We start from the raw sequence: 57,091 nt of genomic DNA, 5'->3' as shown, positions 1-57,091 counted from the left end.
AGCAGCTTGGCGGCTCGTGGCAACGCGCTGCGCAGATTTCGCTGTACCTCAAGCTTGATGCCGGTAGCCGCGATGGCGAGGCCCTGCGCGACGAAATCAAGGGCATGCCCGGGGTCGCGGACGCGCAGTTTGTCAGCCGCGAGCAGGCGCTGGAGGAGTTCCAGCAGCAGTCTGGCTTGGGTGAAGCCTTGCGCGAGCTGCCCGACAACCCACTGCCTGGCGTGGTGGTGGTGACCCCGACCGAGGTCGACAAGCCGGCCCTGGATGCCTTGCGTCAGCGTTTGTCGGAACTGCCGCGGGTGGAAGTGGCACAACTGGACCTGGTGTGGGTCGAGCGCCTGGCAGCCATCCTCAAATTGGGTGACCGCTTTGTCTTCGGCCTGGCCGTGATGCTGATTTCTGCCCTGCTTTTAGTAATCGGTAACACAATTCGTCTACATATTGAAAACCGCCGTGTCGAGATCGAAGTGATCAAGCTGGTAGGCGGCACTGACGCCTACGTGCGCCGGCCTTTCCTGTACATGGGCGCCTTGTATGGCCTGGGTGCGGGGGTGCTGGCATGGGGTATCCTGGCGTTCGGCCTGAACTGGCTGAATGACGCGGTTGTGGGGCTTTCCGGGCTGTACGGCAGTGACTTCGCCCTTGGCGGGGTGCCAGCGTCCGATGGTCTGTCGCTCTTGATCGGAGCGGTGCTGTTGGGGTATATCGGTGCATGGATTGCCGTCGCTCGTCACCTGAACGAGCTGGCGCCGCGATAGTTTTTACGTGCCAGCATTGACATTTTCTTCACTACGGAACTTGTACCGTCGTTCCAGGTCAATGTTGGCAGCGCCCACAAGGCGCGAGTTTAGTAAGTCGGAGGTTCTTGAATGACCACATCGTTGCAACCTGCCTATGCCCTGGTGCCCGGTGCAAACCTGGAAGCCTATGTGCACACGGTCAACAGCATCCCGCTGCTGACGGTCGAGCAGGAGCGTGATCTGGGCGAGCGTCTCTATTATGAGCAGGATGTCGAGGCCGCTCGTCAAATGGTGATGGCCCACCTGCGTTTCGTCGTACATATCGCCCGTAGCTATGCCGGCTACGGGTTGGCCCAGGCCGACCTGATCCAGGAAGGCAACGTCGGCCTGATGAAAGCCGTCAAGCGCTTCAACCCGGAAATGGGCGTGCGCCTGGTGTCGTTCGCCGTACACTGGATCAAGGCAGAGATTCACGAGTTCATCCTGCGCAACTGGCGCATCGTCAAGGTGGCGACCACCAAGGCCCAACGCAAGTTGTTCTTCAACCTGCGCAGCCAGAAGAAGCGCCTGGCTTGGCTGAACAACGACGAAGTGCATCGCGTGGCGGAAAGCCTTGGTGTCGAGCCGCGCGAAGTGCGTGAGATGGAAAGCCGCCTCAGCGGCCAGGACATGGCCTTCGACCCAGCAGCGGAAGCTGACGACGACAGCGCCTTCCAGTCGCCAGCGCATTACCTGGAAGACCATCGTTACGATCCTGCGGTGCAGTTGGAGGATGCCGATTGGAGTGATAACTCCGCCAGCAACCTGCACGAAGCGCTGCAAGGTTTGGATGAACGTAGCCGCGATATTCTCTACCAGCGCTGGTTGGCGGAAGAGAAAGCCACGTTGCATGAGCTGGCTGACAAGTACAGCGTTTCGGCTGAGCGGATTCGCCAGCTGGAGAAGAATGCGATGAACAAGGTCAAGGCACTGATCGCGGTCTGATCGAGCCTGGCCGTAAACAGAGCCGCTTGCCTGGATAGGGTGAGCGGCTTTTTTTTGCCTGTGAGATTTTGGGGCCGCCTTGCGGCCCATCGCGACGCAAGGCCGCTCCTACAAGGGATCGCGGTCGCCTGTAGGAGCGGCCTTGTGTCGCGATGGGCTGCGCAGCAGCCCCCAAAAGCTCAAAGTTTGCGCGAAGTATCGAGCTGCATCAGGTAGCTGGGCCCGCCCAACTGGCTCATCTGCCGGCGAATCCAACCGGCCCGGCTCGCCACATAGGCACTCGGCCGGCTGGCACTCCACTTGATTGGGCTAGGCAGCACTGCGGCCAACTGCGCCGCCTGCTGGCGGCTGAGCCGGCTGGCATCAACGCCAAAGTGATAACGCGCTGCCGCCTGGGCACCAAACACGCCTTTGCCCCACTCGGCGCTGTTCAGGTAAACCTCGAGAATTCGCTCTTTCGACCAGAACAACTCGATCAGCGCCGTGAACCAGGCTTCCAGCCCTTTGCGGAACCAGCTGCGCCCGGACCACAGGAACAGGTTCTTGGCTACTTGCTGGGTCAGGGTGCTTGCACCGCGGACATTACCGCCGCGCTCGTTGTAGGCCAGCGCTGCCTGAATGGCTGGGATGTCGAAGCCCCAGTGGCTGGCGAACTTCTGGTCCTCGCCCGCGATGACGGCAACCTTCAGTTCATCGGAGATATTCTCCCACGGCTCCCAATCGCGCTGCAGGTCGATCGGCTCACCATTCACCCATGACTGTACTTTGCGCTCGACCATCAGCGCCGTGCCGGGCGGTGGCACCCAGCGGAACACCAGCACCAGCACGATGCTGCTGGCAGCGAACCAGAGCAGGGCGCGGGAGAGGCGACGGATAAGGGTTGGCAGCATGGCGATGGCTTGGCCGTACGGGTGGAAGGGGCCATTATACAGACCCGATACAAGGAGTCGTCCCATGCTTCGCAGCTTCCTGATGCTTGCCGCCTTTTTTGGCTTTACCGGGGTCGCCCTGGGTGCCTTCGCCGCCCACGGCCTGAAAAACCGCCTGACGGCGGACTACCTGGCCATTTTTCATACCGGTGTGACCTACCAGCTGGTGCATGCCTTGGCGATCTTCGGCGTTGCCGTGCTCTCGGTGCACCTGCCCGGGCGCCTGGTGGGCTGGGCTGGAGGCCTGTTTGCGCTGGGGATCGTGCTGTTCTCCGGCAGCCTGTACCTGCTGACCCTCAGCGGTCTGGGCAAGCTGGGCATCATCACCCCGATTGGCGGCCTGTGCTTCTTGGCCGGCTGGCTGTGCCTGGGCCTGGCGGCCTGGCGGCTGGGCTGACCGAGTGGTCCACAATCGCGACTAATGGCGCGCACCGCCCTTGGGTTGCAGGACGGTTCGGCGCTAGAATGCGGGCCCCAAAGAACAATGGTGGCCGTGCGCATGCGCATTCAATTGAACGGTGAGCCTTACGAACTGCCTGCTGGCGAAAGCGTTGCAGCCCTGCTGACCCGCCTTGAGCTGGCCGGGCGCCGTGTCGCAGTGGAACTGAACCTGGATATCGTGCCGCGTAGCCAGCACGACAGCACGCTGCTGAACGACGGCGACCAGGTCGAAGTGGTCCACGCCATCGGTGGCGGCTGACAGCAGCCCGGCGGTTCACAAGCAAGCCCAGCAACCTTTTCCCGAGGAACAACGATGAGCAACGTTCGTAGCGACAAGCCCTTCACCCTGGCTGGGCGTACTTTCCAGTCGCGCCTGCTGGTCGGTACCGGCAAGTACCGTGACATGGAAGAAACCCGCCTGGCCACCGAGGCCTCGGGTGCCGAAATCGTCACCGTCGCCGTGCGCCGTACCAACTTGGGCCAGAATGCGGGCGAGCCGAACCTGCTCGATGTACTGTCGCCTGACAAGTACACCATCCTGCCGAATACTGCAGGCTGCTTTGACGCGGTGGAAGCGGTGCGTACTTGTCGCCTGGCCCGCGAACTGCTGGATGGGCGCAAATCGCATGAATCCCGGACGCTGGTAAAGCTGGAAGTGCTGGCCGACCAGAAAACCCTGTTCCCCAACGTGATCGAAACCCTCAAGGCCGCCGAAGTGTTGGTCAAGGAAGGTTTCGACGTGATGGTGTACACCAGCGACGACCCGATCATCGCCCGTCAATTGGCCGAGGTGGGCTGCATCGCGGTCATGCCGTTGGCTGGCCTGATTGGTACCGGCCTGGGCATCTGCAACCCCTACAACCTGCAGATCATCCTGGAAGAGTCCAAGGTGCCGGTGCTGGTCGACGCCGGTGTGGGTACAGCTTCCGACGCTACCATCGCCATGGAAATGGGCTGCGAGGCGGTGCTGATGAATTCGGCCATTGCCCACGCCCAGCAACCGGTGCTGATGGCCGAAGCCATGAAGCACGCCATCGTCGCCGGTCGCATGGCCTACCTGGCCGGCCGTATGCCGAAGAAACTCTATGCCAGCGCCTCTTCGCCGCTGGATGGTCTGATCAAGTAAGAGCAACTGATGACTGAATCGCACGATACGCCGATCACCCCCGACGGCGAAGCTCGCCCGCACCGCCGCATCAAGAGCTTCGTGATGCGCGCCGGGCGCATGACCGAAGGCCAGCAGCGCGGCCTGGACCAGGGCGGCCCGCTGTACATCCTGCCGCTGGCCGACAGCCCGGTGGACTATGACCAGGTGTTCGGCCGTTCGGCGCCGCGCACCCTGGAGATTGGCTTCGGCATGGGCCATTCCCTGTTGGAAATGGCCGCTGCCGCGCCTGAACAGGACTTCATCGGTGTGGAAGTGCACCGCCCGGGTGTGGGCGCGCTGCTCAACGGCGTGCTGACCCAGGGGCTGAAGAACCTGCGGGTGTATGACTGCGATGCCATCGAAGTGCTGAACCGCTGCGTGGCGGACAACAGCCTCGATCGCCTTATGCTGTTCTTCCCCGATCCTTGGCACAAGGCGCGTCACCACAAGCGTCGTATCGTGCAGCTGGAGTTTGCCGAGCTGGTACGTCGCAAGCTCAAGCCCGGTGGCGTGTTCCACATGGCCACGGACTGGGAACCGTATGCTGAATACATGCTGGAAGTGATGAGCGCCGCCCCCGGCTACCGCAACCGTGCGGCCGACGGCACTTACGTGCCACGCCCGGAAGAGCGCCCGATCACCAAGTTCGAACGCCGCGGCGAGCGGCTGGGGCATGGGGTGTGGGACTTGAAGTTCGAGAAGGTGGATTGAACGGCTGAGTCAGCCTATTGATGTGCTAGTGCTTGCAGAAATGCAGGCGAAAAAAACCGCCTTGAGAAAGGCGGTTTTTTTGTGAGCAGCAGGACTGAGTATCCTGCGCTCTGGGGTTTCACTGAAAACTTCACACAGTCAGCTGATCATAGGTACCTTCGAAAACTGGGTCAATGTGCGGAAATATCCGGCATCACGTGTGTCGGCGCGGTTAACAGCCTTGATTGGATGATGCGGGTATTATCGCGTCGCTCCTGTGCGTTGATTCAGTGATGGGCCGGGTAGGAGAAGAATTCTGCTTTCCGGCCCCTTCGACATGGCTTGAGAACCATGCCGGTGACACTCTTCGAAGGGCCATCAACCTGGCCACTTCACTGAAGACTTCACACAGTTTTCGAAGGCATCGAAGCGCCAGTTAGATGCTGGAAGACTGGCCCGCCAACACGGAGGCCAAGGCATATGAAGCGTTTGCTTGATGCGCTGAGCCGCGCCTGGAAGCTTGTCCGGATCTTGATAGTGCTCAAGACCGTTCGGGATTTCTGTGGGAGCGGGTTTACCCGCGAAGAAGGCGACGCGGTGCCTGGCACGGGCTTTGCCCGTGTTCGCGGGTAAACCCGCTCCTACAGCGTAAGGCGTTAGTCCGACGGCGGTTCAACCCCTGCGATCAGCCACCACGCCAATCAACACCAGCACCACCAGCAACACCGGTGCCAGCGCGTAGTTGTTGAACTGGCTCAGCCCCTTCACCACCCACGGTGTGGCATAGATCAGCGCCGCACCGCTGCCGATCATCACCATCAATGCCATGAACGGCACGCGCAGGGCACCCGCCAGGCCACCCAGGCGTTGCTCGGCCCAGGCTTTGACATCGGTGCCGAACAGCACCAGCAGGCAGCCTACCAAGGCCAGTGAAATCTCCGACAGGTTGCTGCGGCTCCAGCGGGAAACCGTCGCGAGCAGATCAAGTACCAGATCCATGGGTCATCCTTAGGTCAAGAAATACTGCAGCAGGTCATTGAGGAACAACTGGCCCCTTGGCGTGGCCACCAGTCGATCCGGTTCGACCTGCAAAAGGCCCTTTTGTTCGGCGGCGCGGCGTGCCTCGCGCAGTTGTTCCAATGGCAAGCCCGTGCGTTGGGTAAACAGTTCGGCTTCCACGCCATCGGTAAGCCGCAGGGCGTTCATCAGGAACTCGAACGGCAGCTCGTCCACCGGCAATAGCTTCTCGCCGGCCTTGAACGGCTTGGCCAGGTTCAGGTAGTCCTTGGGCAGGCGGGTCTTCCAGGTGCGCAGGATGCGCCCGTCGGCGAAGGTGAGCTTGCCGTGGGCACCTGCACCGATGCCGATGAAGTCGCCGAAGCGCCAGTAGTTGAGGTTGTGCCGGGCGGCGCGGCCTGCCTGCGCATACGCCGATACCTCGTACTGGCGGTAACCGTGCTCGGTCATCAGCGCCTGGCCGGCTTCCTGGATGTCCCAGAGGATGTCGTCTTCGGGCAGCTCTGGCGGTTGGTTCCAGAATACCGTGTTTGGTTCCACGGTCAGCTGGTACCACGACAGGTGCGTCGGCCCCAGGTCAATGGCCTGGCGCAGGTCGCCCAGCGCATCATCCAGCGACTGGTCGGGCAGGCCGTGCATCAGGTCCATGTTGAAGTTGTCGAAGCCGGCGGCGCGTGCCATGCCGGCGGCACGCACCGCTTCATCGCCGTTGTGAATGCGCCCCAGCGCCTCCAGCTTGGCCGGTTGGAAGCTCTGCACACCGATGGACAGGCGGTTGATGCCGGTTTGCCGGTAGGCCTTGAACTTGTCCTGCTCGAAGGTGCCTGGGTTGGCTTCCAGGGTAATTTCGATGTCTGGCGCAAACGGGATGCGCTGTTCCACGCCGCGCAGCAAACGGCCAAGGGCGTTGGCGCTGAACAGGCTGGGCGTACCGCCACCGAAAAAGATCGAGCTGATCGGGCGGCCTTGCACGGCGGCCAGTTCCTGGTCGAGGTCGTCCAGCAGTGCTGTGACGTAGGCGTCTTCCGGCAGTTCAGGCCCGGCAGCGTGGGAGTTGAAGTCGCAGTAAGGGCATTTGCGTACGCACCACGGGATGTGGATGTACAGCGCCAGCGGCGGCAGGCTGGTGAAGCGCACCGCGCCGGGAGTGGACAGCGTTGCGATCATGCCAGGCCCAGACGTTGGCGCAGCAGGGCCATGGCACGGGCGCGGTGGCTGAGCTGGTTCTTGTCTGCCGGAGCCAGGTCGGCGCTGGAGCAGCTTCGCTCCGGTACCCAGAACAATGGGTCGTAGCCAAAGCCGTGCTCGCCGCTGGCTTCAAAAAGGATGCTGCCGTGCCACAGTCCTTCGCAGAGGATTGGCAACGGGTCGTCGGCGTGGCGTACCAACGCCAGTACGCAGACGAACTGCGCGCCGCGCTCGGCTTCAGGCACGTCTTTCAACGCTTCGAGCAGCTTGGCGTTGTTCGCCGCGTCACCCTTGCCATCGGCGTAGCGTGCCGAGTAGATGCCCGGCGCGCCGCCGAGGAAGTCCACTGCCAGGCCAGAGTCGTCGGCCAGGGCTGGCAGGCCGGAAATACGGGCGGCATTGCGCGCTTTGAGGATGGCGTTTTCGACGAACGACAGGCCGGTCTCTTCTGGCTCGACCTGGCTGAACTCGCCAATCGAGCGCAGTTGCACGGACTGGCCGAGCATGGCCTGGAGTTCCTTGAGTTTGCCGGCGTTGTGGCTGGCCAATACGAGTTGCTGGAAATTCATCATTCGCCTGGGAACACGTCCTGGTTGAAGCTGAGGGAGTTGCTGATCCCGCCGGTTTCGATGTTCAGGTCGAAGGTGACGGTCTCTGGTTGGTCGATCTTGAATTGGGCGATGTAGTACACCGCGCCTTGTTCGGTAATTTGCTTGAACGACAGCGGGCTGCTGCGCCCCGTCAGGTCTTTGACCGTGCCGCTGACCAACGCCGGGGTGGACTTGTTGGCCTTGAGCACGGCAATGTTGAGCACGCCCTGGTTCTTGCTGCGTACAAGACCAGTCGCTGCGGCCACTTCGGGTGTAAGCATGCTCGACGTGAATGCGCTGTAGTGCACCGTCACGTCGCCAAACACTTCCTTGCGCTCGGGGCGGGCGGCATCGGCAGCCAGTACCGGCAGGGCCAGGCACAGGCTGATCAGGAACAGGGCTAGGCGACGCATGGGGCGATTCCTCCGGTGGGCGTCAGACCGCGAGCTGGTGCTCTTGCAGGCTCGGGCTGCTGACGCGGTAGATGCCGATCTCACCTAGTAGATTAGGCCATAGCCGGCCACCCCACCCGTTGCGGTGCAGGTGGTCGACCGCCAGGCGGTCGAGCACCTTGGCCCGTCGTTCGTGCACCAGTTCTTCGAAGTCGGCGAAGGTGCAGAAGTGGATGTTCGGTGTGTTGTACCAGGTGTACGGCATGAAGTCCGAGACCGGCATGCGGCCTTTGGTCGCCAGGTACCAGCGGCAGCGCCAGTGGCCGAAGTTGGGGAAGGTGATGATGCACTGGCGGCCCACGCGCAGCATCTCGTCGAGGATGCGGTCAGGGTACTCCACGGCCTGCAGGGCCTGGGTCATGATCACCACGTCGAAGCTGTTGCTGGCGAAGTTGCCCAGGCCTTTGTCCAGGTCCTGCTCGATGACGTTGACGCCCTTGGCCACGCAGGCGGCGATGTTGTCGGCGTCGATCTCCAGGCCATAGCCGGTGACCTGCTTGCGGTCACGCAGCGAGGCCAGCAGTTCGCCACTGCCGCAGCCCAGGTCGAGTACCCGGCTGCCGGCGGGGATCCAGTCGTGGATGATTTCCAGATCGGCTCTCATGCTGTCCTCAGATGGCAATGCGGTTCATGTAGTTCGAGAAACCCTGCATGTAGCGAGGTGTGGGGATCAGGAAGGCATCGTGCCCATAAGGCGAGTCGATCTCCAGGTAGCAGACGTTTTTACGCGCGGCCATCAGGGCGTCGACGATCTCGCGTGAACGGGCCGGCGAGAAGCGCCAGTCGGTGGTGAACGACATGATGCAGTAGTCCGCCGTGACATGGGCCAGGGTGGCAGCCAGGTCACCACCCTGGGCGGCGGCTGGGTCGAAATAGTCCAGCGCCTTGGTCATCAGCAGGTAGGTATTGGCGTCGAAACGGCCGGAAAACTCCTCGCCCTGATAGCGCAGGTAGCTTTCGACCTGGAACTCGACGCTGTGGAAGTCGTAGTTGAGCTTGTCGCTTTTCAGCTCACGGCCGAATTTTTCACCCATCGAGTCGTCGGACAGGTAGGTAATGTGGCCGACCATGCGTGCCAGCATCAGGCCGCGCTTGGGGATTACGCCCTGGTCCTGGAACGAACCGCCGTGGAACTCGGGGTCGGTGAGAATGGCCTGACGGGCCACCTCGTTGAAGGCGATGTTCTGTGCCGACAGTTTGGGCGCCGAGGCAATGTCGACGCAATGGCGCACGCGCTCGGGGTAGCTGATGGTCCATTGCAGCGCCTGCATGCCGCCCAGGCTGCCGCCGACCACGGCGGCCCATTGCTGGATGCCCAGACGTTCGCCCAGGCGCACCTGGCTATGCACCCAGTCCTCCACGGTCAGTACCGGGAAATCGGCGCCATAGGGCTTGCCGGTGGCCGGGTTGACACTGCTGGGGCCGGTGCTGCCGTTACAGCCGCCGAGGTTGTTCAGGCTGACCACGAAGAAGCGGTTGGTATCGATTGGCTTGCCGGGGCCGATGCAGCTATCCCACCAGCCCGGCTTGCGGTCGGTGGCGGCATGGTAGCCAGCGGCATGGTGGTGGCCGGAAAGGGCATGGCAGATCAGCACGGCGTTGCTCGCGCTGGCGTTCAGGGTGCCATAGGTCTCGTAGACCAGTTCGTAACTGGCCAGGGAGCGGCCACAGGCCAGGGCCAGCGGTTCATCGAACCGGGCGGTTTGCGGTACTACCAGACCGACGGAATCTACGGGAAAGACAGTGGACATCGACCCTGCTCACGCTTGACGGAGGCGTAAGTCTAAAGAGCGCTACCCCCAGCGGCAAGCAAAGGCTTGCCGCTAGGGGTAAGCAGGGTCAGATCATGCGCCACAGTTCTTGTGGCATGCCAGCGTAGGCGGCCAGCGGGGGCATTACGAACGACTGGATCACCTGGATCGCCAGGAAGGCGAAGATCGGCGAGATGTCCATGCCGCCCAGGTTGGGCACCAGGCGGCGGAACGGTGCCAGTACCGGCTCGCTGATCTGGTAGGCCAACTCGGCCGCCGGATTGTGGCTGTTGGGGGCTACCCAGGACACGATCACCATGACGATCATGGCCACCCAGAAGATCTTCAGGAACAGCGAAGTGATGCCGATGATCGCCCACATCAGCAGGTGCAGGATGTCGCCGAAGGTGCCATAGGTGACCATCAGCACAAAGCCCATCAGCAGCGCCTGGATCACGATTGCCAACAGCAGAGACGAGGTGTCCAGCCCACCGACACTGGGAATGACCCGGCGGATCGGCTTGAGCAGCGGCTGGGTGGCACGCACCGCGAACTGGCACAGCGGGTTGTAGAAATTGGCCTTGACCAGTTGCAGCACGAAGCGCAGCAGGACGATCACCAGGTACAGGCTGACCAAGGTTTGCACCACGAAGATCGCGGCGCCGGACAGTGCATTCATCTAAAGCTCCTTATTTGCCCAGTTGTTCGGCCAGTTCGGCGGAGCGCGTGGCTGCAGCTTGCAGCGCCTGCTCGACGATGGCTTCGAAGCCGCTGGCCTGGAACGATTTGATCGCCGCTTCCGTGGTGCCGGCGGGCGAGGTGACGCGGCGGCGCAGTTCGGCGGCATCGACATCGCTGGCAACCGCCATGCGCGCGGCGCCCAGGGCGGTCTGCAAGGTTAGCTGGGAAGCGGTTTCGCGTGGCAGGCCAAGTTTTTCGCCGGCTGCGGTCATGGCCTCGATCAGCAGGAAAAAGTAGGCCGGGCCGCTGCCGGATACGGCGGTAACGGCGTCCAGTTGCTGTTCTTGCTGCAACCACAAGGCGGTGCCCACGGCCGACAGCAGTTGTTCGGCCTGCTGGCGCTGTTCGCCGGACACTTCGGCGGTGGCGTACAGGCCGCTCACGCCCTGGCGCAGCAGTGCGGGGGTATTGGGCATGCAGCGTACCACCGGGCGATCGCCCACCCAGCTTTGCAGGCTGGCGCAGGTGATGCCGGCAGCGATGGAAACGATCAGTTGGCCATCCCGCAGGTTGGGTTGCAGGGCCTGGCACACGGCCTTCATGACTTGTGGTTTGACCGCCAGCACGATGACGTCGGCGCCCTCGATGGCCTGGGCGTTGTCCTCGAAGGTTTCGATGCCGTGCTCGGCCTGGATGCGGCCGCGGGTCTCGGCGCCCGGGTCGCTGGCGCGGATCTGCGAGGCGTCCAGCCCCTGGGCACGCAGACCGCCGATCAGGCTGGCGGCCATGTTGCCGGCGCCGATAAAGGCAATACGTGTCTTGCTCATGTCAGGTCCTTGTGGAAAAGAGTGAGTGAAGCATGGAATCAGGTGTTGCCGTAGTCGCGGGCACCGAACAGGGCGGTCCCGATACGCACCCAGGTCGCACCCTGTGCGATCGCGGCTTCCAGATCGTGGCTCATGCCCATGGACAGGGTGTCCAGATCAAGCCCCAGGTTTTCCTGCAACTGGCGCAAATGGGCGAAGGCAGCCTCCTGGGCGGCGCGGTCGTCGGTGGGCTCGGGGATTGCCATCAGCCCGCGCAAGCGCAGGTTGGGCAGCCCGGCCACGGCCTTGGCCAAGGCCGGCAGGTCTGCGGGGGCGCAGCCAGACTTGCTGTCTTCGCCACTCACGTTCACTTGCAGGCAGAGGTTTAGCGGCGCCAGACCGGCAGGGCGCTGCTCGGACAGGCGTTGGGCAATTTTCAGGCGGTCCACGGAATGTACCCAGTCGAAATGCTCGGCGATGGCCTTGGTCTTGTTCGACTGAATGGGGCCGATGAAGTGCCAGATCAAGGGCAAGTCGCTGAGCTCCTGCTGCTTTGTCAGCGCTTCCTGTAGGTAGTTCTCCCCGAAATCGCGCACGCCTGCGGTGTGGATCTCGCGGATGGCGCTGGCCGGCTTGGTCTTGCTCACGGCCAGCAACTGAACGCTGGCCGGATCGCGCCCGGCTGCCTGGGCGGCGCTGGCGATACGGGCGGAAATCGCGGAAAGGTTGTCTGCTAGGGTGGACATGGACGGATGCCGGCAACTGAAGGGTCTGCGGCATTCTACCTACTTGAAGGCCTTTGGGGAGTCTCATGGACGTGACTGACCTGTTGGCCCGGGCCGTGGATGCGGGGGCTTCGGACCTGCACCTGGCGGCGGGCCAGATACCGATGCTGCGTTTGGATGGCGAGTTGCAGGGGATGGATTTGCCGACCTTGGGGGCGGATGCCTTGATCGATGGCATGGCTGCCGTGCTGGATGACCACCAGCGACGACAGTGGGCCCATGGCGATGAACTGGATCTGGCGCTGGAGTTACCTGCCCTTGGGCGTTTTCGGCTGAACCTGTTTCGCCAATTGAATGGCCCAGCTGTCACTTTTCGGTTGATTCAGGGGCGAATTGCCACGCTGGATGAGCTTGATCTGGCAGATGTGTTTCAAGCTGTTGCCCAATGCCGTGATGGCTTGATCCTGGTGGGCGGGCCGACCGGCAGTGGCAAGTCCAGCACCCTGGCGACGCTGGTTGATCAACTGAATCGCGAGCGGGCGCTGCACATCATTACCCTGGAGGACCCTGTCGAAGTTATCCACGGCAGCCAGCGCAGCCTGGTCAATCAGCGCGAGGTGGGGTGTCATAGCCACAGCTTTGCTCAGGGGCTACGCAGTGCGCTGCGCCAGGACCCGGATGTGATCATGATCGGTGAGTTGCGTGACCTGGAAACCATTCGCCTGGCCCTGCGCGCGGCCGAAACCGGGCATCTGGTGCTGGCAACCGTGCATGCACGTTCGGCGGCCAGCAGTATCGACAGGTTGGTGGAGGTATTCGCTGCCGAGGAAAAGCCGTTGGTGCGGGCGATGTTGGCCGAGTCGCTGCGCCTGGTGGTCGCGCAGGTGCTGGTCAGGCGTGTGGGTGGTGGACGGGTGGCGGCTCGGGAAGTGCTGGTGGCGACGCCGGCGGTGCGCAATCTGGTTCGGGAGGGGCGGATGGCGCAGTTGTGTTCGGTGATGCAGGCGGGAGGGGTGGAGGGGATGCGGACGATGGAGGGGGCGATGCGGGGGTTGAAAGAGAAGGGGCTGATCAACGACCTGTAGTGTTTACACCGGCCCTTTCGCGGGCAAGCCCACTCCCACAGGGTCAGCACAGATTTTGAGGGCTGTGTCATCGCTGTGGGAGCGGGCTGGCCCGCGAAGAGGCTGGCCTGCTTAACGCTTGGCCAGGCTCAGCTGCTGCTGTTCCTTCGGCAGTACTCGCTTGGCCACGACGTAATGCTTCTGCCAGTACGGCTTGCTCAGGGTGTCGATGCTCACCCGCTTGCCGCGCCGTGGGGCGTGGATGAAGCGGTCGTTGCCCAGGTAAATGGCAACATGGTTCACCCGGCGGCTCTTGATGTTGAAGAAAATCAGGTCGCCAGGCTTCAGGTCACCCTTGGCCACCTTCACGCCGTGGCCCTGGGCCATGGCATTGGAGGTGCGCGGCAGGTCGACATCGGCGACGTCGTTGAAGGCGTACTTGACCAGCCCGCTGCAGTCGAAGCCTTTTTTCGGGCTGCTGCCGCCCCAAACATAGGGGGTACCGAGCACATTCACCGCACGGCTGAGCACATCGCTGCTTTGCTTCGGCGACATGGCGGCAACCTGCACGCCGCGGCTGCTGGCGGCATTGCTTGGGCGAGCGCGCAGTGTGGTTTGCTTGACCGGTGCGTGTTTCACCGAGGCGTTGGTGGTGTAGCCGGTGAAACCATTGGGAAGACGTTGCTCACGATTGGTGGCGTGGGCGGCCAGGGGCAATAATAGGCAGAGGGTCAGCCATGTCTTGATCAAAGGCGGCATAGATGAAGCTCTTATGAATAGTTATGTGTTGGGCGCGCAACTTTATAACAGCTTTTTGATCAATCTTTGATCCGTTGGTCGATTGCCCAGGTGCCGTACGTCGGCCTGCGACGAGAAAGTCACATTTTTTTTTAGAAAATTTTCGGATAACCCAAAGGGGCTATGAATGAACAGTTATCAACAGGGGGCGCCCTTTCACGACACCCACAGCAAAACCATTGGCTACCTGCTGTGGATTTTCGGCTTCACCGGGTCCCATCGTTTCTACTACGGCAAGCCGATTACGGGGACCCTTTGGTTCTTCACCTTCGGCCTGCTGGGAATCGGTTGGCTGATCGACCTGTTTCTGATCCCGTCCATGGACCGTGAGGCTGACCTGAGGTTCCAGTCGGGGCGTATCGACTACAACATCGCCTGGGTTCTGCTGACCTTCCTGGGGGTGTTCGGCCTGCATCGCCTGTATCAGGGTAAATGGATCACCGCGATCATCTACTTCTTTACCGGCGGGTTGTTCCTGGTGGGGGTGCTGTATGACTTCTGGACGCTGAACAGCCAGGTTTCCGAGCGGAATGCGGGGCGGGGATGAGGTAGGCGGGGGCTGCAACGCAGCCCCCAACCAAGGCTTACTGGCGGGTCTGGCGCTGTTGCAGCAACAGGTTGCTGAACCCAGCCCCGGCCAGCTGCTTCTGTGCGCCGGTCAACTGCTCACGGTTGCTGAACGGCCCGACCAGCACGCGGTACCAGGTTTCGTCCTTGACCGTACCTGACTCCACCTTCACCGCCTGGCCCAGCAGAATGATCTGTGCGCGCACCTTGTCGGCATCGGCCTGCTTGCGGAACGAGCCCGCCTGCAGGAAGTACTGGGTGGTCGCTGCCGGCTTGATCACCGGTGGTGGCGGTGGCGGGGTCTGGCCGAGCAAGGCTGCCTGTGCACGAGCGGTGTCTATCTTCGCCGCTTCGGCCGGGGTCACCGGGGTTACCGGCTGTGCCGGGACCGGAGGCGTCTTCTCTGGCACGGCCTCTGGCGGCACGATTACCTCGGACTCCGGCAGCAGGGTGTAGAAGTCATACTTCGGCTTCACCGGCTGCTGCGGGGTGGCCTGCGCGGGCTTGCTGGCCTCGGCCACCTTCTCCGGCTTCTGCTGCTCGGGTTTGGCGCGCTTGATGTCGTCGCCACCGGGTTCGAGCTTCATCAAGAACACGATGAACGCGCCTACGGTCAGGCCGACTGCCAGCCATACCCAGCCGGGGATCGGCTGTTTGGCCGGCGCCGTCTGACGGCTGGCGCCGCGCTTTGGGGCAGGTTTTTTCTTGGCAGCCAACTTACATGCGCTCCAGGGTTTCCAGGCCGAGCAGTTCCAGACCTTGTTTGAGGGTACGGCCGGTCAGGGCGGCCAGGCGCAGGCGGCTCTGCTGCTGTTCCAGGGTTTCGGCGGCGAGGATCGGGCAGTTCTCGTAGAAGCTGGAGAACAAGCCGGCCAAGTCGTACAGGTAGCTGCACAGCACGTGCGGCGTGCCTTTGTCGGCGACGTTGTTGAGGATTTCGCCAAACTGCGCCAAGCGTGCGGCCAGGTCCTGCTCGTGGGCCGCCTGCAATACGATGTTGCCTTCAACTTCGTCAAAGCCCTTGCCCAGCTTGCGGAACACGCCGGCTACGCGGGTGTAGGCATACAGCAGGTAAGGCGCGGTGTTGCCTTCGAAGTTGAGCATCAGCTCGAAGTTGAAGCTGTAGTCGCTGGTGCGGTGCTTGGACAGGTCGGCGTATTTCACCGCGCCAATGCCCACCACTTCGCCGATGTGGCGCAGTTCGGCTTCGGTCAGGCTCGGGTTCTTTTCCTTGACCAGCGCGTAGGCGCGCTCCTTGGCCTCGGTGAGCAAGTCGATCAGCTTTACGGTGCCGCCGTCACGGGTCTTGAACGGGCGGCCGTCAGCGCCGTTCATGGTGCCGAAACCCATGTGCTCCATTTGCATCGGGTGGCCGACAAAGCCTGCGCGGCGTGCCACTTCGAACACCTGGTTGAAGTGCAGGGCCTGGCGCTGGTCGACGAAGTACAGGGCACGGTCAGCGTTGAGTACGTTGCTGCGGTAGCGCACGGCGGCCAGGTCGGTGGTGGCGTACAGGTAGCCGCCGTCGGCTTTTTGCACGATCACCGGCAGTGGCTCGCCTTCGCTGTTCTTGAATTCTTCGAGGAACACGCACTGGGCGCCTTGGCTTTCGACCAGCAGGCCCTTGGCCTTGAGGTCGGCCACCACGTTGGCCAGGTCGTCGTTGTACGCGCTTTCGCCCATCACGTCGGCCATGGTCAGCTTGACGTTGAGCAGCTCGTAGGTCTTCTGGCAGTGCGACAGCGAGATGTCCTTGAAGCGTGTCCACAGGGCCAGGCACTCGGGGTCGCCGGCCTGCAGCTTGACCACCAGGCCACGGGCGCGAGTGGCGAACTCTTCCGATTCGTCGAAGCGTTTCTTCGCCGCCCGGTAGAAGTTTTCCAGGTCTGACAGCTCGTCACTGGTGATCGGGTTTTCCTGCAGGTAGGCCATCAGCATGCCGAACTGGGTGCCCCAGTCGCCGACGTGGTTCTGGCGAATGACGTTGTCACCCAGGAATTCCAGCACGCGCGCGACGCTGTCACCGATGATGGTCGAGCGCAGGTGGCCGACGTGCATTTCTTTGGCCAGGTTCGGCGCCGACATGTCGATGACGACCTTTTCGCTCGGGCCAGCTTTGCGCACGCCCAGGCGGGCGTCGGCCAGGGCGGCATCCAGGCGGTTGGCCAAAGCGTCGGTGTTCTGGAAGAAGTTCAGGAAGCCGGGGCCGGCGATCTCAACCTTGCTGATGTCGGCGCTGGCCGGCAGGGCATTGATCAGTTTCTCGGCCAGGTCGCGCGGCTTCATGCCAGCCGGCTTGGCCAGCATCATGGCGATGTTGCTGGCGAAGTCGCCGTGGGTCTTGTCCCGGGCGTTTTCCACCTGGATCGCCGGCGACAGCCCTTCAGGCAGCACACCGTCGTTGACGAGTTGGGTGAGGGCTTGCTGGATCAGCTGGCGAATGGTGTCTTTCATGGGGATCTCTTTTCGACCGCAAGCGCGGTGAGCGCCTGGATGCGCAGGTGGAAAAACTGGGCATTATCCGTTGCTGGAAGCGGGTTGCCAACCTTTGGGGCTGCAAAGCAGCGCCAGAGGTCAGTACAGGTCGACCGGGTCGACGTCCAGCGACCAACGCACCTGGCGCCCGCTCGGCATTTGCTCCAACACTAGCAACCAGGCGCTGATCAGTCGATGCAAAGGCGCCCGGGTATTGGCCTGTATCAACAGTTGCGCGCGGTAGCGCCCGGCGCGGCGTTCCATGGGCGCCGGCACCGGGCCCAGCAGCTCTATGCCTGGCAGGCGCTGTTCGGCCACCAGGCGCTCGGCGGCGGCGCAGGCTTCGTCGAGGAAACCTTCGGCCTGCCCCGGCTTGTGCGCTTCGGCACGCAGCAGGGCCAGGTGGGAGTAAGGTGGCAGCCCGGCGGCGCGGCGTTCATCCAGGGCCTGTTCGGCAAAGGCAAAGTAGCCCTGCTCGGTCAACTGCACCAGCAGCGGGTGGTCGGCCAGGTGGGTCTGGATGATGACCTTGCCGGGCTCTTCGGCCCGCCCGGCCCGTCCGGCTACCTGTACGATCAGCTGCGCCATGCGCTCGCTGGCGCGAAAATCACCCGAGAACAGCCCGCCATCGGCATCGAGGATGGCCACCAGGGTCACCCGGGGGAAGTGGTGGCCCTTGGCGAGCATCTGCGTGCCGACAAGGATGCTCGGCTGGCCGCGCTGAATGGTATTGAACAGGTTGTGCATGGCGTCCTTGCGCGCCGTGCTGTCGCGGTCCACGCGCAGGATCGGGTAGTCCGGGAACAGCACCTTCAGGCGTTCTTCGGCACGCTCGGTACCCGCGCCGACCGGGCGCAGGTCGACGTGATTGCACTGCGGGCACTGGTGCGGCAGGCGTTCGTCATAGCCGCAGTGGTGGCAGCGCAGCACGCCAGAGCGCTGATGCACGGTCATGCGCGCATCACAGCGCGGGCACTCGGACAGCCAGCCACAATCGTGGCACAGCAGGGTCGGGGCGAAGCCGCGGCGGTTGAGGAACACCAGCACTTGTTGGCCGGCCTCCAGGGTCTGGCGGATGGCTTGTTGCAACGGGCCGCTGATGCCACTGTCCAGCGGCAAGCTCTTTACATCCAGGCGCAGCATGCGCGGCGGGCGGGCTCCGCCAGCGCGCTGGTTCATGCGCAGCAGGCGGTAGCGGCCGGTAAGGGCGTTATGCAAGGTTTCCAGCGACGGTGTGGCAGAACCGAGCAGGATCGGGATGTTCTCCTGGTGGGCGCGTACCATTGCCAGGTCTCTGGCGTGGTAGCGCAGCCCTTCCTGCTGTTTATAAGAGCCGTCGTGCTCCTCGTCGATGATGATCAGACCGGGGTTTTTCATCGGCGTGAACAGTGCCGAGCGGGTGCCGATGATGATGTCGGCCTCGCCGTCGCGAGCGGCCAGCCAGGCGTCCAGGCGCTCGCGGTCGTTGACCGCCGAATGCAGCAGGGCGATGCGGGCATTGAAGCGTTGTTCGAAGCGCGCCAGGGTCTGTGGGCCGAGGTTGATCTCCGGGATCAGCACCAGTGCCTGCTTGCCGGCCTCCAGCGTCTCGCGGATCAGTTGCAGGTAGACCTCGGTCTTGCCGCTGCCGGTGACGCCGGCCAGCAGGAACGCGCCGAAGCCGTCAAAGCCTTCTCGCACGGCGTCGAAGGCAATGCGTTGCTCTTCGTTGAGCGGGAGTTCTGGCTGTGCCAGCCAGTGCTCATGGCGTAGCGCCGGCAGGTGCCGGCGCACCTCGATCTGAACCAGCTCCTTGGCCAGCAGCAAGTCGAGGCTGTCCTTGTTCAGGTTGAGCTTGGTCAGCAGGCTGTGGGCCACGCCGTGCGGGTGCTGGGCCAGGGTCTTGAGGGCGTCGCGCTGGCGCGGCGCGCGGGCGATGCGCGGGTCTTCCAGGCGGGCGCCGGGGGCAATGTGCCAGAAGCGTTCCTGGCGCATTTCAGCGGGTTCGCCCTGGCGCAGCAGCGTGGGCAAGGCCCAGCTCAGGGTGTCGCCCAGGCTGTGCTGGTAGTACTGGGCTGTCCATAAGCAGAACTTGAACAGCGACGCCGGGATGGGGGACACCGGGTCGAGCAAGGCGCTGGCCGGCTTGAGTTTGTCGGCGGGTACTTCACTCTGCGTGCACACCTCCACCAACACGCCGATCATTTCGCGGCGACCGAAGGGCACGCGAATGCGCATGCCCGGGGTCAAGGTCTGGCGTGCCATGCTCGCCGGCGCCTTGTAGTCGAACAGGCGACGCAGCGGGGAGGGCAGGGCAAGGCGCAGGATGACGTCGGACACGCAAAAAGTCTCGGAGGGCGTTACAAGAACTGGCGAGCCTAGCAGACGACGGTCGGTGCAAGCGACATCTTGCGCTGACGGTGTGCTCTGGTATTATTCGCCGCCTAATTACGTGCGGTATTCAACAATTGGTGTTGGGTGGCGGCACGCAGCTCGAGGAAGTGACCATGAAAGAAGGTATCCACCCGAACTACGAAGTAGTTGCAGTCACCTGCAGCTGCGGCAACAAGTTCGAAACCCGTTCGACCCTGGGCAATGTCCTGTCGATCGACGTTTGCAACCTGTGCCACCCGTTCTACACCGGTAAGCAGAAAGTCCTGGACACCGGTGGTCGCGTACAGAAGTTCGCCGACCGCTTCGGTATGTTCGGTACCAAGAAGTAATCATGCGCATGGCGAATCCTTCGGGCTTCGCGTTGTTGCTGAAGAAGGCGCCCCTTGTGGGCGCCTTTTTTGTGGCCGCTATCTGGCATTCTTCGGCCCATGCGTTCTGCCCGCTGCCAGGCAAGCCCCAGTTGGTAGCGGTGCGACAGGTGGTCGATGGCGATACCTTGCGCCTGGCCGATGGCCGCAGTGTGCGGCTGATCGGTATCAATGCTCCGGAAATCGGCCGCAAAGGGCGCAGCAGCGAGCCCTATGCCGAGGCAGCCAAGCGGCGCCTGCAGGCGTTGGTTCAGGAAAGTGACGGGCGTGTCGGGCTGGTGCCTGGCGTTGAATCCAAGGACAAATACGGCCGCACACTGGCGCACGTCTATGGCCGTAATGGCAACAATCTGGAAGCACAGTTGCTTAGCGAGGGCTTGGGTTATCGCGTGGCGGTTGCCCCCAATGTGCGCCTCAACGGCTGCCAGCAGCTCGCGGAGCAAGCCGCGCGCAAGGCGGGTAGCAACCTGTGGCGCCGTTCGCCCGTGGTGCCCGCAAGCGCTGTCAGGCAGTCGGGTTTTGCTTTGGTCGGTGGCCGCATCAAGGGCATCGAGCGCAACCGCGGCGGGGTCTGGCTGACCCTGGACGATGCTGTGGTGCTACAGGTTCCCGCTCGTCTGCAGCGCAACTTCCCTGCCAGCTTCTTCGATAACCTCAAAGGACGCCAGGTCGAAGCGCGTGGTTGGGTGCTGGATCGTTCCCGCAGGGGCGGCCTCAAGCCTGGGCAGCGACGTTGGGTGTTGCCATTGACCGATCCGAGCATGTTGGAGCGAATTTCAGGCTAAAAGATGTAGACATTTCGCTATTGGATTGTACACACTGTGAGCCGTATGCCCCGTGGGTTATAGCGTAAAGTCGTAGGCTAAAGGCCTTGACACAAGTGACCGACCAGTCTTGTGACTCCCCGGCTCTTTGCGTATCCTCGGCGGTCCGTCAGAACAGTAAATAGCGGAATGCCCACCATGTCAGACCTGAAAACCGCCGCTCTCGAATATCACGCTCAACCTCGTCCGGGGAAACTGAGCGTCGAACTCTCCAAGCCCACTGCCACCGCCCGTGACCTCGCCCTGGCCTACAGCCCAGGTGTTGCAGAGCCGGTACGCGAAATTGGCCGTGATCCAGAGCTGGCTTACAAATACACCGGCAAAGGCAACCTGGTTGCGGTGATTTCCGATGGCACCGCCATCCTCGGTCTGGGTGACCTCGGCCCACTGGCTTCCAAGCCGGTCATGGAAGGCAAGGGTGTTCTGTTCAAGCGTTTCGCTGGTATCGATGTATTCGACATCGAGGTCGAGTCGGAAAGCCCGCAAGCGTTCATCGACACCGTCCGCCGCATTTCGATCACCTTCGGTGGCATCAACCTTGAAGACATCAAGGCCCCTGAGTGCTTCGAAATCGAGCGCACCTTGATCGAGCAGTGCGACATCCCGGTGTTCCACGATGACCAGCACGGTACCGCCATCGTTACCGCCGCCGGCATGATCAACGCCCTGGAAATCGCCGGCAAGAAGCTGGAAGACGCCAAGATCGTCTGCCTCGGCGCCGGCGCTGCCGCCATCTCCTGCATGAAGCTGCTGGTGAGCATGGGTGCCAAGGTCGAGAACATCTACATGATCGACCGTAGCGGCGTGATCCACGCTGGCCGTGACGACCTGAACCAGTACAAGGCGCAGTTCGCCCACGCTACTGACAAGCGCACTCTGGCCGATGCCCTTGACGGTGCCGACGTGTTCGTAGGTCTGTCCGGCCCGAACCTGCTGAGCCCGGAAGGCCTGAAGTCGATGGCTGCCAACCCAATCGTGTTCGCCTGCTCGAACCCGGATCCGGAAATCTCGCCAGAGCTGGCGCACGCCACTCGCAGCGACGTGATCATGGCTACCGGTCGTTCCGACTACCCGAACCAGGTCAACAACGTACTGGGCTTCCCGTTCATCTTCCGTGGTGCCCTGGACGTTCGCGCCAAGCGCATCAACGAAGAAATGAAGATCGCCGCTGCTATCGCCCTGAAAGACCTGGCCAAGCTGCCAGTGCCTAAGGAAGTGTGCGAAGCCTACGGTGTCGAAGGCCTGGAGTTCGGTCGTGAGTACATCATTCCGAAGCCGCTGGACGCACGCCTGATCACCGTCGTTTCCGACGCCGTGGCCAAGGCCGCCATCGAATCCGGTGTGGCTACCCTGCCGTATCCGAAGCACTACCCGCTGACCAGCGTGGATGAAGTGTTCAACGGCTGATTGCCGCTGTAGCAACATAAAAAAGCCCCGGCTCGGATGAGCCGGGGCTTTTTGTTGTGCCGTGGAAATGTTTCAGGGTGGCAAGGTGCTTGTGATGAGACTGTTGGCGCCTATGAGATCGAGCGCCGCGCGGGCGGCGCTCGATTGGCGCGCCCACGCAAATCCTGAGTCAGACACCCTGCTTCAGAACAGATCCATCGGCGCTGCTTCATCGGCTGGCAGCGGGCTGCCCGGTGCCGCGCCATTGCCCAGCTCGTCCACCGATGGCGGCGAGTCTTCGGCCTTGAACAGCTCGAAGTAGGCATTCGGTGTGCTCGGCGAGGCGGCGCGCCCGCTGACCGGGTCCACCCGCAGGCTGAGGATGCCTTCCGGTTCTGCTGGCGCATGCGCCGGTTTGTCCTTGAGCGCCGCGCCCATGAAACTCATCCAGATCGGCAGCGCCGCCGTACCGCCGTACTCGCGGCGACCGAGCGTTTCTGGCTGGTCGAAACCGACCCACACGGTCGTCACGTAGTCGGCGTTGTAGCCCGAGAACCAGGCGTCCTTGGATTCGTTGGTGGTACCGGTCTTGCCCGCCAGGTCGGTACGGCCCAAGGCCAGTGCCCGGCGACCGGTACCGCGCTTGATCACGTCCTGCAGCATGCTGGTGAGGATGTAGGTGGTACGCCCGTCGACGATCTGTTCGGCTATCGCCGGCGCTTGTGGTGCAGTTGCCACCTGACTGAAGGCAGGCGGTGCTTCGCCTGGCATGGCGGCGGTGCTGATTGGCTGCTCGGGTGCGGCCAGGCCAGCCTGGTCCTCGGCACCTTGCGGTACGCGGGCTGGGTTGGAAGTAAACAGCGTCTCGCCGCTGCGGCTTTCGATGCGGTCGATCAGGTAAGGGGTGATCTTGTAGCCACCGTTGGCAAAGGTGCTCCACCCGGTGGCGATTTCCATCGGGGTCAGGGTGGCGGTACCCAGTGCCAGCGACAGGTTGCGCGGCAGGTCCTGCTTGTTGAAGCCGAACTTGGCGATGTAGTCGATGGTGCGGTCCACGCCCATGGCCTGCAGCAGGCGGATCGACACCAGGTTGCGCGATTTGTACAGCGCCTCACGCATGCGGATCGGGCCGAGGAAGGTGTTGGTGTCGTTCTTCGGCCGCCACACTTTATCCACCGACTCGTCAACGAACACGATCGGCGCATCGTTGACCAGGGTGGCGGCGGTGTAACCGCTGTCCAGCGCGGCGCTGTAGATGAATGGCTTGAAACTAGAGCCAGGTTGGCGCTTGGCCTGCATGGCGCGGTTGTAGTTGCTCTGCTCGAACGAGAAGCCGCCGACCAGGGCGCGGATGGCGCCGTTGTAGGGGTCGAGGGTAACCAGTGCACTCTGCGCACCGGGCACCTGGCTGAACTTGAACTTGCCATCTTCCAGACGTTGCAAGCGCACCAGGTCACCGACCTGCGCCACGTCGGAAGGCGACTGCGGTGTGCGCCCCTGGGCGTTGCTGTTGATGAACGGGCGCGCCCATTTCATGGTGTCCCAAGCAACCTGCGCTTCCTGGCCGTCACGGGTCAGCACTTTGAGGCCGGTTTTTTCAACTTGAGTGACAATGGCTGGCTCCAGGCCGCCGAGGGTGCGTTGCTTGCCCAGTTCCTGCAGCCAAGCTGCCTGGGTACGGCCCGGGAAGCGTGCTTCAGGGCCGCGGTAACCGTGGCGTTCGTCGTAATCGGAAAGCCCGTTGAGGACGGCCTTGTTGGCCATTTCCTGCATGTCGCTGGGCACGGTGGTCGTGACGCGGAAGCCCTCGGTATAGGCATCGCTGCCGTAACGGCCGACCATTTCCGCGCGGGCCATTTCAGCGATGTACGGGGCATTCACTTCAGGCGTCGGTACGTGGTAGCTGGCGTTGAGCGGCTCGGCCAAGGCGGCCTGGTAGCTGGCCTCGTCGATCTTGCCCAGCTTGTACATGCGGCCGAGGATCCAGTCGCGGCGTTCCTTGGCACGTGCCGGGTTGGCCAGTGGGTTGAAGCGCGACGGTGCTTTGGGCAGGCCGGCGATCATCGCCATCTGCGCCAGGCTCACGTCACGGATCGACTTGCCGTAGTACACCTGCGCAGCGGCGTCGATACCGTAGGCGCGGTTGCCCAGGTAGATCTTGTTCACGTACAGCTCAAGGATTTCGTCCTTGGTCAGCTCACGCTCGATCTGCAGGGCCAGCAGGATTTCGTTGGTCTTGCGCGAGAAGCTGCGCTCGCTGGTGAGGAAGAAGTTCTTCGCCACCTGCATGGTGATGGTGCTGCCGCCGGTCTGGATGTGCCCGGTTTTCACCAGCTGGGTCGCGGCACGCATCAGGCTGCTGGGGTCTACACCATAGTGGTTGAGGAAGTTGTCGTCCTCAGCTGACAGCAGCGCCTGAATGAATTGTGGGGGAATTTCCGCGAAGCGGATCGGCGAGCGGCGCATTTCGCCGAATTCGGCAATCAGCTTGCCGTCGCTGCTGTACACCCTGAGTGGGATCTGCAACTGGATGCTTCTGAGTGACTCGACCGAGGGCAGGCTGGGGCTAAGATACAGAAACGCACCGCTCACACCGAGTACGAGCGCGCAGATGACTGCGACGGATGACCACCAGAAGAACTTCAGCAGACGTATCAAGGCTTTTCGGTGTCCAGGTTGGGAGTGGATTGCACGCGGGTCCGGCGGACCAAAAAACGCTGGGCATTATAAGCATTTTTTCGCCTCTCCGGGTTACCGGCCAGGCTACCCGTCGCCTCGATGGATAGCCTCGGCCCAGTGTTGCCGCGGGGTTGCCACAGACAGCAGGGAAGTCGCGATGCTTGGACGCTTCGGCAAGGATGCCGGTTCACTCGTGGGGGTGGAAATTGCCCCGGATGCCGTTCGCATGCTGCAACTGCAGCAGCGCAATCGACGCTGGCGGGTGGTGGGGTCGGCACAAGAACCGCTTATGGCACCGCTGGGTGATGATTGGGTGGCGGAGCCTGATGCAGTGGTGGCTGCGTTACAGCGCGCCTACCAGCGTAGCGGGCTCAAGCAGCGCCGGGTGGCGCTGGCATTACCGGCCAGCCAGGTCATCTGCAAACTGTGCCACCTGCCTGCGCAACAGAACGAAGCGCAGTTGGAGGCGCGGTTGCTGGCCGATGCTGAGCGGCTGTTTCCGTTTCCACTGGAAGACCTGGCCCTGGATTTTCAGGTCTTGGGGGCTTCCAGTGTTCAGCCAGGCTGCAGTGAGGTGATGGTTGCTGCCTGTCGGCAGAGCGCGCTGGCGTCACTTGAATCAGTGGTCGAGGCGGCGGGCTTGCAGTTGGAAGCCGTCGAGGTCGACAACATTGCTTTGTGCCGCATGTTGCCACGGGGCGGCTCGGAGGGGGCGGCGTTGTTGCGTGTCGACGCTCGCAGCCTGACCCTCTATGACTGGCTGCCGGGCAGGGTATACCAGCGCCGTGAGCTGCCAGTCTCCGGTTTGGAGACTAGCGGGCTGTTGCCAGAGCATTTGCAGGCGCTGCTGACCGACAAAAACCTGCCTGCGGGCTTGTGGATTAGCAGCAGCTCAGCGATTGACTCAGGCTGGTTGCAAGGGCTTGGCAATCGGCTGAACCTGCCGTGCAGGTGCCTGCCCGGCCTGACGGGGCTTGAGCATGTCGATGGGTCGATGCTCCTGGCCTGTGCCTTGGCCGTGGGAGGGTTGCGCCCATGATGCGGTTAAACCTTCTGCCATGGCGTGAACGGCAGCGTCAGGCTGCGCTGCGGCGTTTTCGCGGCCAGCTGGTTGCTGGCGCTTTACTGGCCTTGTGCGCCGTGATGCTGGTCGATCAATTGGCCCGCCAGCGCGGGCAGCAGCAGGCGCTGGCCAATACCCAGTTCCAGGCTGCCCTTGAGGAGCTGGACGAGCAGTTGCGGCCGCTGGCCGATGTACGCACGCAGCATGCAGCATTGCTCGCCCGGGCCTCGGCGCTGGAAGGCTTGCGTGCCCACCAGGGGATGTTGGCCGGTCTGTTCGCTGACCTTGAGGGGGCTTTGCCTGAAGGTGTGCAACTCCTTGAGCTCAGCCTTGAAAGCGGCCGCCTGCAGATGACCGGCTTGGCTGCATCCGGTGCTGTGGTTGCGCAGTTCATGCGTGACTTGAACCGCTCGAGCGTTTTGCTCGATTTGGAACTCAAGCGCATCAAGAGCCTGCCGGGCGGCGATGAATTCCTGCTGACCGCGCGCGTTTCGGCGTTTTGGTCGTGAGTACTGCACAGCTTCTCGCTTGGTTGGCTGTGGTCGAGCGCTCCGATCGCTGCCGACGACTGGCGCCAGCGCTGGTAGCCGCTGTGTTGTTCAGCCTGGGCTGCGCGATGCGCCTGCCGGCACTGATTCAGCAGCAGTCACGCGAGGATGTCAGGTACGCCGAATTGAATCAGAGGCAGGCAGCCAGTGCATTGCGGTTGGCCGAGCTTGAGCAGTTGCGGGCTGCTGTGGTGGCCGCCGAGCAGCGGTTGCAGGAGGCGCGCTGGCAACTGGCTGGCGGGGAGGGCATGAGTGACCTGCTTGAGCGCCTGGCGGTGACCGGGCATGCGCAGGGTTTGCTGGTCGAGCGCCTCGATGTCGATAAGGGCGAGCAACAGGCTGGTTTGCGCAAAGTGCCGCTGGAGTTGCAAGTGGTGGGGCGTTACTCAGCCTTGCGGTTGTGGTTGGACGACTGGTTGGGGCAGGTGCGAGTGCTGCACAGCGATGACATGAGCCTGGCTGCCGTTGATCGCCAGCCTGGGCTGTTGCGCCTGCGGTTGCGGGTTTATGCCTATGACGCGCCCGCACCCATGAAGGCACCTGCGATGCTGGCGCGGCTACCGGCAAGGGCTGCAATGGCTGCGCCTGCCGTAGACCCGTTTGCCCCTGTGGCGGCGCGGTTGACCGCAACGGGGCTGGCCGGTGTGCCGCTGGCGCAGCTGGAGATGGTCGGTAGCCTGGCGCGCGGGGCGGCACGCGAAGCATTGCTGATGGCGGCTGGCAGGCTTTACCGCGTGCGCCCAGGTGACCGGGTAGGGCGTGATCAGGGGGTGGTGGCGTACATCGACCAACGTCAGGTCGAAGTGCGGGAGCGGCTGTTCATGGCGGGGGAGTGGCACGAACGCACGGCGTTCATCACCCTTGCCAAGCGCCTGGGCAAGGAGGCCTCGGACCAGAATGAAAACGTGGATGAAATATCTGCTGGCAACCCTGCTGTCGGTTCCGCTGGCGTCGGCGACGTCTTATGAGGGTGAGCCGCTGTCGTTGAACTTTCAGGATGTAGAGGTGCGCGCGGTACTGCAGGTACTGGCGGACTATGCCGGGGTAAACCTGGTAGCCAGCGATGCGGTGCAAGGCAACGTCACGATGCGCTTGCAGGACGTGCCGTGGGATCAGGCACTGGACCTGGTGTTGCGCAGCAAGGGCCTGGCTCGGCGCCAGGAGGGTAATGTGCTGTTGGTGGCGCCTGCCGCCGACTTTGCCGCACAGTCAGCCGGGACCCGTGCGGGGCAAGTGCTGGAAGCGCAGTTGCAACCTTTGCGTCGGGAACTGCTGCCTATCCACCACGCCAAGGCTGCCGATTTGGCGGAGTTGCTACAGTCGAGCCTGGTGGGTGACGGTATTCTCACGGGTAGCCTGAGTGTCGATGAGCGCACCAATACCCTGGTGGTGCACATGCCTGCCGACCGCCTGGCCGAATTGCGGCAACTGGTGACGCAGTTGGATGTGCCGGTGCGCCAGGTAGCGATCGAGGCGCGTATCGTCGAGGCCAACGTCGATTACGAGAAGAGCCTGGGGGTGCGCTGGGGCGGGCCGCTATACGGCGCGCAACTGCGGCCAGGCAAAGAATTGTTCGTCGATCTCGGCGTCGAGCGTGCCGGCGGCAGTATCGGCCTTGGGTTATTGCGCGGGGACGTGTTGCTGGACCTTGAGCTCAGCGCCATGGAAAAGAGTGGTAACGGCGAGATCATTTCGCAGCCCAAGGTGGTCACGGCCGACAAGGAAACGGCGAGGATCCTCAAGGGAACCGAGGTGCCTTACCAGGAAACCAGCCAAAGCGGTGCGACCTCGGTATCTTTTCGCGAAGCGTCGCTGTCGTTGGAAGTTACCCCGCAGATCACCCCGGACAATAAGGTGATCATGACCGTCAGGGTGACCAAGGACGAGCCGGATTACGTCAATGCCTTGAACAACGTACCGCCGATCCGCAAGAACGAGGTAAATGCCAAGGTTCGTGTGGCTGATGGCGAAACGATCGTGATTGGTGGCGTTTACTCGACTTCGCAAAACAATGTGGTCGACAAGGTGCCATTTTTCGGCGATCTGCCGTATGTTGGGCGGCTGTTTCGACGCGATGCATTACAAGAGAAAAAATCCGAGCTGCTGGTCTTCCTGACTCCGCGTATCATGAGTGACCAGGCGATTGCTGTGAGTCGTTGATTCTGTGCGAAATTTGATACTTGTGGGGCCCATGGGCGCTGGTAAAAGCACCATCGGACGCCTATTGGCCAAAGAGCTGCGCCTGCTGTTCAAGGATTCCGACAAGGAAATCGAACTGCGATGCGGCGCCAACATCCCGTGGATTTTCGACAAGGAAGGCGAGCCGGGTTTCCGTGATCGCGAGCAAGCGATGATCGCCGAGCTGTGCGCGCTCGACGGCGTGGTCCTGGCCACCGGCGGCGGCGCGGTGATGCGTGAAGCCAACCGTCAGGCGCTTTATCGGGGAGGCCGGGTGATCTACCTGCATGCTTCGGTGGAGCAGCAGGTCGGGCGCACCGCGCGCGACCGCAACCGCCCGCTGCTGCGTACCGCCAATCCCGAGGCAACCTTGCGTACCTTGCTGGAAACCCGCGACCCGCTCTACCGCGAAATCGCCGACCTGGTCGTGGAAACCGATGAGCGGCCGCCACGCATGGTGGTGATCGATATTCTTGAGCGCTTGCAGCAGTTGCCGCCCCGTTAACCCGGGACTATTCTCGGCCACCAGCCGGGGCGAGGTTCAACGTTACCGCGCAGGTTGCCCGAATGGCGCCGCGCCCAAGTACATTGTGGGGATACATGCAGACACTAAAGGTCGACCTGGGCGAGCGTAGCTACCCGATCTACATTGGCGAAGGCCTGCTGGACCAGCCCGAACTGCTGGCGCCGCACATTGCCGGCCGGCAGGTTGCCATCGTTTCCAACGAGACCGTCGCCCCCCTGTATCTCGAACGCCTGAGCAAGACCCTGGGTGCCTACTCGGTACTGCCGGTGGTGTTGCCCGATGGCGAAGCCCACAAGAATTGGGAAACCCTGCAACTGATTTTCGATGGCTTGCTGACAGCCCGCCATGATCGTCGCACCACCGTGGTCGCCCTGGGCGGCGGCGTGATCGGCGACATGGCCGGCTTCGCTGCCGCTTGCTACCAGCGCGGTGTCGACTTCATCCAGGTGCCGACCACCCTGTTGTCCCAGGTCGACTCTTCGGTGGGCGGCAAGACCGGCATCAATCACCCGCTGGGCAAGAACATGGTCGGTGCCTTCTATCAGCCCAATGCGGTACTGATCGATACCACCAGCCTCAAGACCCTGCCCGCGCGCGAACTGTCCGCAGGCCTGGCCGAAGTGATCAAGTACGGCCTGATTTGCGACAAACCGTTCCTCGCCTGGCTCGAAGACAATATGCAGGCCCTGCGCGCCCTTGACTCGGCAGCCCTGACCGAGGCCATCCGCCGCTCCTGCGCGGCCAAGGCCGCAGTAGTGGGGGCCGACGAGCGCGAGTCGGGCGTACGGGCCACGCTGAACCTGGGGCATACCTTCGGGCATGCCATCGAAACCCACATGGGCTATGGCGTGTGGTTGCACGGCGAGGCCGTGGCGGCGGGCACGGTGATGGCCCTGGAAATGTCCATGCGTCTTGGCTGGATCGACCAGGCCGAGCGCGATCGCGGTATCCGCCTGTTGCAGGATGCAGGTTTGCCGGTGGTGCCACCACAGGAAATGACCCCGGCGCATTTCATGGAGCACATGGCGGTCGACAAGAAGGTGCTCGACGGTCGTCTGCGTCTGGTGCTGCTGCGCCAGATGGGCGAGGCCGTAGTGACCGACGACTATTCGAAAGAGATTCTACAGGCCACGCTGTCGGCGGATTACCGCGCGATCGTGGCCCAGCTTTGAGGTTGTGACAGCGCAATGACCAGTTTGCATGCCGATGAGGCCTTTCTCGACCATTACCAGTTGAGCCACGATCCGTTCGCGCCCCGCGTGCCCGGTTTCAAGTTCTTCCCGGCCCAGCGCAAGCCCGTGCTCGGCCAACTGCACCACCTGGCGCGCTACAGCCAGTTGATGCTGGTGGTCAGCGGCCCGCTGGGCAGCGGTAAGTCGCTGCTGCGCCAGGCCTTGGTGGCCAGCACCAACAAACAGGCTGTGCAAAGTGTGGTGGTGTCTGCCCGCAGCGCCAGCGATGCCTCCAGCATGCTCGCCCACGTCGCCCAGGACCTTGGTGTGGCCCAGCCTGAAGTGCAGGCGATCCTGTCCAAAGTGGTGCAGCTGGCACTGACCGGGCAGGAAGTGTATTTGCTGGTGGACGATGCGGAACAACTCGACGAGTCGGCACTCCAAGCGTTGCTGGAATTGGCGGCGGGGGTGCCGGAAGGGCGCCCGCACGTGTTCCTGTTCGGTGAGCCATCGCTGATTGCCGGGCTGGACGAGCTCAATGTCGAGGAAGAACGCTTCCACATCATCGAGCTTGCCCCCTACAGTGAGGAAGAAACCCGCGAATACCTGGAGCAGCGCCTGGAGGGCGCCGGCCGGGGCATCGAGGTGTTCAGCCGTGAACAGATCGCCGATATCCATGAAAACTCCGACGGTTGGCCTGGCAATATCAACCAGGTCGCCCGTGACACTTTGATCGAAGCCATGATCGCCAGCCGCTCGACGGCCAAGCGACCATCCATGGGGTTCAAGATGCCTAAAAAACATGTGCTCGCGCTGTCCGCTGTGGTCGTGGTCGCCGTTGCGGCTGCAGTATTGATGCCCAAGAAAAGCGACAAGGCCCCCGCCGAAGCGCCAGCCGCCCAGGCTCAGTTGCCACTGGGTGACGGCAAGCAGGGCGCTGCCATCGAGTTCTCTGGCTCGTCCCAGCCCATGCCGCTGCCGCTGGTTGGCCAGTCGCAGCCGGTGATGCGCGAGCCGTTGGCCCAGGCCGCAGGCATGGGCGAGGGTGAAGAAGGCAGCCCGGCAGGTGATACCGCCCTGCAGCCTGGCAACCCACCACCTACCGTGACTACCATCGCGCCGCCGCAAGGTGTGCCGGCAGGCCCGGCCCCCGCGCCTGCTCAGCCAGTCGCCAGTGCGCCTGTGCAGCCGGTTGCACCTGCGCCAAAGCCTGTTGCAACCCAGCCCGTAAAACCGGTTGCGCCTGCCAAGCCTGCTCCCGCGCCGACCCAGGTTGCCGTTGCCAAGCCGGCCGCCAAACCTGCCGAGAAACCAGCGGCCGCTGGCGGTGGCAGCGGTGGTTGGTACGCGGGGCAGAAGCCAGGTAATTATGTGGTGCAGATCCTCGGCACCAGCTCCGAAGCTTCGGCCCAGGCATACGTCAAGGCCCAGGGTAGCGACTATCGCTACTTCAAGAAAAACCTGCAGGGCAAGCCACTGTATGTAGTCACTTACGGCAGCTTCGCCAACCGCGACGCAGCGGTTGCAGCAATCAAGAACTTGCCAGCGAAGGTCCAGGCTGGTAAACCTTGGCCACGTACCGTGGGCAGCGTCCAACAAGAGCTGGCCACGGCCCGCTGATACCTTCCGGGCGGCATCACCCCGCCGCCCTGTAGCTAAGCGAATTCTAGCTTTCGACTAGCCTGCTGCGCCCGAGCGCGGCAGGCTTTTCTGTCCCAGACTGCCGGCCACAAGCCCCTAGTTGCAGTCATGGCTGAAACGCTTCAGACTCAAGCCAAGCCGCTATCACGGAGCATGGCGCAAAAACATTCAAAATTGCGACATAAATTTTCAATGGTGAGACATGAAAATTTGTGGGCATCGCTGTCGCTGTGCAACAATGGTTTTCCATGGCCACCGCAAAAAAGCTGGCGTTTGATCGGCGTGGATGGTAAGTGGTTGTTAAAAAAGAGATTTGCCTCCGTTGAGAGGTGAACCTGGTGAGAATGTGTCTATGAAAACAGGTCTGTACCATCCCGAAGAATTCAAGGACAACTGTGGTTTTGGCCTGATCGCCCATATGACGGGTGAACCGAGCCACCACCTTCTGCAAACCGCCATGCAGGCACTGACTTGCATGACCCACCGCGGCGGCATCAACGCCGACGGCAAGACCGGTGACGGTTGCGGTCTGCTTATGCAGAAGCCCGATCAATTTCTGCGTGCCGTGGCCCAGGAACACTTCGCCGTCGAGCTGCCCAAGCAATACGCCGTCGGCATGGTGTTCTTCAACCAGGACCCGGTCAAAGCCGAAGCGGCTCGCGCCAACATGGACCGCGAAATCCTCGCCGCTGGCCTGAAGCTGGTCGGCTGGCGCAAGGTGCCGATCGACACCAGCGTGCTGGGCCGCCTGGCCCTGGAGCGTCTGCCGCAGATCGAGCAGGTGTTCATCGGCGGTGAAGGCCTGAGCGACCAGGAATTCGCCATCAAGCTGTTCAGTGCCCGTCGCCGTTCGTCGGTGGCCAACGCCCACGATAGCGACCACTACATCTGCAGCTTCTCGCACAAGACCATCATCTACAAAGGCCTGATGATGCCGCGCGATCTCGCGGCGTTCTATCCAGACCTGGGTGACGAGCGCCTGCAAACCGCGATCTGCGTGTTTCACCAGCGCTTCTCCACCAACACCCTGCCGAAATGGCCGCTGGCGCAACCGTTCCGCTTCCTCGCCCACAACGGCGAGATCAACACCATCACCGGCAACCGCAACTGGGCAATGGCCCGTCGCACCAAGTTCGCCAACGACCAGATCCCCGACCTCGAAGAGCTTGGCCCGCTGGTCAACCGCGTCGGTTCCGACTCGTCGAGCATGGACAACATGCTGGAGTTGATGGTCACCGGTGGCATCGACCTGTTCCGCGGCGTGCGCATGCTGGTACCGCCAGCCTGGCAGAACGTCGAGACCATGGACGCCGACCTGCGCGCCTTCTACGAATACAACTCCATGCACATGGAGCCGTGGGATGGCCCGGCCGGTATCGTCATGACCGAAGGCCGCCACGCGGTGTGCCTGCTCGACCGCAACGGCCTGCGCCCGGCGCGCTGGGTAACCACCACCAACGGCTACATCACCATCGCCTCGGAAATCGGCGTTTGGGGCTATCAGCCTGAGGAGGTGCTGGCCAAGGGCCGTGTCGGCCCAGGTCAAATCCTTGCCGTGGACACCGAAACCGGCCAGATCCTCGACACCGACGCCATCGACAACCGCCTTAAGTCGCGTCACCCGTACAAGCGCTGGCTGCGTCAGCACGCTACCCGCATTCAGGCGACGCTGACCGACGACCAGGGTGTGGCCAGCTACGACGCTGACCAGCTCAAGCAATACATGAAGATGTTCCAGGTCACCTTCGAAGAGCGTGACCAGGTGCTGCGCCCGCTGGGTGAGCAGGGCCAGGAAGCCGTTGGCTCGATGGGTGACGACACGCCAATGGCCGTGCTGTCGCAGCGTGTGCGGTCGCCGTACGATTTCTTCCGCCAGCAGTTCGCTCAGGTGACCAACCCACCGATCGATCCGCTGCGTGAAGCGATCGTGATGTCGCTGGAAATCTGCCTGGGTGCCGAGCGCAACATCTTCCAGGAGTCCCCGGAGCACGCATCGCGGGTCATCCTCAGCTCGCCGGTCATTTCGCCCGCCAAGTGGCGTTCGCTGATGAACCTGGAGCGCGAAGGCTTCGACCGCCAGCTGATCGACCTCAATTACGAGCAGGGCATCGGCCTGGAAGCGGCCATTCGCAACATCGCCGACCAGGCCGAAGAGGCTGTGCGCGCGGGCAAGACCCAGCTGGTGCTGAGCGACCGTTATATCGCCCCAGGCAAGCTGCCTGTGCATGCGTCGTTGGCCGTTGGTGCGGTGCATCACCGCCTGACCGAGCAAGGCCTGCGTTGCGACAGCAACATCCTGGTGGAAACCGCCACCGCCCGTGACCCGCATCATTTCGCTGTGCTGCTGGGCTTCGGTGCCTCGGCCGTTTACCCGTACCTGGCGTATGAAGTACTGGCCGACCTGATCCGCACCGGCGAAGTGCTGGGCGACCTGGACGAAGTCTTCAAGTACTACCGCAAAGGCATCTCCAAAGGCCTGCTGAAGATCCTGTCGAAGATGGGTATCTCCACCATCGCCTCGTACCGTGGTGCGCAGCTGTTCGAAGCCATCGGTTTGGCCGAAGAAGTGGTCGGTCTGAGCTTCAAGGGTGTGTCCAGCCGCATCAAGGGGGCGCGTTTCGTTGACCTGGAAAGCGACCAGAAGCTGCTGGCGGCCGAAGCCTGGAGCGCGCGCAAGCCGATTCAGCAAGGTGGCCTGCTGAAGTTCGTCCACGGTGGCGAATACCACGCTTACAACCCGGATGTGGTCAACACCCTGCAAGCCGCTGTGCAGCAGGGCGACTACGCCAAGTTCAAGGAATACACCACGCTGGTCGACCAGCGCCCGGTATCGATGATCCGCGACCTGCTGAAAGTGAAAGTGGCCGACCAGCCACTGGCGCTGGAGCAGATCGAACCGCTGGAGGCTATCCTCAAGCGCTTCGATTCCGCCGGTATCTCGCTGGGCGCACTGTCGCCGGAAGCCCACGAAGCGTTGGCCGAAGCCATGAACCGCCTGGGTGCGCGTTCCAACTCCGGTGAGGGCGGTGAAGACCCGTCGCGCTACGGCACCATCAAGAGCTCGAAGATCAAGCAGGTGGCCACCGGCCGCTTTGGTGTGACCCCGGAATACCTGGTCAACGCCGAGGTGCTGCAGATCAAGGTTGCCCAGGGCGCCAAGCCCGGTGAGGGCGGCCAGCTGCCGGGCGGCAAGGTCAACGGCCTGATCGCCAAGCTGCGCTATGCGGTACCTGGCGTGACCCTGATCTCACCGCCGCCGCACCACGATATCTACTCGATCGAAGACCTTGCCCAGCTGATCTACGACCTCAAGCAGGTCAACCCGCAGGCGCTGGTGTCGGTAAAATTGGTGGCCGAGGCTGGCGTCGGTACGATTGCCGCTGGTGTGGCCAAGGCTTATGCAGACCTGATCACCATTTCCGGTTACGACGGTGGCACTGGTGCGTCGCCGCTGACCTCGATCAAGTACGCTGGCGCCCCATGGGAACTGGGCCTGGCTGAAACCCACCAGACCCTGCGCGGCAACGACCTGCGCGGCAAGGTACGGGTACAGACCGATGGTGGCCTGAAAACTGGCCTGGACGTGATCAAGGCAGCCATCCTCGGCGCCGAAAGCTTCGGCTTCGGCACCGCACCAATGATCGCCCTGGGCTGCAAGTACCTGCGTATCTGCCACCTGAACAACTGCGCCACCGGCGTAGCCACCCAGAACGACAAGCTGCGCAAGGACCACTACATCGGCACCGTCGACATGGTGATCAACTTCTTCACCTTCGTTGCCGAAGAAACCCGTGAGTGGCTGGCCAAGCTGGGCGTGCGCAGCCTCGGCGAACTGATCGGCCGTACCGACCTGCTCGACGTACTGCCAGGCGACACCGAGCGCCAGCAGTACCTGGACCTGTCGCCGCTGCTGGGCAGCTCGCATATTCCGGCAGACAAGCCGCAGTTCTGCGAAGTCGACAAGAACCCGCCGTTCGACAAGGGCGAGTTGGCCGAGAAAATGGTGGAAATGGCCCTGCCAGCGATTCGCGACCAGGCCGGTGGCGAGTTCGACCTCGACATCTGCAACTGCGACCGTTCCATCGGTGCCCGTATCTCTGGCGAAATCGCCAAGCTGTACGGCAACCAGGGCATGGCCGCCAACCCGATCACCTTCCGCTTCAAGGGTACTGCGGGCCAGAGCTTCGGCGTATGGAACGCCGGCGGCCTGAACCTGCACCTGCAAGGTGATGCCAACGACTACGTCGGCAAGGGCATGACCGGTGGCAAGGTCACCATCGTGCCGCCAGCCGGCAGCCCGTTCGAAACCCAGCACAGCGCCATCGTCGGCAACACCTGCCTGTACGGTGCCACTGGCGGCAAGCTGTTTGCCGCCGGTACCGCGGGCGAGCGCTTCGCTGTGCGTAACTCCGGCGCCCACGCTGTTGTCGAGGGCACTGGCGATCACTGCTGTGAGTACATGACCGGTGGCTTTGTCTGCGTCTTGGGCAAGACCGGTTACAACTTCGGTTCTGGCATGACTGGCGGCTTCGCCTACGTGCTCGACATGGACAACACCTTCGTCGACAAACTCAACCATGAGCTGGTGGAAATTCAGCGCATCAGTGGTGAAGCGATGGAGGCTTACCGCAGCCACTTGGCGCGCGTCCTTGCCGAGTACGTGGAAGAGACCGGCAGCGAGTGGGGGCGTGAGCTCTCGGAGAACCTGGACGACTACGTGCGGCGCTTCTGGCTGGTGAAGCCGAAGGCAGCCAACCTGAAGCAACTGCTGTCCAGCACCCGTGCCAACCCGCAGTAAGAACAGCTGCAAGTGACGGCCCCGTGCGCGGGGTCCGTCGTGCTCAAGTGATCGTCTTGCAGCTTGCAGCCTAGGGCTGGCAACTGCGGTAAAGAGGTTTTGAAAAATGGCTGAACGTCTGAACAACGACTTCCAGTTCATCGAAGTGGGCCGCAAGGACCCGAAGAAAAAGCTGCTGCGCCAGCGCAAGAAGGAGTTCGTGGAAATCTACGAGCCGTTCAAGCCGCAGCAGTCCGTGGAGCAGGCACACCGCTGCCTGGGCTGCGGTAACCCGTATTGCGAGTGGAAGTGCCCGGTGCACAACTTCATCCCCAACTGGTTGAAGCTGGTTTCCGAAGGCAACATCCTGGCTGCGGCGGAACTGTCGCACCAGACCAACACCCTGCCTGAAGTGTGCGGCCGCGTGTGCCCGCAAGACCGCCTGTGCGAGGGGGCCTGCACCCTGAACGATGGCTTCGGCGCAGTGACCATCGGTTCTGTGGAGAAGTACATCACCGACACCGCTTTCGCCATGGGCTGGCGCCCGGACATGTCCAAGGTCAAGCCAACCGGCAAGCGCGTCGCCATCATCGGCGCCGGCCCGGCCGGCCTGGGTTGTGCTGACGTGCTGGTGCGCGCTGGCGTAACCCCGGTGGTGTTCGACAAGAACCCGGAAATCGGCGGCTTGCTGACCTTTGGCATCCCCGAGTTCAAGCTGGAAAAGACCGTGCTCAGCAACCGCCGCGAAGTGTTCACCGGCATGGGTATCGAGTTCCGCCTGAACACCGAGGTGGGCAAGGACGTGACCATGGAGCAGCTGCTCGCCGAGTACGACGCGGTGTTCATGGGCATGGGTACTTACACCTACATGAAGGGCGGCTTCCCGGGCGAAGACCTGCCGGGCGTGCATGACGCACTGGACTTCCTGATTGCCAACGTCAACCGCAACCTGGGCTTCGAGAAGTCGCCGGAAGACTTCGTCGACATGCAGGGCAAAAAGGTCGTGGTGCTGGGCGGTGGTGACACCGCGATGGACTGCAACCGCACCTCGATCCGCCAGGGTGCCAAGGCAGTGACCTGTGCCTATCGCCGTGACGAAGCCAACATGCCGGGTTCGCGCAAAGAGGTGAAGAACGCCAAGGAAGAGGGCGTGAAGTTCCTCTATAACCGTCAGCCAATCGCCATTGTCGGCGAGGACAAGGTCGAAGGCGTGAAAGTGGTCGAGACCCGCCTGGGTGAGCCGGATGCCCGTGGCCGCCGCAGCCCCGAGCCGATCCCGGGCTCCGAAGAGATCCTGCCGGCCGATGCCGTGGTGATCGCCTTCGGCTTCCGCCCGAGCCCGGCGCCGTGGTTCGAGCAGCATGGCATTCAGCTGGACAGTCAGGGCCGTGTCGTGGCACCGGAGAAAGGCAAGTTCAAGCACCAGACCAGCAACCCGAAAGTGTTTGCCGGTGGCGACATGGTGCGTGGTTCGGACTTGGTAGTGACGGCTATTTTCGAAGGGCGTACAGCTGCCGAAGGCATTCTGGACTACCTCGAGGTCTGACTGTTTTAGATTTTGTATACAAAATCTATTGATCCAGGACATACCCATAGAGAAAAGGCACGGCAAACAGCCGTGCCTTTTCTTTGTGCGTCTGAGAAAATGCCCGCACTATTTTTCCGGATGCCGACATGACTGCCCTGAAGAACGATCGTTTCCTGCGTGCTCTGCTCAAGCAACCCGTAGACGTTACCCCGGTGTGGATGATGCGCCAGGCCGGCCGCTACCTGCCGGAGTACCGCGCCAGCCGCGCCAAGGCCGGTGACTTCATGAGCCTGTGCATGAACCCGCAGTTTGCCTGCGAGGTCACCCTGCAGCCGCTGGACCGCTACCCGCTGGACGCAGCGATCCTGTTCTCGGACATCCTCACCATCCCTGATGCCATGGGCCTGGGCCTGTACTTCGAAACCGGCGAAGGCCCGCGTTTCAAGAAGGTCATCAGCACCCCGGCCGACATCGAAGCACTGCCCATCCCCGACCCGCAAAAAGATCTGGGCTACGTGATGGACGCGGTCAGCACCATCCGTCGCGAGCTTAACGGCCGCGTGCCGTTGATCGGCTTCTCCGGCAGCCCTTGGACCCTGGCCACCTACATGGTTGAAGGCGGCTCGTCGAAGGACTTCCGCAAGACCAAGGCCATGGCCTACGACAACCCGCAAGCCCTGCACCTGCTGCTGGACAAGCTGGCCCAGTCGGTCACCAGCTACCTGAACGGCCAGATTCTGGCCGGTGCTCAGGCTGTGCAAATTTTCGATACCTGGGGCGGCAACCTGTCGGCGGCGGCCTACCAGGAATTCTCCCTGGCCTACATGCGCAAGATCGTCAGCGGCCTGATCCGCGAGCACGAAGGGCGCAAGGTGCCGGTGATCCTGTTCACCAAGAACGGCGGCCTTTGGCTGGAAAGCATCGCCGAAGCCGGTGCCGATGCACTGGGCCTGGACTGGACCTGCGAGATCGGCGACGCCCGCCGCCGCGTGGGTGACAGGGTGGCCCTGCAAGGCAACATGGACCCGACCGTGCTGTACGCCAAGCCCGAGGCCATCCGCCAGGAAGTGGCGCGCATCCTGGCCAGCTATGGCCAAGGCACAGGCCACGTATTCAACCTGGGCCATGGCATTACCCCGGAAGTCGACCCGGAGCATGCTGGCGTGTTCATCAACGCCGTGCATGAACTGTCGGCGCAGTACCACCAGTGAGTTGATTGCTGGAAAGCAAAGCCCGGCCCTGTGCCGGGCTTTTTGTTGCATTAAGTTTTAATTCAGCGAACGTCGTTAATCTGGTCCCATCGAAACCGAAACAGGACCCGATCCTCATGAAAACCCGTTATCTCGCCCTGATCCTCGCCCCGCTGTTCAGCACTGCCGCACTTGCTGCTGGCTATACCGGCCCCGGTGCCCAGTCGGTCACCACCGTCGCCGCTGCCAACGACGCTGCCGATGACACCCCAGTGGTGCTGCAGGGCTTCGTGACCAAGAAGATCAACAACGACGACAAGTACGAGTTCAAGGACAACACCGGCACCATTACCGTCGAGATCGATGACGAAGACCTGCCGCCGACGCCGTTCAACGACAAGACCAAGGTCAAGCTGACCGGTGAGGTGGAGAAGCACCTGATGAGCCGTGAAGTGGATGTGGATATTGTCGAGATCATCAACTGATCTGAGATTTTGGGGCCGCAAAGCGGCCCCTGGGTCAGCTCGATTTAGGGGGTAACTTGCTCAGGTGCAACGCCACCAGCAACGCCACCGCCAGCAAGCTGCCAATGAACAGCCCAATGCCATTCCAGCCCCACTGGTGCCAGAACACCCCGCCCGCCGTACCGGCCACGCTGGACCCTGCGTAGTAGCTGAACAGGTACAGCGACGACGCCTGTCCCTTGGCCTTCAGCGCTCTGCGTCCGATCCAGCTGCTGGCCACCGAGTGTGCGCCAAAGAAGCCGAAGGTGAACACCAGCATACCCACGATCACCATGGCCAGCGGGCTGGCCAGGGTCATCAGCAAGCCGCCGGCCATCACCACGATACTGGCCCAGAACACCTTGCGCCGGCCCAGCTTGTCAGCCAGGGCACCGACTTGCGCCGAGCTGTAGATGCCCGACAGATAAACCACCGACAGCAAGCCCACCAGCGCCTGGTTCATGTGGTAAGGCTCGGCCAGCAGCCGGTAGCCGATATAGTTGAACAAGGTGACGAACGCACCCATCAGCAGGAAGGCTTCGAGGAACAGCCAGGGCAGGCCGGCATCCTTGAAATGCATGACAAAGCCATCCAGAAGGCTGCGCGGGCTCATCATCTGCGGGCGGAAGTTGCGCGATTCGGGCAGTACCTTCCAGAACACCAGTGCGGCTACCAGGGCCAGGCCACCGATGGTCAGCATCGCCGTGTGCCAGCTGACGAAGTCGATCAGGACGCCAGTGATTAGCCGCCCACTCATGCCGCCAATCGCGTTGCCGCCGATGTACAGACCCATTGCCAGGCCAATGTGTTGCGGGTGGATCTCTTCGCTCAGGTAGGTCATTGCCACCGCAGCCAGGCCGCTCAACGACAGGCCGACCAACGCACGGGTGGCCAGTACCAGCTCCCAGCTCGGCATCACTGCGCTGGCCAGGGTGGACAGGGCGGCGCAGACCAAGGCGAACACCATCACCGGCTTGCGCCCGATGCGGTCAGAAATGGGGCCGGTGATCAGCAGGCCGAACGCCAGCATGGCAGTGGACACCGACAGCACCAAGCTGCTTTGCGCCGCGTTGATGGCAAATTCCTTGGACAGCAGCGGCATCATCGGCTGTACGCAGTACAGCAGGGCGAAGGTGGCGAAGCCGCCGCTGAACAGGGCCAGCACGGTCTTCATGAAGGCGGGGGTGCCTTTTTCGATCCACATGTCGTTCAGGGTGGCAGGTTCGGGCTCGGCAGGAAGGGGGGCTACAGCAGTTTTCACGGGCGGGTACCTCTGGCGCAATGAAAAAAGCATATAGCTGGCTAATGATTAGATCCAATATATTGTTCGACCTATTTAAGATGTTTTACGACCTGTTTGGAGCCCATCATGGAACTGCGCCATCTGCGTTACTTCATCGCCGTGGCCGAAGAGCTGCACTTTGGCCGCGCCGCCCAGCAGCTGGGTATTTCACAGCCACCCTTGAGCCAGCAGATCCAGGCGCTGGAACAAGAGCTGGGGGCGCGTCTGTTCGACCGTACCAATCGTCGGGTCGAGCTGAGCGAGGCGGGGCGGCTGTTCCTTGAAGAGGCCAGGCAGGTGCTGGCGCAGGTAGAAAAGGCGGCAGATGTGGCCCGGCGTGCGCAACTGGGAGAGCTGGGCGAGATGAAAATAGGCTTCACCTCGTCGGCTCCGTTCACCTCGAAAATTCCCAAGGCGATCCATGCCTTCCGTCAGCGCTTCCCGTCGGTGCACCTGAACCTCAAGGAAATGAGCAGCCGTGATGTTGCCGAAGGGGTGTTCGATGAATCGATCGAAGTGGGGTTGATGCGGCCGATGCCGCTACCGGAAGGGCTGGTGGCCACCGAGTTGTTCCGCGAGCCGCTGGTGGCGGTGATCAATGCCTCGCATCCGCTGGCCGAGGGCACTGTGCAGGGTGTTTACATGGCGGCACTGGCCCATGAACCGTTCGTGTTCTTCCCGCGCAGTTATGGCAGCGGCCTGCATGCGCAATTGCTGAGCCTGGCGCGACAGGCGGGCTTCAGCCCGCACTTCGCACAAGAGGCGGGGGAGGCGATGACCATCATTGGCCTGGTGTCGGCGGGGTTGGGCGTGTCGGTGTTGCCGGCGTCGTTCCAGCGCATGCGCATTGAAGGCGTGGTGTACCGCACGCTGCTGGATGAAGGGGCGATGTCGGCGGTGTGGCTGGTGCAACGCGAGCGCGGTAATTCGGTGATGGCCAAAGCGTTTGCCGAGCTGTTGACGGGGCAAGTGGTCGGCCAGGGCTGATGCCGGTCAAATGGCACTGGCCATTGCCGCAGCGTCACCACATACTCGGGCATTCGTTGAAACACGGAGGTCAATCATGCGGCGCGTGGTATTCAATCAGAAAGGTGGCGTGGGCAAGTCGAGCATCGCCTGCAACCTGGCGGCGGTCAGTGCCAATGAAGGCTACCGGACCTTGCTGATCGACCTGGATGCCCAGGCTAACTCGACCCAGTACCTCACTGGCCTGACCGGCGAGGACATCCCCATGGGTATCGCCGACTTTTTCAAGCAAAGCCTGTCCAGCGGGCCGTTCAGCAAGAAGAACAAGGTCGATATCTACGAAACGCCGTTCGACAACCTGCACGTGGTCACCGCCACCGCCGAGCTGGCCGACCTGCAGCCCAAGCTTGAGGCCAAGCACAAGATCAACAAGCTGCGTAAGCTGCTCGACGAGTTGGACGAGGACTACGAGCGTATCTACATCGATACCCCACCGGCGCTGAACTTCTACGCGGTTTCCGCGTTGATTGCCGCTGATCGCGTGCTCATTCCCTTCGACTGCGACAGCTTCTCGCGCCAGGCCCTGTATGGCCTGCTGGCCGAGATCGAAGACCTCAAGGAAGACCACAACGAAGACCTGATGGTCGAAGGCATCGTGGTCAACCAGTTCCAGTCCCGTGCCAGCCTGCCACAGCAGATGCTCGACGAACTGCTGGCCGAAGGGTTACCGGTGCTGCCGGTGTACCTGGGCAGCTCGGTGAAGATGCGTGAATCGCACCACGCCAGCCTGCCGCTGATTCACCTGGAGCCCAAGCACAAGCTGACCCAGCAGTTTGTCGAGTTGCACTCGTTGCTCGAAGAGAACGCTTAAACCCCTTGGCTACGCACCCACTCCAGCAACGTCTGGAGTGGAAACGCCCCGGCCTGGCGGCTGACTTCGCGGCCGTTCTTGAACAGCAGCAGGCTGGGGATCGAACGAATGCCCAGTTGCCCCGCAAGGTTGCGGTTGGCTTCGCTGTCGAGCTTGGCCAGGCGGCAGCGGCCGGTCAGCTGGCGGGCGGCCTGTTCGAAGGTGGGGGCAAAGGACTTGCACGGGCCGCACCAGTCGGCCCAGATGTCGACCAGTAGCGGTAGGTCGCCCTTGATCTGGCTGGCGTAGCTGGCTTCGGTCAGCTCGAAAGGGGTGCTCAGCAGCATGTCCTGTTTGCAGCGGCCGCATTTTGGTGTATCGCCCAGGCGCTCGGCGGGCAGGCGGTTGAGGCCGTTACAGTGGGGGCAGGGGACTACCAGCGGTTCGGACATGTTGTTTCCTTGATATTTTAGGGGCTGCTTTGCAGCCCATCGCGACACAAGGCCGCTCCCACAGGGTTTGGCGTTAATCAGGAGGAGCAGCTGATTTCCAGGTGCTTGCCCCATTCTGGTGGCCGTTCGGCGTAGGCCTGCATACCGGGTTGTTCTTCGAAGGGGTGGCTAAGCACTTGATGCAGCCGACGCACTTCACTGTAATCACCCGCTTCTGCCGCTTCGATGGCTTTCTGCGCCAGGTAGTTGCGCAACACGTACAGCGGGTTCACCGCATGCATCCGCTCGCGGCGGCCTTCGGCATTACCGGGTTCGCGATCACAACGGGCCAGGTAGTCCGCGCCCCAGGCATCGAAAGCGGCCAGGTCGATAAAGTCGTCGCGCACCACCTTGAGTGCGTCTGCCGCCGGCTGTTCGCCCAGCTTGCGGAAGAACAGGCTGTAGTCCACGCCACCACGCTGCATGCATTGCAGCAGTCGCTCGACCAGCGCCATGTCGTCTTCTTCGGCAGTGGTCAGGCCCAAGCGTCGGCGCATCAGGTCCAGGTAATGGGCCTGGTACAGCGGCAGGAACAGCCCCAACGTTTCCTTCAGTGGCTCAACCTCGATCACCGTGGTCAATGCCTGAGCCAGCGCGCTGAGGTTCCAGTGGGCGATGGGCACCTGGTTGGCGTAGCTGTAGCGGCCTCGGTCGTCGGAGTGGTTGCAGATGAAGTTGGCATCGAAGTCGTCGAGGAAGGCATACGGGCCGAAGTCGAAGGTGATGCCCAGGATCGACATGTTGTCGGTGTTCATAACCCCGTGGCAAAAGCCGTAGGCCTGCCAGCGGGCGATCAGTTCGGCGTTGCGCTCGACAATGGTGCGGAACATGGCCAGGTAGGGCTGCTCGGCATCACGGCATTCGGGGTAGTGCTGCTCCAGTACATGGTCGATCAGCACACGCTGCTGCTCGGGTTGCTTGGTGTAGTAGAAGTATTCGAAATGACCGAAGCGCACATGGCTCTGTGCCAGGCGCGTGAGCATGGCGGCGCTTTCGCGGGTTTCGCGCCACACCGGGGTGCTGGAGCCGATCACGCACAGCGCCCGGCTGGTGGGGATACCGAGGGCGTGCAGGGCTTCGGAGGCGAGAAATTCGCGGATCGACGAGCGCAGCACGGCACGGCCGTCACCCATGCGCGAGTACGGCGTTTGGCCGGCGCCTTTGAGGTGCAGGTCCCAGTGTTCACCTGCATCGTTCAGTACTTCGGCCAGCAGCAGGCCACGGCCGTCGCCCAGGCGCGGGTTGTACGAGCCGAACTGGTGGCCGGAATAGACCATCGCCCGAGGGTCGGCCTCTTCCCACAGCTTGTGCCCGCTGAACAACTCGGCGAACACCGGAAGCTCGGCGTGAGCGGGGTCGAGGTCGAGCAGCGCCATGGCCGATTCGCTTGCCACGACCAACCGCGGCTCGGCGATGGGCTCAGGCAGCACCTGGGTGGAAAACGCGTCGCCCAGGCGGGCGAAGCGGTTGTCGAAGCTGAGTTGGTCGAGGGCTTTCACGGGCTGCTCCTGGGGTTCAGCACAGAATAAAGCATTCGAGCCCACTCAGGCCTGTGCAGTGCCATCTGGCTTAGGTTGCTCCAGCGGAATAAGCTGCTGTTTGCCGCCCTTCTGGTCCATCAGGAACACCTCGACCTGGCGTACCGAGATCTTGATGTTGTGTGCCTTGAACTCGCGGTTGATGTAACGGTTGATTTCGTCCAGCGTCGGGTTGCGATCGCCCAGGTCACGTACGTGCATGCGCAACTCGTGGTCCAGCGAGCTCTCGCCAAAGTTGAGGAAGTACACGATCGGTTCTGGGTCCTTGAGCACTCGTGGGTTCTCGTGTGCGCCCTTGAGCAGCAGTTCGCGCACCAGGTCGAGGTCGGAGCCGTAGTCGATGCCCAGCTTCAGCGTCACCCGGGTGACCGTGTCGGTCAGCGACCAGTTGATCAGCTGGCCGGTGATGAAGGTCTTGTTGGGGACGATGATGTCCTTGCGGTCGAAGTCGGTGATGGTGGTGGCGCGGATGCGGATCTTGCTCACCGTGCCGGACAGGTTGCCGATGGTGATGGTGTCGCCAATTCGCACCGGGCGCTCGAACAGGATCATGATGCCGGAGATGAAGTTGGCGAAAATTTCCTGCATGCCGAAGCCCAGGCCCACCGACAGCGCGGCCACCAGCCACTGCAGCTTGTCCCAGCTCACCCCCAGGGTCGACAGGGTGCTGACGATCCCGACACCGACGATGGTGTACGACAGCAGCGTGGTGGTGGCGTAGGCACTGCCCTGGGCCAGGTTCAGGCGTGACAGCACCAGTACTTCCAGCAGGCCCGGCAAGTTGCCGGCCAGGGCGAAGGTGATGCCGACGATCACCAGCGCGCCCAGCAGGTCGCCGAGGCTGATAGGCACCATGCTGGCGGCCGCGCCGGTGCCGCTGGTGTATTCGTACAGTACGAAGTTGTTGAGGTAGGCGAACACCGAGATCAAGTCTGACCACACCCAGTACAGGCCGGCGATGAAGCCGCCGAGCAGGGCTAGGCGGATCAGGCGCAGTGACTGCTGGTTGACCTGTTCGATGTCCAGCGTTGGCTCTTCGGTGATGACCTCGCCGTCCAGCCCTTCCTTGGCCGCCGCACGCTTGCTCAGCGCACGCTGGTAGGCCAGGCGCCGTGCCGCTACCGACAGGCCACGCACGAACGCGGCCTCGATCACCAGCCAGAACAGCAGCAGGTACAGGGTGTAGATCAACCGGTCGGTGAGCTTCAGCGCGGTGTAGTAGTAGCCGAAGCACACGGCAACGAACAGGGCGATGGGCAGGGCGGTGAACGCTACGCCCACGGCCCTGCGGAACAACGAGGTGTCACGGTGCGCGGGGCTGCTGAGCAGCAGGCGGCTGAGCAGCCAGGCCATCAGCGCATAGCAGGTCAGCACCACGCCGATGCCCAGCACGTCGTCGGCCAGCGCCGACGGCTGGTGCTCGGCCACTGCCACCACGCCAACCAGCGCCAGCACCACGGTGCCCAGGCGGCGTACCCAGCCGCGCAGGAACTCGACCTGTGGCTTGTGCCAGCGGAAGTGAATTTCTGCCACGCCACCGGGGGCGAGAATGCGGTAGGCGGTGTAGAACACCAGCCAGGCCTGGGCCAGTTGCCAGAGCGCGGCGCCCAGGTTGGCATTCTGCCCACGGGCGTCGATCTGCAAAGCGTAGCTGCACAGTGCCAGGCCAAGGCTGACCGGCATCGCCAGCAGGATGTTGATGAGAATCGCCTGGGGCGTGTGCCACTGGCTGTCGCGGCGGAAGTGGCCGATGTCCTGGTGCACCTTGCCCAGCCGTTGGTACAGGTACTTGCGCCGCCACAGCAGGGCGCCGATCACCAGCAGCAGTGGCAGGAACAACAGTGGGCGCTGGCTAAGGCCGTCGGCCAGCTCCTTCAGGCCCGAGCCCCACGGCAGGTTGGCAACTTGGTCGGCCAGGCGCTCTGGCACATAACGCAGCCAGTCCCAGTCCAGCGGCTTGTTGCTGGGGATCCAGAACATCTGTTCGTCGAGGGTGGTGCGCAGGCTCTGCGCGGTGCCCAGCAGCTGCTTCTGGTTGAGCTGCAGGGTGATCGATTCATTGAGCAACGCCGACAGCTCGCGGTTCAGCCGCTCCAGCAGGTCGCTGCGGGTGATGGCCACTTCCAGCAGGGCCTTGCGCAGCTGCGGAGTCACATCTTCCTGCGGTTGCGCGGCCAGCAGCTTGTCGACGTAGGTGACCGGGCTGCTCATCTGCTCGCGTTGCTGGTTGACCTCGAACTGGTACAAGCGGGTGTCGGCGATCTGGTCGGCCAGGTCGCGGTCTACCTTCAGGTGCGGCAGGGTCTGCTTCTGTTTGTAGAGGATCTTCGACAGCAAAAGGCTGCCCTTGAGCACGTTGATCTGCTCGTCCAGCGCCTGGTCGGCCTGGGTCAGGCTGTCGAGCTGCTGCTTGGTGCGCAGGTTCTGCTGGGTCAACTCGTTGAGGCGGTCGGTGCTCTTGAGCAGGTAGTCGGAGAGCTTGAGGTTGACCGCGCTTTCGGTGGCCAACAGGCTGCTGCCGCCGGCCTTCTGCGCCTCGATCGACTGCTGGGTGACCGCCTCCTGGGACTGAGCCAGGCGCTTGTCGTTGATCAGCGTCTGCAAGTCCTGGATCTCCTGCTCCAGGCGCGCGGCGCGCTCGATCAGCAGGTCGTGACGCGCATTGCCGAGGTCTTGCAGCAGGCTGTTGCCAGCCAGTTCCTGGCGGCGCAGCAGCGTCAGTGCGTTGAGCGAGGCCAGCTCGGCATTGAGTTGGTTGCGCTGGTCGGCATTGATGGACTTGCCTCCGTCCTTGCCGGTTTTGAGGATGTTGTTGATTTGCTGAGTGCGGGTCTGGCTGCTGCTGATTTCGGCCTGGGCGCGCTCGGGGCGGGTTTGCGAGTTGATGATCAGGCTGTTGGCTTCGGACAGCGCCTTTTGCAGCTCGCCCTGCTGGGTGTTGCGCTCGCTGAGCATCTGTTCGAGCTGTGGCACGGTCAGCGTTGCGTAACGCTGCGCGACAGGCAGGGCTTTGCTTTCCTTGAGCCTGGCCAGTTCTTTCTGGTTATCGCTGGTTTCTTTCGGCGCACTGGTCAGTTGCTGCTTGAGCGCGGCAAGCTTCTTTTCGTTGTCTTCCTTGCTGGCGAGCAGGCTCAACGTTTGTTCGAGCACCTGCTGCAGGGCTTTCTGGTCGGCCTCGGGCAGCTTGCGCTCGGCGATCTTGTCGAGGCTGTTCTGAATGCTGGCGGTGGTCGGGGCTTCTGCCGCGTAGGCCGCAAAAGGAAGAGACAGGCACAGCCCGAGCAGGGCTGTGCGAAGGTACGCGCGCAGGGACATAGGCAGACTACTTGTGGATTCGGCAGAAACGAAGTTTAGAGGAACAATCCTGGTCCGGGTCGCGTTCCTTCGGGGAATCTGACGCCTACTTTCTGGATCTTGTTCCCGTCCATGGTCGCCACGGTCCAGATCGTGCCATGCCATTCGACCTGGTCACCTACTACTGGAGCGCCTCCGACCTTCTGTCGGATGAACTGCGCCAGCGGCATTTTCGCGTCCAGGCCATCGAGTTTCAGGCCGTACAACGCTGCCACCGCACCCAGTTCGGCATCGCCTTCGAGCACGAAGTCGCCGAAGAAACGCAGGTCCAGGCCACGCTGTGGCGCCTGGCTGAACAGTTTGCCCAGGGCTGGCAGGTTGTGCTCGTGGCCGATCACGCAGAGCATGTCGCCAACTTCCAGCACGGTACTGCCCGACGGGTGCAGCAATTGCTCGTTGCGGAACAGGGCGGCAATACGTGTGCCCTCGGGCATTTTCAGCTCGCGCAGGGCGGCCCCGATACACCATTTTTCGGCGCCCAGACGGTACACGAACAGCTCCCATTCGCTGGTGACGTGCACTTCCAGGGCGGAGCGGGAGATCGGTGCCGGGTCTGGTGGTACGGTCACTTTCAGCAGCTTGGCCATCCACGGCAGGCTGGTGCCTTGTACCAGCAGTGACACCAGCACGATGAAGAATGCCAGGTTGAAGAACAGCTGGGCGTCCGGCAGGCCGGCCATCAGCGGGAACACCGCCAGAATGATCGGCACCGCGCCGCGCAGGCCAACCCAGGAAATAAAGCCCTTTTCGCGGCCATGGAAGGCCTTGAACGGCAGCAGTGCAGCGACCACCGACAGTGGCCGCGCCACCAGGATCATCCACAGCGCCAGGCCCAATGCCGGCAGGGCAATGGGCAGCAGGTCGTGCGGGGTAACCAGCAGCCCCAGCACCAGGAACATACCGATCTGGGCCAGCCAGGCCATGCCGTCGAGCATGTGCAGAATGCCGTGGCGGCTGCGAATTGGCTTGTTGCCCAGCACCAGGCCGCACAGGTACACGGCGAGGAAGCCGCTGCCGTGCAAGGCGTTGGTCAGCGAGAACACCACCAGGCCGCCGGCCACGACCAGAATCGGGTACAGGCCGCCGGCCAGGTTGATGCGGTTGACCAGTTGCAGCATCAGCCAGCCGCCGCCCAGGCCCAACAGCCCGCCGATGCCGAACTCGCGCAGCAAGTGGCCCAGCAGGCTCCAGTGCAGGCCGGTCTGGCCGCTGGCGATCATGTCGATCAGGGTAACGGTGAGGAATACCGCCATCGGGTCGTTGCTGCCCGACTCGATCTCCAGGGTGGCGGTAACCCGCTCATTCAGGCCTTTGCCGCCCAGCAGCGAGAACACCGCAGCGGCGTCGGTGGAGCCAACGATGGCGCCGATCAGCAGGCCCTGGATCAAGCTCAGGTTGAACAGCCAGGCGGCAACTAGGCCGGTGAGGGCGGTGGTGATCATCACCCCGACCGTGGCCAGCGACAACGCCGGCCACAGTGCCACGCGGAAGCTTGCCACCCGCGTGCGCAGGCCGCCGTCAAGCAGGATCACGGCCAGTGCCAGGTTGCCCACCAGGTAGGCGGTTGGGTAGTTGTTGAAGATGATGCCGCCACCATCGACACCGGCGACCATGCCGACCGCGAGGATGATGACCAGAATAGGGATACCCAGGCGCGACGACAGCGAACTGACCAGGATACTTGCGCCCACCAGCAATGCGCCGATCAGGAACAGGCTGTTGATGGTGCTTGCATCCAAAGGCAGGTACTCCGGGACAACGGGCGGGAGGAGGCTTGATAGCGTGTCGCTAGCAGGTCGCGTGCCAATCGATTCTAACCTGATGAATTGGCAGCATGTAAAGCGTTTCTGCAGATGTGCAAAAGGCACCGCAGTGGGTGCCTTTCCGTGTGTTGCCTGGGCGGGCCTCTTCGCGGGCACGCCCGCTCCCACAGGATTTTCACAATACTTGAGATTTGTGATGTCCGTGTGGGAGCGGGTTTACCCGCGAAAAGGCCGGTGCAGGTTTACGCCTGCTTCACTTCACGCATCGGCTTGCCTTTCACCGGTGCATCACCCGCCACATAGTACTTGGCGGTGCTGCGCGGCAACGGCTTGCGGCCGCGGATCTTGTCCGAAATTTTCTCGGCGATCATGATCGTGGTGGCGTTGAGGTTGCCGGTGATGATCAGCGGCATGATCGACGCATCGACCACACGCAGGCCCTTCATGCCATGCACGCGGCCTTCGCCATCGACCACTGCCATGTCGTCGGTGCCCATCTTGCACGAGCAGGACGGGTGGAAGGCGGTTTCGGCGTGCTCGCGGATGAACTTGTCCAGCTGCTCGTCGGTTTGCACGTCGGCGCCTGGGCTGATTTCGCGGCCACGGTACGGGTCCAGCGCCGGCTGGGCCATGATTTCGCGGGTCAGGCGGATACCGTCGCGGAACTCCTGCCAGTCCTGCTCGGTGGACATGTAGTTGAACAGGATGCTTGGGTGCTGGCGCGGGTCTTTCGACTTGGCCTGGATGCGGCCGCGGGCAGGCGAGCGCATGGAGCCCATGTGCGCCTGGAAGCCGTGTTCCTTCACGCCATTGGAGCCGTTGTAGTTAATGGCGACTGGCAGGAAGTGGTACTGAATGTTCGGCCACTTGAACTCAGGGCGGGTACGGATGAAACCACCGGCCTCGAACTGGTTGCTGGCGCCGATACCGGTGCCTTTGAACATCCACTCTGCACCGATAGCTGGCTGGTTCCACCAAAGCAGCGATGGGTACAGCGATACCGGTTGGGTGCAGGCGTACTGCAGGTACAGCTCAAGGTGGTCCTGCAGGTTTTCGCCAACGCCCGGCAGATCGTGCACAACCGGGATGTCGAGGCTTTCCAGCAGGGCGCGCGGGCCAACGCCGGAGCGCTGCAGCAGCTGCGGCGAGGCGATGGCGCCGGAGCTGACGATCACTTCCTTGCGGGCGCGGGCTTCAACGCGCTCTTCACTGTCGCCGACCAGGTAGGTCACGCCTACGGCGCGCTTGCCGTCGAACAGCACGCGGTCGCTCAGAGCGTGGGTGACGATGGTCAGGTTCGGGCGCTTCTTGGCCTGGTCCAGGTAGCCACGGGCGGTGCTGGAACGGCGGCCGTTCTTGGTGACCGAACGGTCCATCGGGCCGAAGCCTTCCTGCTGGTAGCCGTTGAGGTCTTCGGTGCGTGGGTAACCGGCTTGTACGCCGGCTTCAACCATGGCGTGGAACAACGGGTTGTTGCCAGCCTTCGGCGTGGCGACGCTGACCGGGCCTTCGCCACCGTGGTAGTCGTTCGGGCCGATGTCGCGGGTTTCGGCTTTGCGGAAGTACGGCAGGCAGTCCAGGTAGGTCCAGTCTTGCAGGCCTGGCAGTTCTGCCCAGCCGTCGAAGTCCATGGCGTTGCCACGGATGTAGCACATGCCGTTGATCAGCGACGAGCCACCCAGGCCTTTGCCACGGCCACATTCCATGCGGCGGCCGTCCATGTGCGGCTCGGGATCGGTCTCGTAGGCCCAGTTGTAGCGGCGGCCCTGCAGCGGGAAGGCCAGGGCAGCTGGCATCTGGGTGCGGAAGTCGAAGCGGTAATCAGGGCCACCGGCTTCAAGCAGCAGGACGGTGACGCCGGCGTCTTCGGTCAGGCGGGTAGCCAGGGTGTTACCGGCCGAGCCGGCACCGACGATGATGTAATCGAATTCTTGGGACATGAAAGTACCCTCGTGTTGGCGGTGATCAGGGAGCGGGAACGCCCGTGCACAGCGGCACGGGCGTGGCTAGACAGGGTTTAGAAAACCGAGTTGTAGCCGCCCAGCTCAACCTGGACCGACTTGATGCGAGTGTATTGAGCCAGCGAGCTGACGCCGTTCTCACGGCCAACGCCCGACTGCTTGTAGCCACCGACCGGCATTTCGGCCGGCGATTCACCCCAGGCGTTGATCCAGCAGATACCGGCTTCGAGCTTGTGGATGATGCGGTGGGCGCGGGTGATGTCGTTGGTGCACACACCGGCAGCCAGGCCGTACTCGGTGTCGTTGGCGCGACGGATCACTTCTTCTTCGGTCTCGTAGGACAGAATGCTCATGACCGGGCCGAAGATCTCTTCCTTGACGATGGTCATGTCGTCGCTGCAATCGGTGAACACGGTCGGGGCCACGAAGGCGCCCTTGGCGAATTCGCCTTCGGTCAGACGCTCGCCGCCGCACAGGACGCGGGCACCTTCTTCTTTGCCCTTGGCGATGTAGCTCAGCACGTTTTCCATGTGCGCGAAGCTGACCAGCGGGCCGAAGTTGGTGTTTTCGTCTTCCGGGTTGCCAACGCGAATGCGGGCAACGCGCTCGGCGATCTTGGCTTCGAAGGCAGCCTTCATTTCAGCTGGGATGAACACGCGGGTGCCGTTGGTGCACACCTGGCCCGAGCTGTAGAAGTTGGCCATCATGGCGATGTCGGCGGCCTTGTCCAGGTCGGCGTCGGCGCAGATGATCAGTGGCGATTTGCCGCCCAGTTCCATGGTGACTTCCTTCAGCGAGGAGCTGGAGGCGCTGGCCATGACTTTCTTGCCGGTGGTGGTGCCGCCGGTGAAGGACACTTTTTCGATGCGTGGGTGCTCGGTCAGCCAGGTACCGACTTCGCGGCCACTGCCGGTCAGCACGTTGAACACGCCATTCGGCAGGCCGGCTTCGGTGTAGATCTCGGCCAGTTTCAGGGTGGTCAGCGAGGTGACTTCCGACGGCTTGAAGATCATCGCGTTGCCAGCGGCCAGGGCCGGGGCGGATTTCCACAGGGCGATCTGGATCGGGTAGTTCCAGGCGCCGATACCCACGGTCACGCCCAGCGGCTCGCGGCGGGTGTAGACAAAGGACGATTCGCGCAGCGGGATCTGCTCGCCTTCGATGGCCGGTACCAGGCCTGCGTAGTATTCCAGCACATCGGCGCCGGTAACGATGTCGACGTAGCGGGTTTCGGAGTACGACTTGCCGGTGTCCAGGGTTTCCAGCTGAGCCAGTTCATCGTTGCGCTCGCGCAGGATGTCGACAGCGCGGCGCAGGATGCGCGAGCGCTGCATGGCGGTCATCGCAGCCCAGACCTTCTGGCCACGCTCGGCGCTTTCCACGGCCTTCTCGACGTCGGCCTCGGTGGCACGCTGTACGTGGGCGAGGACTTCGCCAGTGGCCGGGTTGATGGCTTCGAAAGTGGCATCGCTGCCAGCGTCGACGTAAGCGCCATCAATGTAGAGTTTTTGCGTTCCGAAACGGGCCATAGTGTCCTCGCAAGTGCAGTGTGTGGTTTGGCTAGCGCGTCACGCTCCTGCCGGGTTGGCAAGGGCCGTGCGCGCTTGTTCAGCGGCCTGGTCGTTTGTGCCCAGGGTGTGCTGTTTAGCCAGTTGTAGATCCATGTATTCGTAAGCAATCCGTATTGCCTGGTCGGTGTCGAATGCATCACCCGACAGGGCACCACGCAGCCACAAGCCGTCGATCAAGGCCGCCAGGCCGCGGGCTGCCTTGCGCGCATGGTAGAGCGGCAGGGTGCGGCGGAACTGGCAGCACAGGTTGGAATACAAGCGGTGGTCGTTGATCCGCTGCAACCTGTGCAAATCGGGCTGGTGCATGCTGGAAGCCCAAAAGGCCAACCAGGTTTTCATTGCCGGGCCGTTCACCTGGCTGGCATCGAAGTTGCCCTCGATGATCACTTTCAGGTGGGCACGCGGGCTGTCGTCCGTCAGGGCCTGGCGACGTGCTCTAACGCCTTCGTTGAGCATGCTCATGATGTAACCCATCGTCGCTGCGATCAGGCCATTCTTGTCCCGAAAGTAGTGACTGATGATGCCGTTCGACACACCGGCCAAACGGGCAATCAGCGCAATGCTGGCGTCCCCCAGACCGACCTGATCGACCGCCTGCAATGTGGCTTCGATCAACTGCTGGCGGCGGATGGGTTGCATACCGACCTTGGGCATCTTGCTATCTCCTCAGGCCTGCGAGCAGACGACAGGCGGCTGACTCGGCGAAGGCCAGTCTATTTTGTTTTGATTGAACGTTCAATCAATAAAGAATAAGCTCTGCGACAATTTGTGCCATTGACAGTTTTTCAGGCGGTCGAGAAGGCACGGATTGACACCCCAGGAAATCGCGTAACCCCCGGAATACAAGGCGTTGACGGGCATGAGCGATGCGAAATGCAGATTCTGCCGCGCGGCTTTTGGCCCTGCGGCAGGCCCTTGGAGCGGGCGGGGTGATCTGTGACGAATGCGCGCACCTCTGCGGATGCGTGGCATTTTCAGCAGGCCACCTGTCTGTTTTTTTGCAACGTATCGATTCGGGATCACGGTTTCCAGGGTGCTTTTATAACACCTGACGCAGTGGGGATATTCCACCAATTGCTCGGGAAAGACTGATTAGCCTCCACAGCCGTACTGCCCGGAGCATTCGTGCAATGAGTTCTGCCTCACTTACCAAGCCCCCCGCCGAGAGGGTACGGGTCAACCGCGTGGTGTTCTTCACCTCCGCGCTGATGATCCTTGTTCTGACTGCCTTGCTGATCGCTGTACCCGAAACCGCAGGCCAAGTGCTGGGCGTGGCCCAGAAATGGCTGACGCGTACCTTTGGCTGGTACTACATGCTGGTCATCTGCGGCTACTTGCTGTTCGTCGTCTACCTGGCCTTCTCCGACTACGGCAGCCTCAAGCTGGGTGGCAAGGATGACCAGCCTGACTTCAGCTATGGCGCCTGGGCGGGCATGCTGTTCTCGTCCGGTATCGGTATTTCGCTGCTGTACTTCGGCGCTTCCGAGCCGCTGGACCACTACTTCAACCCACCGGAAGGCACCCCAGCCAGCCTCGAGGCCGCGCGCCAGGGCCTGCAGCTGACCTTCCTGCACTGGGGCCTGCACGGCTGGGCGATCTATGCCCTGGTCGGCCTGGCCGTGGGTTACTTCGCCTACCGCCACAACCAGCCGCTGGCCCTGCGTTCGGCGCTGTACCCGCTGGTCGGCGAGCGTTGGGTCAAGGGTGCTGCCGGCAACGCCGTCGACATCTTTGGCATGTTCGTCACCCTGCTGGGCCTGGTGACCAACCTAGGTATCGGCTCGATGCAGGTATCCTCGGGCCTGGAATACCTATTCGGCATGGACCACAGCAAGACCAACCTGCTGGTGGTGATCCTGGTCATGGCCGGTGTGGCCACCGTGGCTGCGGTGTCGGGTGTGGAAAACGGCATTCGCCGCCTGTCCAACCTGAACATCATGCTGTTCAGCGGCCTGCTGATCTTCGTGCTGCTGGGCGGTGAAACCCTGCACCTGCTCAACGGCTTCGTGCAGAACGTCGGCGACTACCTGAACGGCATCGTGCTGAAAACCTTCGACCTGTATGTGTACGAAGGCGAAGCCGGCAAGTCCGAGCGCTGGCTGGGCCTGTGGACCGTGTTCTATTGGGCCTGGTGGATCTCCTGGGGCCCATTCGTCGGTATGTTCATTGCCCGTATCTCCAAGGGCCGCACCGTGCGCCAGTTGGTGATGGGTGTGCTGTTGATCCCGCTGGGCTTCACCTTGGCGTGGCTGTCGATCTTCGGCAACACCGCACTGGACCTGGTGATCAACCAGGGCGCCGTGGAGCTGGGCAAGACTGCGCTGGAACAGCCGTCGATGTCGATCTACCAACTGCTGGAATACTTCCCGGCAGCCAAGATCGTGATTGGTGTGGCGGTGTTCGTCGGCTTCGTGCTGTTCCTTACCCCGGCCGACTCCGGTGCGGTGATGATGGCCAACCTGTCGTGCAAAGGCGGCAAGGTCGACGAAGACGCCCCGCACTGGATGGTGGTGTTCTGGTCGGTGGTTATCACCCTGGTCACCATCGGCCTGCTGTTCGCCGGTAACTTCGAGGCCATGCAGACCATGGTGGTGCTGGCGGGCCTGCCGTTCTCGGTGGTGCTGGTACTGTTCATGTTCGGGTTGTACAAGGCCATGAAGCAGGACGTGGCAGTCGAGCAGGAGCGTGCCGAGCTGGCCGCCCGCGGTCGCCGCGGCTTCAGCGAGCGCCTGAGCCAGCTGGAGCTGCAGCCGACCCAGGCCGTGGTGCAGCGGTTCATGGACAAGCAGGTCAGCCCGGCGCTGAAAGAAGCGGCCGCACAGCTGCAGACCCTGGGCTTCGAGGTAGAAACCCGGGTTGGCCAGTCGCGCAACATGATGGGCCTGCGGGTGATGATGGAAGAGGGCAACCCCTTCGTCTACGAAGCCAGCCTGGACGGTTACCTGGCCGCGCCGAGCGAGGCGCCGGTCGAAGGCGAGCCGGAGGTGCAGCAGCGCTTCTACCGCGCCGAGGTGTACCTGCACGACGGCAGCCAGGAATACGACCTGATGGGCTTCACTCGCGAACAAATCGTGCGTGATGTGCTGGATCAGTTCGAAAGCCACCGCCAGTTGCTGGGGCGTGTGTACAGCTGATTGCTGTTGCTGTGAGGCAGAGGCCCGGTTCGAAGGAATCGGGCCTCTTTTGTTTCCTGCAGGTGATCGTTGAGCCGGGTGAATGACTTGTGCAGCATTAATTAGTGCCTCCCGCCTTTCGCGAAAACGCACCCTGGGTGATTCATTCATCACCCAGGGTGACCTCGCATGCCAATCGAAACCAGAACCACACCGGACTACCAGCGCGCGGTGTCGCTGGCGTTCGCTGATCGCCCGACCCTGCGCCAGCTGGCCTCGCAGCAGGCCTTGCAAGTGCTGGCTGCGCATCTAGGTAGCATTGCCGCTGCCAAGTTACCGGATGCAGGCCCTGTCATCCTGGATATCCCCTACGACGGGGCTGTCACTGGCCAGTACCGCCC

At 62.6% G+C, this 57,091-nt stretch carries 51 protein-coding genes (2 of these 51 running past the window's edge); 28 read left to right on the top strand and 23 right to left on the bottom strand.

The features are described 5' to 3' along the window. Positions 1-758: the 3' portion of a permease-like cell division protein FtsX gene (gene ftsX, locus Q9451_RS29805; RefSeq protein WP_012274658.1), read on the top strand. 268 nt of this gene lie to the left of the window's left edge; 758 of the gene's 1,026 nt are visible here — the last part of the coding sequence; its start codon lies beyond the left edge, outside the window; it ends in the stop codon at positions 756-758. A gap of 111 nt (positions 759-869) precedes the next feature. After that, positions 870-1,724 (top strand): RNA polymerase sigma factor RpoH, encoded by an 855-nt coding sequence (gene rpoH / locus Q9451_RS29800; RefSeq protein ID WP_012274657.1) that lies wholly within the window; start codon positions 870-872, stop codon positions 1,722-1,724. 179 nt (positions 1,725-1,903) lie between these two features. On the opposite strand, the gene mtgA is transcribed toward rpoH, so the two are convergent. Continuing rightward, positions 1,904-2,614: a monofunctional biosynthetic peptidoglycan transglycosylase gene (mtgA, locus tag Q9451_RS29795; RefSeq protein ID WP_012274656.1), complete on the bottom strand. Its 711-nt coding sequence runs from the start codon at positions 2,612-2,614 to the stop codon at positions 1,904-1,906. A gap of 64 nt (positions 2,615-2,678) precedes the next feature. Here mtgA and Q9451_RS29790 point away from each other — a divergent pair, with 64 nt between their 5' ends. From Q9451_RS29790 to Q9451_RS29770, 5 genes are all read left to right on the top strand, one after another. Beyond that, complete coding sequence (locus Q9451_RS29790) at positions 2,679-3,050, top strand: DUF423 domain-containing protein (protein WP_012274655.1); 372 nt, start codon at positions 2,679-2,681, stop codon at positions 3,048-3,050. A gap of 102 nt (positions 3,051-3,152) precedes the next feature. After that, positions 3,153-3,353 carry a sulfur carrier protein ThiS gene (gene thiS, locus Q9451_RS29785; protein WP_012274654.1) on the top strand — a complete coding sequence of 67 codons (201 nt, stop codon included), beginning with the start codon at positions 3,153-3,155 and terminating at the stop codon, positions 3,351-3,353. Between the two features lie 54 nt (positions 3,354-3,407). Next, entirely contained in the window at positions 3,408-4,220 is an 813-nt protein-coding gene (locus Q9451_RS29780) for a thiazole synthase (RefSeq protein WP_003249091.1), read from the top strand. Positions 4,221-4,229: 9 nt separating this feature from the next. Continuing rightward, the gene (gene trmB / locus Q9451_RS29775) at positions 4,230-4,952 is read left to right on the top strand and encodes a tRNA (guanosine(46)-N7)-methyltransferase TrmB (RefSeq protein WP_004575478.1); all 723 of its coding nucleotides are present in this window, start codon (positions 4,230-4,232) and stop codon (positions 4,950-4,952) included. 459 nt (positions 4,953-5,411) lie between these two features. After that, entirely contained in the window at positions 5,412-5,564 is a 153-nt protein-coding gene (locus tag Q9451_RS29770) for a hypothetical protein (RefSeq protein ID WP_171577240.1), read from the top strand. A 39-nt stretch (positions 5,565-5,603) separates the two neighbouring features. Here Q9451_RS29770 and Q9451_RS29765 read toward each other — a convergent pair whose 3' ends face one another. The 9 genes from Q9451_RS29765 to Q9451_RS29725 form a co-directional block, all read right to left on the bottom strand. Next, a complete protein-coding gene (locus Q9451_RS29765) occupies positions 5,604-5,930 on the bottom strand; it encodes a DUF3392 domain-containing protein (RefSeq protein WP_003249095.1) in 327 nt (108 codons plus the stop codon). Positions 5,931-5,939: 9 nt separating this feature from the next. Further along, entirely contained in the window at positions 5,940-7,115 is a 1,176-nt protein-coding gene (hemW, locus tag Q9451_RS29760) for a radical SAM family heme chaperone HemW (protein WP_012274653.1), read from the bottom strand. Beyond that, positions 7,112-7,708 (bottom strand): RdgB/HAM1 family non-canonical purine NTP pyrophosphatase, encoded by a 597-nt coding sequence (rdgB, locus tag Q9451_RS29755; protein WP_012274652.1) that lies wholly within the window; start codon positions 7,706-7,708, stop codon positions 7,112-7,114. The genes hemW and rdgB overlap by 4 nt, the downstream gene beginning before the upstream one ends. Further along, positions 7,705-8,139: a DUF4426 domain-containing protein gene (locus tag Q9451_RS29750; RefSeq protein WP_012274651.1), complete on the bottom strand. Its 435-nt coding sequence runs from the start codon at positions 8,137-8,139 to the stop codon at positions 7,705-7,707. The genes rdgB and Q9451_RS29750 overlap by 4 nt, the downstream gene beginning before the upstream one ends. 22 nt (positions 8,140-8,161) lie before the next feature. Then, the gene (metW, locus tag Q9451_RS29745; protein ID WP_012274650.1) at positions 8,162-8,782 is read right to left on the bottom strand and encodes a methionine biosynthesis protein MetW; all 621 of its coding nucleotides are present in this window, start codon (positions 8,780-8,782) and stop codon (positions 8,162-8,164) included. 7 nt (positions 8,783-8,789) lie between these two features. Further along, positions 8,790-9,929: a homoserine O-acetyltransferase gene (locus Q9451_RS29740; RefSeq protein ID WP_012274649.1), complete on the bottom strand. Its 1,140-nt coding sequence runs from the start codon at positions 9,927-9,929 to the stop codon at positions 8,790-8,792. Positions 9,930-10,017: 88 nt separating this feature from the next. Beyond that, positions 10,018-10,608, bottom strand: a complete 591-nt coding sequence (locus Q9451_RS29735; RefSeq protein WP_012274648.1) for a YggT family protein — start codon at positions 10,606-10,608, stop codon at positions 10,018-10,020. Positions 10,609-10,618: 10 nt separating this feature from the next. Then, positions 10,619-11,437: a pyrroline-5-carboxylate reductase gene (gene proC, locus Q9451_RS29730; RefSeq protein ID WP_012274647.1), complete on the bottom strand. Its 819-nt coding sequence runs from the start codon at positions 11,435-11,437 to the stop codon at positions 10,619-10,621. Positions 11,438-11,475: 38 nt separating this feature from the next. Beyond that, a complete protein-coding gene (locus Q9451_RS29725; protein WP_012274646.1) occupies positions 11,476-12,162 on the bottom strand; it encodes a YggS family pyridoxal phosphate-dependent enzyme in 687 nt (228 codons plus the stop codon). A 65-nt stretch (positions 12,163-12,227) separates the two neighbouring features. Between Q9451_RS29725 and Q9451_RS29720 the strand changes: the two genes are divergently transcribed. Further along, positions 12,228-13,226 (top strand): PilT/PilU family type 4a pilus ATPase, encoded by a 999-nt coding sequence (locus Q9451_RS29720; protein WP_012274645.1) that lies wholly within the window; start codon positions 12,228-12,230, stop codon positions 13,224-13,226. A 111-nt stretch (positions 13,227-13,337) separates the two neighbouring features. On the opposite strand, the gene Q9451_RS29715 is transcribed toward Q9451_RS29720, so the two are convergent. Further along, positions 13,338-13,964, bottom strand: coding sequence for a C40 family peptidase (locus Q9451_RS29715; protein ID WP_012274644.1), 627 nt, complete (start codon positions 13,962-13,964; stop codon positions 13,338-13,340). 166 nt (positions 13,965-14,130) lie between these two features. Here Q9451_RS29715 and Q9451_RS29710 point away from each other — a divergent pair, with 166 nt between their 5' ends. Next, a complete protein-coding gene (locus tag Q9451_RS29710) occupies positions 14,131-14,550 on the top strand; it encodes a TM2 domain-containing protein (protein WP_012274643.1) in 420 nt (139 codons plus the stop codon). A 37-nt stretch (positions 14,551-14,587) separates the two neighbouring features. Here Q9451_RS29710 and Q9451_RS29705 read toward each other — a convergent pair whose 3' ends face one another. The 3 genes from Q9451_RS29705 to Q9451_RS29695 form a co-directional block, all read right to left on the bottom strand. Next, positions 14,588-15,286: an SPOR domain-containing protein gene (locus Q9451_RS29705; RefSeq protein WP_012274642.1), complete on the bottom strand. Its 699-nt coding sequence runs from the start codon at positions 15,284-15,286 to the stop codon at positions 14,588-14,590. Position 15,287: 1 nt separating this feature from the next. Further along, positions 15,288-17,024, bottom strand: a complete 1,737-nt coding sequence (gene argS / locus Q9451_RS29700) for an arginine--tRNA ligase (protein ID WP_012274641.1) — start codon at positions 17,022-17,024, stop codon at positions 15,288-15,290. Between the two features lie 120 nt (positions 17,025-17,144). Further along, the gene (locus Q9451_RS29695) at positions 17,145-19,364 is read right to left on the bottom strand and encodes a primosomal protein N' (RefSeq protein ID WP_012274640.1); all 2,220 of its coding nucleotides are present in this window, start codon (positions 19,362-19,364) and stop codon (positions 17,145-17,147) included. Positions 19,365-19,531: 167 nt separating this feature from the next. Between Q9451_RS29695 and rpmE the strand changes: the two genes are divergently transcribed. The 3 genes from rpmE to Q9451_RS29680 all read left to right on the top strand — a co-directional run bounded on the left by rpmE (position 19,532) and on the right by Q9451_RS29680 (position 22,017). Then, complete coding sequence (rpmE, locus tag Q9451_RS29690; protein ID WP_012274639.1) at positions 19,532-19,747, top strand: 50S ribosomal protein L31; 216 nt, start codon at positions 19,532-19,534, stop codon at positions 19,745-19,747. 2 nt (positions 19,748-19,749) lie between these two features. Then, entirely contained in the window at positions 19,750-20,571 is an 822-nt protein-coding gene (locus tag Q9451_RS29685) for a thermonuclease family protein (RefSeq protein WP_012274638.1), read from the top strand. Between the two features lie 177 nt (positions 20,572-20,748). After that, positions 20,749-22,017: a malic enzyme-like NAD(P)-binding protein gene (locus Q9451_RS29680; RefSeq protein ID WP_041166616.1), complete on the top strand. Its 1,269-nt coding sequence runs from the start codon at positions 20,749-20,751 to the stop codon at positions 22,015-22,017. 183 nt (positions 22,018-22,200) lie between these two features. On the opposite strand, the gene Q9451_RS29675 is transcribed toward Q9451_RS29680, so the two are convergent. Continuing rightward, entirely contained in the window at positions 22,201-24,654 is a 2,454-nt protein-coding gene (locus tag Q9451_RS29675) for a penicillin-binding protein 1A (protein WP_012274636.1), read from the bottom strand. A 178-nt stretch (positions 24,655-24,832) separates the two neighbouring features. Here Q9451_RS29675 and pilM point away from each other — a divergent pair, with 178 nt between their 5' ends. The 12 genes from pilM (at position 24,833) to Q9451_RS29615 (ending at position 39,783) form a co-directional block, all read left to right on the top strand. Then, a complete protein-coding gene (pilM, locus tag Q9451_RS29670; RefSeq protein ID WP_012274635.1) occupies positions 24,833-25,714 on the top strand; it encodes a pilus assembly protein PilM in 882 nt (293 codons plus the stop codon). Continuing rightward, positions 25,711-26,247 carry a PilN domain-containing protein gene (locus tag Q9451_RS29665; RefSeq protein WP_012274634.1) on the top strand — a complete coding sequence of 179 codons (537 nt, stop codon included), beginning with the start codon at positions 25,711-25,713 and terminating at the stop codon, positions 26,245-26,247. Before pilM ends, Q9451_RS29665 begins: the two co-directional genes overlap by 4 nt. Next, positions 26,244-27,254 (top strand): pilus assembly protein PilP, encoded by a 1,011-nt coding sequence (locus tag Q9451_RS29660; RefSeq protein WP_012274633.1) that lies wholly within the window; start codon positions 26,244-26,246, stop codon positions 27,252-27,254. Before Q9451_RS29665 ends, Q9451_RS29660 begins: the two co-directional genes overlap by 4 nt. Next, a complete protein-coding gene (locus tag Q9451_RS29655) occupies positions 27,184-28,446 on the top strand; it encodes a type IV pilus secretin PilQ family protein (RefSeq protein WP_012274632.1) in 1,263 nt (420 codons plus the stop codon). Before Q9451_RS29660 ends, Q9451_RS29655 begins: the two co-directional genes overlap by 71 nt. 4 nt (positions 28,447-28,450) lie before the next feature. Then, entirely contained in the window at positions 28,451-28,969 is a 519-nt protein-coding gene (aroK, locus tag Q9451_RS29650) for a shikimate kinase AroK (protein WP_041166614.1), read from the top strand. Between the two features lie 95 nt (positions 28,970-29,064). Then, the gene (gene aroB / locus Q9451_RS29645) at positions 29,065-30,162 is read left to right on the top strand and encodes a 3-dehydroquinate synthase (protein WP_041166613.1); all 1,098 of its coding nucleotides are present in this window, start codon (positions 29,065-29,067) and stop codon (positions 30,160-30,162) included. A gap of 15 nt (positions 30,163-30,177) precedes the next feature. Continuing rightward, complete coding sequence (locus tag Q9451_RS29640; protein ID WP_012274629.1) at positions 30,178-31,782, top strand: AAA family ATPase; 1,605 nt, start codon at positions 30,178-30,180, stop codon at positions 31,780-31,782. 129 nt (positions 31,783-31,911) lie between these two features. Beyond that, on the top strand, positions 31,912-32,136 hold the full coding sequence (locus Q9451_RS29635) for a hypothetical protein (RefSeq protein WP_150104963.1): 225 nt from the start codon (positions 31,912-31,914) through the stop codon (positions 32,134-32,136). A gap of 19 nt (positions 32,137-32,155) precedes the next feature. After that, positions 32,156-36,601, top strand: a complete 4,446-nt coding sequence (gene gltB, locus Q9451_RS29630) for a glutamate synthase large subunit (RefSeq protein ID WP_012274628.1) — start codon at positions 32,156-32,158, stop codon at positions 36,599-36,601. Positions 36,602-36,707: 106 nt separating this feature from the next. After that, positions 36,708-38,126 (top strand): FAD-dependent oxidoreductase, encoded by a 1,419-nt coding sequence (locus Q9451_RS29625; RefSeq protein ID WP_003249156.1) that lies wholly within the window; start codon positions 36,708-36,710, stop codon positions 38,124-38,126. Positions 38,127-38,254: 128 nt separating this feature from the next. Then, positions 38,255-39,319 carry a uroporphyrinogen decarboxylase gene (gene hemE, locus Q9451_RS29620; RefSeq protein WP_012274627.1) on the top strand — a complete coding sequence of 355 codons (1,065 nt, stop codon included), beginning with the start codon at positions 38,255-38,257 and terminating at the stop codon, positions 39,317-39,319. A 116-nt stretch (positions 39,320-39,435) separates the two neighbouring features. After that, entirely contained in the window at positions 39,436-39,783 is a 348-nt protein-coding gene (locus tag Q9451_RS29615) for a NirD/YgiW/YdeI family stress tolerance protein (protein ID WP_012274626.1), read from the top strand. A 34-nt stretch (positions 39,784-39,817) separates the two neighbouring features. Here Q9451_RS29615 and Q9451_RS29610 read toward each other — a convergent pair whose 3' ends face one another. Further along, positions 39,818-41,005, bottom strand: coding sequence for an MFS transporter (locus Q9451_RS29610; RefSeq protein ID WP_223296423.1), 1,188 nt, complete (start codon positions 41,003-41,005; stop codon positions 39,818-39,820). 165 nt (positions 41,006-41,170) lie between these two features. On the opposite strand from Q9451_RS29610, the gene Q9451_RS29605 reads away from it, so the two are divergent. Continuing rightward, positions 41,171-42,070: a LysR family transcriptional regulator gene (locus Q9451_RS29605; RefSeq protein WP_012274624.1), complete on the top strand. Its 900-nt coding sequence runs from the start codon at positions 41,171-41,173 to the stop codon at positions 42,068-42,070. A gap of 76 nt (positions 42,071-42,146) precedes the next feature. Continuing rightward, the gene (locus Q9451_RS29600) at positions 42,147-42,920 is read left to right on the top strand and encodes a ParA family protein (RefSeq protein ID WP_012274623.1); all 774 of its coding nucleotides are present in this window, start codon (positions 42,147-42,149) and stop codon (positions 42,918-42,920) included. Here Q9451_RS29600 and trxC read toward each other — a convergent pair. The 7 genes from trxC to betI form a co-directional block, all read right to left on the bottom strand. Next, positions 42,917-43,351, bottom strand: coding sequence for a thioredoxin TrxC (trxC, locus tag Q9451_RS29595; RefSeq protein WP_012274622.1), 435 nt, complete (start codon positions 43,349-43,351; stop codon positions 42,917-42,919). The genes Q9451_RS29600 and trxC overlap by 4 nt on opposite strands. 77 nt (positions 43,352-43,428) lie before the next feature. Beyond that, positions 43,429-44,889: a protein adenylyltransferase SelO gene (locus tag Q9451_RS29590; RefSeq protein ID WP_012274621.1), complete on the bottom strand. Its 1,461-nt coding sequence runs from the start codon at positions 44,887-44,889 to the stop codon at positions 43,429-43,431. Between the two features lie 45 nt (positions 44,890-44,934). Then, positions 44,935-48,243, bottom strand: coding sequence for a mechanosensitive channel MscK (mscK, locus tag Q9451_RS29585; RefSeq protein WP_012274620.1), 3,309 nt, complete (start codon positions 48,241-48,243; stop codon positions 44,935-44,937). A gap of 35 nt (positions 48,244-48,278) precedes the next feature. Further along, a complete protein-coding gene (locus Q9451_RS29580) occupies positions 48,279-50,021 on the bottom strand; it encodes a potassium/proton antiporter (protein ID WP_012274619.1) in 1,743 nt (580 codons plus the stop codon). Positions 50,022-50,287: 266 nt separating this feature from the next. Continuing rightward, on the bottom strand, positions 50,288-51,985 hold the full coding sequence (betA, locus tag Q9451_RS29575) for a choline dehydrogenase (RefSeq protein WP_012274618.1): 1,698 nt from the start codon (positions 51,983-51,985) through the stop codon (positions 50,288-50,290). Between the two features lie 77 nt (positions 51,986-52,062). Further along, positions 52,063-53,535 (bottom strand): betaine-aldehyde dehydrogenase, encoded by a 1,473-nt coding sequence (betB, locus tag Q9451_RS29570; protein WP_012274617.1) that lies wholly within the window; start codon positions 53,533-53,535, stop codon positions 52,063-52,065. 39 nt (positions 53,536-53,574) lie between these two features. Continuing rightward, positions 53,575-54,231: a transcriptional regulator BetI gene (betI, locus tag Q9451_RS29565; protein WP_012274616.1), complete on the bottom strand. Its 657-nt coding sequence runs from the start codon at positions 54,229-54,231 to the stop codon at positions 53,575-53,577. A gap of 533 nt (positions 54,232-54,764) precedes the next feature. On the opposite strand from betI, the gene Q9451_RS29560 reads away from it, so the two are divergent. Both Q9451_RS29560 and Q9451_RS29555 read left to right on the top strand, forming a co-directional pair. Continuing rightward, the gene (locus Q9451_RS29560) at positions 54,765-56,711 is read left to right on the top strand and encodes a BCCT family transporter (RefSeq protein ID WP_223296422.1); all 1,947 of its coding nucleotides are present in this window, start codon (positions 54,765-54,767) and stop codon (positions 56,709-56,711) included. Positions 56,712-56,879: 168 nt separating this feature from the next. Then, positions 56,880-57,091, top strand: the beginning of a protein-coding gene (locus Q9451_RS29555; protein WP_012274614.1) for a DUF6543 domain-containing protein. The gene runs 4,468 nt beyond the window's last position; only the first 212 of its 4,680 coding nucleotides appear in the window; its start codon is at positions 56,880-56,882; its stop codon lies off the right edge, out of view.

This window comes from Pseudomonas sp. NY8896 (assembly GCF_039634505.1).
The sequence above is the reverse complement of the archived record's forward strand: the minus strand, read 5'-3'. Positions and strand labels throughout refer to the sequence as shown.

What these genes read in the sequence shown, in the direction of transcription:
- metW (WP_012274650.1), bottom strand. Translation starts at nt 8,782, where the DNA reads ATGAGAGCCGATCTGGAAATCATCCACGACTGGATCCCCGCCGGCAGC.
- betB (WP_012274617.1), bottom strand. Translation starts at nt 53,535, where the DNA reads ATGGCCCGTTTCGGAACGCAAAAACTCTACATTGATGGCGCTTACGTC.
- Q9451_RS29770 (WP_171577240.1), top strand. Translation starts at nt 5,412, where the DNA reads ATGAAGCGTTTGCTTGATGCGCTGAGCCGCGCCTGGAAGCTTGTCCGG.
- Q9451_RS29750 (WP_012274651.1), bottom strand. Translation starts at nt 8,139, where the DNA reads ATGCGTCGCCTAGCCCTGTTCCTGATCAGCCTGTGCCTGGCCCTGCCG.
- Q9451_RS29715 (WP_012274644.1), bottom strand. Translation starts at nt 13,964, where the DNA reads ATGCCGCCTTTGATCAAGACATGGCTGACCCTCTGCCTATTATTGCCC.
- Q9451_RS29610 (WP_223296423.1), bottom strand. Translation starts at nt 41,005, where the DNA reads ATGTGGATCGAAAAAGGCACCCCCGCCTTCATGAAGACCGTGCTGGCC.
- trxC (WP_012274622.1), bottom strand. Translation starts at nt 43,351, where the DNA reads ATGTCCGAACCGCTGGTAGTCCCCTGCCCCCACTGTAACGGCCTCAAC.
- argS (WP_012274641.1), bottom strand. Translation starts at nt 17,024, where the DNA reads ATGAAAGACACCATTCGCCAGCTGATCCAGCAAGCCCTCACCCAACTC.
- Q9451_RS29685 (WP_012274638.1), top strand. Translation starts at nt 19,750, where the DNA reads ATGCGCATGGCGAATCCTTCGGGCTTCGCGTTGTTGCTGAAGAAGGCG.
- hemW (WP_012274653.1), bottom strand. Translation starts at nt 7,115, where the DNA reads ATGATCGCAACGCTGTCCACTCCCGGCGCGGTGCGCTTCACCAGCCTG.
- Q9451_RS29790 (WP_012274655.1), top strand. Translation starts at nt 2,679, where the DNA reads ATGCTTCGCAGCTTCCTGATGCTTGCCGCCTTTTTTGGCTTTACCGGG.
- Q9451_RS29635 (WP_150104963.1), top strand. Translation starts at nt 31,912, where the DNA reads ATGGCTGAAACGCTTCAGACTCAAGCCAAGCCGCTATCACGGAGCATG.
- Q9451_RS29725 (WP_012274646.1), bottom strand. Translation starts at nt 12,162, where the DNA reads ATGTCCACCCTAGCAGACAACCTTTCCGCGATTTCCGCCCGTATCGCC.
- Q9451_RS29625 (WP_003249156.1), top strand. Translation starts at nt 36,708, where the DNA reads ATGGCTGAACGTCTGAACAACGACTTCCAGTTCATCGAAGTGGGCCGC.
- gltB (WP_012274628.1), top strand. Translation starts at nt 32,156, where the DNA reads ATGAAAACAGGTCTGTACCATCCCGAAGAATTCAAGGACAACTGTGGT.
- aroB (WP_041166613.1), top strand. Translation starts at nt 29,065, where the DNA reads ATGCAGACACTAAAGGTCGACCTGGGCGAGCGTAGCTACCCGATCTAC.
- betA (WP_012274618.1), bottom strand. Translation starts at nt 51,985, where the DNA reads ATGTCCCAAGAATTCGATTACATCATCGTCGGTGCCGGCTCGGCCGGT.
- proC (WP_012274647.1), bottom strand. Translation starts at nt 11,437, where the DNA reads ATGAGCAAGACACGTATTGCCTTTATCGGCGCCGGCAACATGGCCGCC.
- Q9451_RS29735 (WP_012274648.1), bottom strand. Translation starts at nt 10,608, where the DNA reads ATGAATGCACTGTCCGGCGCCGCGATCTTCGTGGTGCAAACCTTGGTC.
- Q9451_RS29740 (WP_012274649.1), bottom strand. Translation starts at nt 9,929, where the DNA reads ATGTCCACTGTCTTTCCCGTAGATTCCGTCGGTCTGGTAGTACCGCAA.
- Q9451_RS29665 (WP_012274634.1), top strand. Translation starts at nt 25,711, where the DNA reads ATGATGCGGTTAAACCTTCTGCCATGGCGTGAACGGCAGCGTCAGGCT.
- Q9451_RS29680 (WP_041166616.1), top strand. Translation starts at nt 20,749, where the DNA reads ATGTCAGACCTGAAAACCGCCGCTCTCGAATATCACGCTCAACCTCGT.
- mtgA (WP_012274656.1), bottom strand. Translation starts at nt 2,614, where the DNA reads ATGCTGCCAACCCTTATCCGTCGCCTCTCCCGCGCCCTGCTCTGGTTC.
- trmB (WP_004575478.1), top strand. Translation starts at nt 4,230, where the DNA reads ATGACTGAATCGCACGATACGCCGATCACCCCCGACGGCGAAGCTCGC.
- rpmE (WP_012274639.1), top strand. Translation starts at nt 19,532, where the DNA reads ATGAAAGAAGGTATCCACCCGAACTACGAAGTAGTTGCAGTCACCTGC.
- Q9451_RS29765 (WP_003249095.1), bottom strand. Translation starts at nt 5,930, where the DNA reads ATGGATCTGGTACTTGATCTGCTCGCGACGGTTTCCCGCTGGAGCCGC.
- mscK (WP_012274620.1), bottom strand. Translation starts at nt 48,243, where the DNA reads ATGTCCCTGCGCGCGTACCTTCGCACAGCCCTGCTCGGGCTGTGCCTG.
- pilM (WP_012274635.1), top strand. Translation starts at nt 24,833, where the DNA reads ATGCTTGGACGCTTCGGCAAGGATGCCGGTTCACTCGTGGGGGTGGAA.
- hemE (WP_012274627.1), top strand. Translation starts at nt 38,255, where the DNA reads ATGACTGCCCTGAAGAACGATCGTTTCCTGCGTGCTCTGCTCAAGCAA.
- betI (WP_012274616.1), bottom strand. Translation starts at nt 54,231, where the DNA reads ATGCCCAAGGTCGGTATGCAACCCATCCGCCGCCAGCAGTTGATCGAA.
- rpoH (WP_012274657.1), top strand. Translation starts at nt 870, where the DNA reads ATGACCACATCGTTGCAACCTGCCTATGCCCTGGTGCCCGGTGCAAAC.
- Q9451_RS29655 (WP_012274632.1), top strand. Translation starts at nt 27,184, where the DNA reads ATGAAAACGTGGATGAAATATCTGCTGGCAACCCTGCTGTCGGTTCCG.
- Q9451_RS29640 (WP_012274629.1), top strand. Translation starts at nt 30,178, where the DNA reads ATGACCAGTTTGCATGCCGATGAGGCCTTTCTCGACCATTACCAGTTG.
- Q9451_RS29600 (WP_012274623.1), top strand. Translation starts at nt 42,147, where the DNA reads ATGCGGCGCGTGGTATTCAATCAGAAAGGTGGCGTGGGCAAGTCGAGC.
- Q9451_RS29615 (WP_012274626.1), top strand. Translation starts at nt 39,436, where the DNA reads ATGAAAACCCGTTATCTCGCCCTGATCCTCGCCCCGCTGTTCAGCACT.
- Q9451_RS29710 (WP_012274643.1), top strand. Translation starts at nt 14,131, where the DNA reads ATGAACAGTTATCAACAGGGGGCGCCCTTTCACGACACCCACAGCAAA.
- Q9451_RS29720 (WP_012274645.1), top strand. Translation starts at nt 12,228, where the DNA reads ATGGACGTGACTGACCTGTTGGCCCGGGCCGTGGATGCGGGGGCTTCG.
- thiS (WP_012274654.1), top strand. Translation starts at nt 3,153, where the DNA reads ATGCGCATTCAATTGAACGGTGAGCCTTACGAACTGCCTGCTGGCGAA.
- Q9451_RS29780 (WP_003249091.1), top strand. Translation starts at nt 3,408, where the DNA reads ATGAGCAACGTTCGTAGCGACAAGCCCTTCACCCTGGCTGGGCGTACT.
- rdgB (WP_012274652.1), bottom strand. Translation starts at nt 7,708, where the DNA reads ATGATGAATTTCCAGCAACTCGTATTGGCCAGCCACAACGCCGGCAAA.
- Q9451_RS29605 (WP_012274624.1), top strand. Translation starts at nt 41,171, where the DNA reads ATGGAACTGCGCCATCTGCGTTACTTCATCGCCGTGGCCGAAGAGCTG.